Raw genomic sequence first — 56,211 nt, 5'->3', positions numbered from 1 at the left:
GATCCGCCGCACCATTCAGGTTCTGCAACGCCGTACCAAGAACAACCCGGTGCTGATCGGTGAGCCTGGCGTGGGTAAAACCGCGATCGCCGAGGGGCTGGCGCAGCGCATCATCAACGGCGAAGTGCCGGACGGCCTTAAAGGCAAGCGCCTGCTGTCGCTGGACATGGGTGCGTTGATTGCCGGCGCCAAGTATCGCGGCGAGTTCGAAGAGCGCCTGAAATCGTTGCTCAACGAACTGTCGAAGCAGGAAGGGCAGATCATTCTGTTCATCGACGAACTGCACACCATGGTCGGCGCCGGTAAAGGCGAAGGCTCGATGGACGCTGGCAACATGCTCAAGCCTGCGCTGGCTCGCGGCGAGCTGCACTGCGTCGGCGCGACCACGCTCAATGAGTACCGCCAATATATAGAGAAGGACGCGGCGCTCGAGCGGCGTTTCCAGAAAGTTCTGGTGGACGAGCCGAGCGAAGAAGACACCATCGCGATTCTGCGTGGCCTCAAGGAGCGTTACGAGGTCCACCACAAAGTGGCGATCACCGATGGCGCGATCATCGCTGCGGCCAAGCTTAGCCATCGCTACATCACGGATCGACAGCTGCCGGACAAGGCCATCGACCTGATCGACGAGGCGGCCAGCCGTATCCGCATGGAGATCGACTCCAAACCGGAAGTACTCGATCGTCTGGAGCGGCGCCTGATTCAGCTGAAGGTGGAATCCCAGGCGCTGAAGAAAGAAAGCGACGACGCGGCGAAGAAACGCCTGGAAAAACTCCAGGAAGAAATCGAGCGTCACGAACGTGAGTATTCCGATCTGGAGGAAATCTGGAACTCGGAGAAAGCCGAGGTGCAGGGTTCTGCGCAGATTCAGCAGAAGATCGAACAGTCGCGCCAGGAACTGGAAGCCGCACGCCGCAAAGGCGACCTGAACCGCATGGCCGAGTTGCAGTACGGGGTGATCCCCGACCTGGAGCGCAGCCTGCAAATGGTCGACCAGCACGGCAAGAGCGAAAACCAGTTGCTGCGCAGCAAGGTGACTGAAGAAGAGATTGCCGAAGTCGTGTCGAAGTGGACCGGCATCCCGGTGTCGAAAATGCTCGAAGGCGAGCGCGACAAGCTGATGAAGATGGAGAGCCTGTTGCACAAACGGGTCATCGGTCAGGAAGAAGCGGTCGTGGCTGTGGCCAACGCCGTACGGCGTTCCCGCGCCGGGCTGTCCGACCCGAATCGGCCGAGCGGCTCGTTCATGTTCCTCGGCCCGACCGGTGTCGGTAAAACCGAGCTGTGCAAGGCTTTGGCCGAGTTCCTCTTCGATACTGAAGAGGCGATGGTGCGGATCGACATGTCCGAGTTCATGGAGAAACACTCCGTGGCTCGTCTGATTGGTGCGCCACCGGGCTACGTCGGCTATGAAGAGGGCGGTTACCTCACCGAAGCGGTGCGTCGCAAGCCGTACTCGGTGATCCTCATGGACGAAGTCGAGAAGGCGCACCCGGATGTGTTCAACATCCTCCTGCAAGTGCTTGAGGATGGCCGGCTGACCGACAGTCACGGGCGTACGGTGGACTTCCGCAACACGGTGATCGTGATGACCTCCAACCTCGGGTCGATGCAGATCCAGGAGCTGGTCGGTGATCGTGAGGCGCAGCGTGCTGCTGTGATGGACGCGCTGACGTCGCACTTCCGTCCGGAGTTCATCAACCGGGTCGACGAGGTGGTGATCTTCGAGCCGCTGGCGCGGGATCAGATCGCCGGGATTACCGAGATCCAGTTGGGTCGCCTGCGCAGCCGTCTGGCCGAGCGCGAGCTGAAGCTGGAGCTGAGCCCGGAAGCGATGGACAAGCTGATCGCCGTCGGTTACGACCCGGTGTATGGCGCACGTCCTTTGAAACGGGCGATCCAGCGCTGGATCGAAAACCCGCTGGCGCAGTTGATCCTGTCGGGTCATTTCATGCCGGGCGACACCGCCACCGGCAAGGTCGAGAACGACGAAATCGTTTTCGGCTAAGCCTCAGCGGCAATGAAACCGGGAAGGCCTCGCATTGCGAGGCCTTTTTTTCGCCAGGCTGTTGAACTCAAAGGAAAAGGCTTGTAAAGTGCGCCCCGCAGTCAGTCACCGGCAGCGTTTCAACCCACCGGGTTGGAATCTGAAATAAGTTGCAAATCATTAACTTGAAAGCAATTTAGGGGGTTGACAGAGGTGTTCTAGGTTGTAGAATAGCGCGCCTCAGACACACGAACGCAGCGATGCGAACGGGTGGCGAGATGCAACAAAGCTTCACCGTTGTAAATTGAAATATGTAGTTCCGTGATAGCTCAGTCGGTAGAGCAAATGACTGTTAATCATTGGGTCCCAGGTTCGAGTCCTGGTCACGGAGCCAATTTCAAACCGGGGTATAGCGCAGTCCGGTAGCGCGCCTGCTTTGGGAGCAGGATGTCAGGAGTTCGAATCCCCTTACCCCGACCATATTTGGGTCGTTAGCTCAGTTGGTAGAGCAGTTGGCTTTTAACCAATTGGTCGTAGGTTCGAATCCCACACGACCCACCATTTTTGAAACCAGTTTGCGCTGGGATCGAATCTTAAGATCAGAGGCCAAAAGCGCTGATCGAAGAAGGCGATCTTTGAAAGGTCGCCTTTTTTTTACCGGGGTATAGCGCAGTCCGGTAGCGCGCCTGCTTTGGGAGCAGGATGTCAGGAGTTCGAATCCCCTTACCCCGACCATATTGAAAATCCTCGTATCGAAAGATACGGGGATTTTTTTTGCCTGCTGAAAGGCGAATCCCTTCAAGTCGTCATACAACCTGCCGATAGCCCGCTAACACGAGGGGACTGCCAACGCTTCGCCCCTTGATCTGGCCATTACAAGAATAAGGGCGTTCCTCATGTTGCTTCGTCAGTTGAATATTGCTCCCCGGGCTGCCCTGGGATTTGCCCTGATCGCGGTGTTGGTGGCCTTGCTCGGCGTGTTTGCGCTGGGGCAGATGTCGAGCATTCGCGACAGTGAGGTGGCGGTGGAGAACCGCTGGTTGCCGAGCATCCGTGGCGGCGACGAGATCCGCGAACTGATGCTGCGCATCCGCACCATCTCCCTGCGCATGGCGCTCGATCAGGATCCGGCCAATATCGCCACCTATCGCGGCCAGATGGACACCCGCGACAAGGAACTGAGCGAGAAGATCGCCGCCTACGACAAACTGGTCGACACTGCCGAAGGCCAGCAGCTGTATGACCAGTTCAAGAAAACCTTCGCCGCCTATCGCACCGGCATTGCCCAGTCGTTCACCCTCGCTGAGCAAGGCAAGCGTGACGAGCTGACCAAATTGTTGCTGGTTGACATGAAGACCGTGGTCGACGGCTCCGGCAAGCAACTCAACGATCTCGCCGATCTGTTCGCCCGCCAGGTCGCTGCCGAAAGCGAGAAGTCCGCCGCGCATTATGAAACCTCGCGCACCATCGTAACTCTGTTCATTGCCTTGGCAGCACTGGCCACGGTGGCGCTGGCGATGTTGCTCACACGCAGTATCGTGCGTCCCCTGAGCAGCGCTGTGGATGCCGCTGAAAGTGTCGCCAAGGGCGATCTCACCCGACCGATCGAAACCCATGGCAACGACGAAGTCAGCCGCTTGCTCAAGGCCTTGGCGACGATGCAACAGAACCTGCGCGAAACCCTGCAAGGTATCAGCGGCTCAGCTACGCAACTGGCCACCGCCGCGGATGAACTGAGCGCCGTCACCGTCGACAGCACTCAGGGCCTGCAAGAGCAGAACAACGAAATCGAACAGGCCGCCACTGCGGTTAACGAGATGACCGCTGCGGTGGAGGAGGTCGCGCGCAACGCGGTGTCGACGTCCGATGCCACGCGCCAGTCCAGTCAGTCAGCGCAATTGGGCCAGGAGCGCGTCAGCGAAACTGCCAGTGCGATCAACGCCCTGGCCAGTGATGTACAGAACACCGGCGAACTGGTGCAGTCGCTGGCCAATCAATCGCAAGACATCGGCAAGGTTCTGGACGTGATTCGCGCCATCGCCGAGCAGACCAATCTGCTGGCGCTCAACGCTGCCATCGAGGCAGCACGTGCGGGCGAAAGCGGTCGCGGCTTTGCGGTGGTAGCCGATGAGGTGCGCGCGCTGGCGTATCGCACCCAGCAATCGACGCAGGAAATCGAACAGATGGTGCAAGGCATGCGCAGCGGGTCGAGCCAGGCGCTGGAGTCAATGCAGGCCAGCGCGTCTCGTGCGGCGAGTACGCTGGTTCTCGCAGAGCGGGCAGGTGAGGCGCTGGTGACGATCACGGCGTCGGTGCACGAGATTCACGAGCGCAACCTGGTGATCGCCAGCGCCGCCGAGGAGCAGGCGCAAGTGGCGCGGGAAGTGGATCGCAATCTGGTGAACATTCGCGACCTGTCGGTGCGTTCGGCTGCGGGGGCTGATCAGACCAGCGCATCGAGCCATGAGCTGTCGCAACTGGCCAATGCGCTACAGGGCATGGTGCGACGCTTCCAGCTCTGATGAACAGCGATTCATTACAGGCCGTCCTACTGATTTGAGAACAGCACGAAACAATGTGGGAGCGAGCCTGCTCGCGAAGGGGCCGGATCATTCAACGACAGTGTTGACTGACCCACCGCTTTCGCGAGCAGGCTCGCTCCCACAGATGTTGGCCTTAGTGCAGTTTCAGACGCGGCTCGGTGCCACGACCAATCTTGCTCCCCAGCATCAACATCGCCGTGCGGAACGGACCGTACAGCGCCATCTGGTGCATGCGGTACAGCGACACATAGAACATCCGCGCCAGCCAGCCTTCGAGCATGACGCTGCCGGTCAGGTTACCCATCAAGTTACCCACAGCAGAAAAACGCGACAGCGAAATCAGCGAGCCGTAGTCGGTGTACTTGTACTCCGGCAGGGTCTTGCCTTCGATGCGCAGTTTCAGCGACTTGGCCAGCAACGAGGCTTGTTGATGCGCCGCTTGTGCACGCGGCGGCACGTTGCGATCAGTGCCCGGTTGCGGGCACGCCGCGCAGTCACCGAAGGCAAAGATGTTTTCGTCGCGAGTGGTTTGCAGAGTCGGCAGCACTTGCAGCTGATTGATGCGGTTGGTCTCCAGACCGTCGATGTCCTTGAGGAAACCCGGTGCGCGGATGCCGGCAGCCCAGACCTTCAGGCTGGCCTTGATCTCGTTGCCATCGGCGGTGATCAGGCTGTCGGCAGTCACTTCACTGACTGCTGCGTTGGTCATCACATTGACCCCGAGCTTCTCCAGGGTGTTGTGCACCGGCCCGCTGATGCGCTCCGGCAGGGCGGGCAGCACCCGTGGGCCGGCTTCGATCAAAGTGATGTGCATGTTTTCCGGTTTGATCCGGTCCAGACCATAAGCGGCCAATTCATGGGCGGCGTTGTGCAGTTCTGCCGCCAACTCAACGCCTGTAGCGCCAGCGCCGACGATCGCTACGCTGATCTGCTCGACCACGTCGGTCTGACCGGCGTGGGCGCGCAGATAATGGTTGAGCAATTGCTGATGGAAGCGCTCGGCCTGTTTGCGCGTATCAAGAAATAGGCAATGCTGAGCCGCGCCCTGGGTGCCGAAATCGTTGGTGGTGCTACCGACGCTGATCACCAGCGAGTCATAAGCCACTTCACGCGCCGGCACCAGCTCGACGCCGTTTTCGTCATAGGTCGCGGCCAGCTGGATTTTCTTCTGCGCGCGATCAAGCCCGCTCATGCGCCCGAGCTGGAACTCGAAGTGGTTCCATTTTGCCTGGGCGACATAATTGAGTTCGTCTTCGGAGGAGTTCAGGGAACCGGCGGCCACTTCGTGCAGCAGCGGTTTCCAGATGTGGGTCAGGTTCGCGTCGACCAGCATCACGCTGGCCGTGCCGCGCTTGCCCAGAGTCTTACCCAGACGGGTAGCCAACTCCAGACCGCCGGCGCCGCCGCCGACAATGACAATACGATGGGACATAGGGATAACTCGCAAGGTTTTTAAAGGAAATCGGTGCGGTTACCCGAGGGAGCGCAAGGCAGCTCATAACGTCAGGTAACTGATAAATCGGCTCAACAGGCCCAGACCAATGGTCACTGCCAGCACCAGCACCAGGAGCATCCAAGGCCGGAAAGGCCGGCGCTCGACACGGTGTTGGGACAGTTGCAGGTACTCTTCGACATGCTTTTGGTCTTCGGGGTTCAGGCGGCTGGTCATATTTGCCTCGTCAGGTAGACGTTACTGAATGAGCACAGGCTACAGCGGTTTTCAGCCCGGATTGAATGCAGCGTAGCCGCTGTCCGGAACCGGTTCGACGCACACGCTATCGTCGAGGCGAATGATGCCGCTTTGTAACACCCGGGCAGTGATCCCGCCATGCCCGCGCACGGCTTGAAACGTGCCCGGGCCGAGGTTGTTCTGCAAGCGTGCGCAGGGCTGACACCAGCCAGTGGTTTCGAGTATCGCCTGCCCGATGCGAAAGCGCCGCCCCTTCAGGCTAAACAAATTGATTCCGCTTATAACGAGATTGCGCCGCAGATCCTCAGGCCGGACTGGCTGGTCAGCGGGACGGCCCATCAATGCGTTGATTACCGCCAGATGCTCCCACTGGATCAGCGTCACCTGTCGCGCATTGCGAACGCCCGGGCGGGCGTGGTCGCCGGTGAGCCCGGCTTCCAGCCGCGCCTCGACCGCGTCCAGCTCAAGCATCGGCCCACGGGATTCTGGACGCACACCGATCCAGCGCACACGACCGGTTTGCGGAACCTCGGCGATCAACTGCTGCAGCGGCGTCACAGGCTTATGCCCACGTCGAACACAATGCTGCGGCCGAGGTTGCTGCGCAGAAAGTCCGGTGCGTCGGGGTGGGCGAACAGCACACGGGCGAATGTCGGGCCGACCAGCGACAGCGAGCGCCAGCCCTGACGCAGATATTCGGTCGGTGGCGGGAAATGACTGTTGAGGTCGAGCACTTCGCGCTTGAGGCTGGCGAAGGCGATGATGTCCAGTTCACCCAGATCCATGCCGCGTTCCTTGTAGTTGTGCGCCTTCTTGCGCAGGGTTGGCGCCAGACGCAGGAGAAATTCATTGGCCGGGATGCGTTTGGGCTTGGCTTCGCGGCGCACCAGTTGGCTCAGGGAAAACGCGCTGCGCCGACGCTGCAATTCGTCGCGCCATTCATCATTGAGACGGCGGCCTTCATCGAGGACGAAAAAAACTTCGAAATTGGCATCGCGGAACAACACGTCCGGCGGCTCACCGGCCGGGGCGAATTCGTCGGCGCGGTAGGGGATGTTCAGACCTTGCAGCAGGCGCTGGCAGACCCAACGCTCACGCTCCCATTTGCGGGCATTGGACAGGAACGCATTGGCCTGCTCGGCCGCGATGGTCAGCAGGCGTAAATAATCTGAATCATCCATAAGCCCAAGCTTAGCGTCCAAATGCGACAAGCAGATAGCTTTGCATCGGCTGGTGCACATACATCGGCGGTGTAGACTGCGACAAAGCGGTAAGCCCATGGAGAAGGTGAGGGAATCATGATCGGTGCCGAACTGCTGTCCTCGGCAAGCCTGACGCTCGGCTGGCTGATTTATCTGTCGGTGCTACTCTGGGCGATCATGCGTGCGCCATGGGTCGAGCTGTTCAGCGACAGTCGCCGGCAGCACTTGCTGTTCGGCACGGTGTTCGCGCTGTTTCTGCTGTGGCTGGTGCGCAGGGATTTCGACACTGGCGTGTCTTATCACTTCATCGGCATGACGGCCGTGACGCTGCTGCTCGATTGGCCGCTGGCGATCGTCGGCGGGCTGGTTGCGCAGATTGGCCTGGTGCTTTTGGGCCGTCAGGACCTGGCTGCGGTCGGCGTCAATGGCGCGTTGCTGATTCTGCTGCCAGTGCTGATCACCGAATGCGTGGCAATCCTCGTGGAGCGTGCGCAGCCACGAAATCCATTCGTTTACATCTTCTGTTCCGGTTTCTTCGCCGCTGCGTTGTCCGGCCTGTTGTGCCTGATCCTCAGCCTGACGCTGCTGTGGTACGACGGCCTCTTCGCCATGCCGGAATGGCTGGAAGATTTCGTCGGCTACCTGTGGTTGCTGCTGTTTCCCGAGGCCTTTATCAACGGCATGGTCGTCAGTGCATTGGTGGTGTTCTGCCCGGAATGGCTGGAGACCTTCAACCGCACCCGTTACCTTTCGGCGCCGTGGAAGGACGACGATCCGAAGTCTTGATCCACATCAAACCGGCCAGGCCGCAGAGATTTCATGCTCGCGCAAATTCCTTCAGGAGCAGTGGCATGGGCGTTTACGAATGGGCGCGGCAGGAAATCCGGCAGAGTCTGGAGCTGGCGCAGGAAGTGGGCTTTGATCCGGGCCTGAGTTTGCGCGCCCTGCTCAGCGCCGTGGTGCAGCAGAGCAAGGCAGTGCGCAATGCCGAAGACCTGGCCGACGAGTTGCGCTTTCTTGCGGAGAACCTCGACGACAGTCAGGACTACGGCTTTATGCGGCCCTGATCAGCGATCAGTGACGCGGATCGAAATCGCCGGAAAACAGCTCGTCCTCGGCATCCGGGGCGACCGGAATCTTGTGTTCTTCCGAGGCCCAGGCGCCGAGGTCGATCAGTTTGCAGCGATCGGAGCAAAACGGACGGAATTTGTTCGCCGGGGTGAATTCGACGGGGGCGCCGCAGGTCGGGCATTCAACGGTTGGAATCTGGCTCATGCTTGGCCTCCGGATAAAGTCAGATAAAAGTGATGCAGACGCTCGACCTCGCTGTGCAGCCAGGCGAGGTCGCGGTCGTTGACGATCACGTCGTCGGCACGGCTCACGCGGTCTTCACGGCTCGATTGCGCCTTGAGGATCGCCTGCACCTGCGCTTCGCTGGTCTGGTCACGCTGCAAGGTGCGTTCGATCTGCAGTTGTTGCGGCGCATCGATGACCAGAATGCGCTGAGTCATCGCGTATTGCCCGGACTCGATCAGCAACGGTGACACCAGAATCGCGTAAGGCGATTTTGCCTGCGCCAGATGATGAGCGATTTCTTCGCCGATCAACGGATGCAGCAGCGCTTCGAGCCAACGTCGCTGTTCGGGGTCTTCAAAAATCAGTTTGCGCAGGGCGGCACGGTCCAGTGTGCCGTCGGCCTGCAACACGCCGGAACCGAAATGCTCGGCGATTTTCGCCAGCGCTGGACGCCCCGGCTCGACTACCCAGCGCGCCGCATGATCAGCGTCCACCACGTGCACGCCGAGGTCGATGAAGTGCTGCGCCGCCGCACTTTTGCCGCTGCCGATGCCGCCGGTCAGGCCGAGAATCCAGGGTTTTTCCACAGGGGTATTCATTTCAAACCGACAGACTGCCAATAGAAGTCGGTTATTTGACCACCCCAGAGCAAGGCAATCCAGCCGGCAATTGCCAGAAAGGGTCCGAAGGGGATCGGCGTCGAGGTTTCCTGGGCGCGCAGACGCAGCATGACAACGCCCAATATCGCCCCCACCAGGGAAGATAGAAGAATCGTCAGCGGCAGAATCTGCCAGCCACCCCATGCGCCGAGCAAGGCCAACAGCTTGAAATCGCCATGGCCGATACCGTCCTTGCCGGTGAGCAGTTTGAACAGCCAGAACACCGACCACAGCGCCAGATAACCCGCGACCGCGCCCCACAACGCATCGGGCAACGCCACGAACACGCCGAAGCTGTTGACGATCAGCCCCAGCCACAGCAGCGGCAGCACCAGCACATCGGGCAGCAGTTGATGTTCGCAGTCGATCAGACTCATCGCCAGCAAGCCCCATGTCAGCAAGATCAGCAGACCTGCCGGCCAACCGAAGCCGAAATGCCAGGCAATGAATGCCGAGAGGACGCCGCAGGCCAGTTCGGTCAGCGGGTAACGTTTGCTGATCGGCGCCGAGCAGCCTGAGCAGCGCCCGCGCAGCAGCAGATAACTGAGCAGCGGAATGTTTTCCCAAGGGCGGATCCGGTGTCCGCAATGCGGGCACGCGGAGTGCGGCAGCATCAGGTTGTAGGTCGGCACAGGCGTTTCAGTGGGCAGGCCGAGCACATCATGGGCTTGCTGGCGCCAGTCACGCTCAAGCATTTTCGGCAAGCGCCAGACCACAACATTGAGGAAGCTGCCGACCACCAGCCCGAGCAGCAGCGCGCTGACCACAAAGGCCAGCGGATACACGGCAAACAGTTCGTCGATAGGCATGTCAGATCGCTGAGCCGAGTTGGAAGATCGGCAGGTACATGGCCACCACCAGTCCACCGACGATGACCCCCAGCACCACCATGATGAACGGCTCCATCAGGCTGGTGAGGTTGTCGACCATGTTATCGACTTCCGCTTCATAAAAACCGGCGACCTTGTCGAGCATGTCATCCAGCGCGCCCGATTCCTCGCCGATGGCGGTCATCTGCACCGCCATATTGGGAAACACACCGGTGCTGCGCATCGAAAAATTCAGCTGCATGCCGGTCGAGACGTCCTGCCGCACGCGCAGCACCGCGCGCTTGAACACCACATTGCCGGTGGCACCGGCGACCGAGTCCAGTGCTTCGACCAGCGGCACACCGGCGGCGAAAGTGGTCGACAGGGTGCGGGCAAAACGTGCGACGGCGGACTTGTACATCAAAGTGCCCACCAGCGGCAGCTTCAGCAGCCAGGCATCGCGACGGTCGCGCAGGGCCTGGGATGTCTTCAACGCGTGGCGAGTGCCGAAAAACGCTGCCACCAGCGCAAAAAGAATCGCCCACCACCACTGCTGCATGAACTCCGACAGGCTGATGATCATCAGGGTGAAGCCCGGCAGTTCGGCGCCGAACCCGGAGAATACCGACTGGAACTGCGGCACCACTTTGACCAGCAGAATGCCGGTCACCACCGCCGCCACCAGCACCACCGCAGTAGGGTAAGTCATGGCCTTCTTGATCTTGGCCTTGAGCGCTTCGCTTTTTTCCTTATAGGTCGCGACCCGTTCGAGCAAAGTGTCGAGGGCACCGGACTGTTCGCCGGCGTCGACCAGGTTGCAGTACAACTCGTCGAAGTATTGCGGTTTCTTGCGCAGGGCCGTGGCGAAGCTGTTACCGGCGGCAACTTCCTGTTTGACCTCGTCGACCAGTTTGCGCATGGCCGGGTTTTCGAAGCCTTCGCCGATGATGTCGAAGGACTGCAACAGCGGCACACCGGCCTTCATCATCGTTGCCATCTGCCGGGTGAACAGGGCGATGTCCTGCGGTTTGATGCGTTTGCCCAAGGTCAGCAGGGACGCGGATTTCTTGCGCACCTTGCCCGGGTTGATCCCCTGTTTGCGCAGCTGCGCCTTGATCAGTGCGGGGTTCTGCCCGCTCAACTCGCCCGTGACCTTGCTGCCTTTGCGGTCGGTGCCTTCCCAGGCGTAAACGCTGACTTTCGCTGCCTTGACCGCCATGTTCAATCCTTGGTGACCCGGTTGATTTCCTCAAGGCTGGTGATGCCTTGCATGGCCTTGTGCAGCCCGGAGGTGCGCAGATCGGCGAAACCGTCGCGGCGCATCTGAATATCGATTTCCAGCGAATTGCCCTCGGCCATGATCAACCGTTGCAGGTCCGGTGTGTTCTTTACCACTTCATAAATCCCCACGCGTCCTTTGTAACCGCCGTTGCAGTGATCGCAACCGACCGGCTCGTAGATCGTGAAATGGCCGATGCGTTCCTCGGGGAAGCCTTCCTTGAGCAAGGTCTCGTGCGGGATGTCCAGCGGCCGCTTGCAGTGCGCGCACAATTTGCGCGCCAGCCGCTGGGCGATGATCAGGCTGACCGAGGTGGCGATGTTGAAACCGGGAATGCCCATGTTGTGCAGGCGCGTGAGGGTTTCCGCCGCGCTGTTGGTGTGCAGGGTAGATAGCACCAGGTGGCCGGTCTGCGCAGCCTTGATCGCGATCTCGGCGGTTTCCAGGTCGCGGATCTCGCCGACCATGATCACGTCCGGGTCCTGACGCAGAAACGAGCGCAGCGCCTGGGCAAAGTCCAGCCCTTGCCGAGGATTGACGTTGACCTGATTGATGCCTTCCATGTTGATTTCCACCGGGTCTTCGGCGGTGGAAATGTTGATGTCGACGGTGTTGAGGATGTTCAGCCCGGTGTACAGCGACACGGTTTTACCGGAACCGGTGGGGCCGGTGACCAGAATCATCCCTTGCGGCTGTTTCAGCGCGGCCAGGTACAAGGCCTTTTGTTCGGCCTCGTAACCCAATGCGTCGATGCCCATTTGCGCACTGGACGGGTCGAGAATCCGGATCACCACTTTTTCGCCCCACAGGGTCGGCAGGGTGTTGACGCGAAAATCGATGGATTTGCTTTTCGACAGGCGCATCTTGATCCGCCCGTCCTGGGGCTTGCGTCGTTCCGAAATGTCCAGACTGGCCATCACCTTCAAACGTGCGGCAATGCGCCCGGCCAACTGGATCGGCGGCTTGGCCACCTCGCGCAGCATGCCGTCGGTGCGCATGCGCACCCGATAGTTTTTTTCGTAGGGTTCGAAATGCAGGTCGGAAGAGCCGCTCTTGATGGCATCGAGCAGCATTTTGTGCACGAAGCGCACGACCGGGGCGTCGTCGGCATCGAGGCCGCCGATCACGTCCTGTTTGTTGTCATCGATGGACTCGACGTCGAGGCCGTCGAGATCGACATCGGCCATTTCTTCCAGACCCGAGGCGTGGCTGTCGAAGAACTTGTCGATGGCGTCGCTGAGTTTGTCGTCCTCGACCAGAATCGCTTCGGTGCTCAGGCCGGTGCTGAACTGGATGTCGCTGATCGCCTGCTGATTGCTCGGGTCGGAAAGGCCCACGAACAGTTTGTTGCCGCGCCGCCACAAGGGCAGGGCGCAATGCTGACGAACCAGTTTTTCACTGACCAGGCCCTTGGGCTGAGTCTCTTTGTCGAGGCAATGCAAATCGATCAGGGCCATGCCGAAATGTTCCGAGGCGATCTCGGCAATTTGCCGGCTGTTGACCAGTTTGTTGTGCACCAGGTAATTGACCAGCGACACGCGATTGCGCTGGGCCTGCGCCCAGGATTGCCGGGCGCTTGTTTCCGTGAGCAGTTCGGCCTGGACCAATTGCTTGGCCAGACCGCTCAGAGCGATGTCATTCATGGGGATTCCGCACGCTTGCCGTTCATGACTTATAGCCTAGTCAAGTGACAGCGCCAAACACGGCCGGTGCAGGTGACAAAAAGTGTCAGATAGTGCGGTTGCGGGTTGTAGGAAACGGCGCAGGAAATTGCGCGCGCCCAGCAGGCGGGGCCTGAAAGGCGTTGGCATGGGCTGTGCTGAGCCTTGTTCAGATCATGAGATTTCGACTCATGCATGGAGCGTGTCTATGAAAAAACAACAAGGTTTTACATTGATCGAGCTGCTGATCGTCGTGGCGATCATTGGCATTCTGGCGACTATCGCCCTGCCTCAGTATTCGAAGTATCAGGCGCGGTCGAAGGTGACCGCTGGGATTGCGGAAGCATCAGCTCTTAAGGTCAATTTTGAAGACGTGATCAATGCCGGATCGACTGACCCGAGCATTACCAACGTGAACGGCGGCACAGCGGCCACGCAGAATTGCACGTTGGCGGCCTCCGGAAAAGTCGCCGATGGGACGGGTACTATTACTTGTACGCTGCTCAACGCTCCAGCGCCTGTTCTCGGCCAGACCGTAACGCTGACACGCAGTCCTACCACTGGCTGGACCTGTAAGTTCTCCGGCTCGAAAGAATATACAACTACGAGCTGCCCGGGCGTTTGACACGCACCTGCAACTTAAAAAGCTCCGCAATTGCGGAGCTTTTTATTATGCAACGGTTTTTAAAAGCTCCAATAATTTCAGCAGCTTATGAACTTTCCAAAAAACCGCAACTTGCATGTGATTTTCACGCACGTCATGCATTTTGCATGAAAATGGAAATCAGAGTTTTTCATAACTGTTTGTTTTTAAACGATTTTATGCGGTCGAAAAAGTTGGCACAGCGTTCGCAATATCTCCGGTAACCCTGCTGACAAGCGTTACAGCAGACTTCCAGTAAAAACAGGAGTTACTCGTATGAAGAAGTTCGCTATCACTGCCGCTGCTACCGCTCTGACCCTGACCATGGCTGGTGGCGCTTTCGCCCAGTCCGCTCAGGCTACCCAGTCGCCAATGGTTCTGGCTGCCGGTGAAGTTACCGAGGCTAAAGAAGCTACTTCCGACACTTGGATCACCACCAAGGTCAAAGCTGACCTGGTTACCGAAAAAGGCATTCCAGGCACCGACATCAAAGTCGAAACCAACAAGGGTGTAGTTTCCCTGTCGTCGACCACTGCGGTAACCGAGTCGCAGAAAGAAGTCGCCGTAGGCATTGCCAAGAAAATCAAAGGCGTTAAAGCGGTCTCCGCTGACGGCCTGAAAGCCGAGTAAGGCAAGACTTCTCGCCTGAACCGGGAGAAGACGCGACAGACGGGCCGAGCAATACGTCTGCCGCAACTTTAGAGTTCATGCGAACGGTCACACGGATGTGACCATTACAGGCCCCGGCACTTGTGTCGGGGCCTGTTCTATTTTGGGCAATACCAATGTGGGAGCGAGCCTGCTCGCGAATGCGTAGTGTCAGCCGACAAGTTCGTCAGTAGACAGACCGTATTCGCGAGCAGGCTCGCTCCCACAGGGTTAATTTCGTTCGGCTTAATTGCCGCGTTTGCTGTTGATCTGCCGCAGGCGATTGCCTTCGAAGCGCAGGTATTGATACATGCCGTTGTTCGGCCCGTAGGTCCATTCCTCGACCTGGAACTCTTCGCGGCGATTGGCACTGCGCTTGTAGCCGAGCGCATCGCGACTGACCGGCTCGCCACATTTTTGCAGCACTTCGCTGGCGCGGTCGCCGAGGCTGATCAACTGGCTGCCGCAGCGCAATGTATCCGAAGCCGACGCGTGGCCGGCGGCGCACGTCAGAGCGAGCACAGCCAGCCAGTTACGCAGGGTCATTCGGCATCCAGGTGCATTTGCGTGACCACGCGGCCGTCGCTTTCGGCCTCGCCGAGGTTGGCGTCGATGAAGTACACGCGGTCATCTTCGAGCTTGCCCTTGTCGACCAGGTAATCCTTGATGGTGCTGGCGCGATCCTGGCCCAACTGTCGCAACAGCACCTCGCTGCCACTCCAGAACGCGATCACGCCCTGGCGCATTTTCGCCGTGCGCTCTTCCTTGCCCAGGTCTTTCCATTCTGCCGGTGGCTGGGTTTTCAGGCGGGTGCGGTAGATGCCTTCGAGCAACGCGCCTTTCTCGCTTTCGGGCACTTGCAGCAGCGAGGCCTGGGCCGGAACTTTGTCGCCACGGCGCTGGAGCATCTTGTAGTAGTTGTATTGGTATTCGCGTTCCAGACGTTGCTCGGCGAGCAGTGGCCCATCGCTGCTCTTCGCGGCAGTGCCTTCGATTTCCAGGCGCAGCGCCGGACGTTCCTTGAGCGCTTGCGACAGTTTCACCAGCGCCGCTTCGGCGTCCTTGCTCAGATCGCTGGAGCCCGGCGCGAAGGACACCGTGCCGAGGTCTTCGGAGCCGCCGCCACTGACCAGCCCGCCGATCATCTTGAACGGCGCGGCGGCGGCTTTGACGATCAGATTGCGCAGGGTCTGCCAGACGATCGGCATCACGCTGAACTGCGGATTGTTCAGATCGCCGGTCACTGGCAATTCGATGGAGATCTTGCCGTCGACGTCCTTGAGCAGAGCAATCGCCAGCTTCAGCGGCAGACTCACCGCATCAGGGCTGTCGACTTTCTCGCCCAGTTGCAATTGCTCGACGACGACTTTGTTGTCGGCTTTCAATTGGCCCTTGGTAATCAGGTAGTGCAGATCTAGGTTGAGCCGGCCTTTGCGGATGCGGTATCCGGCGAACTTGCCGGAGTAGGGCGTCAGGGTCGTCAGTTCGACGCGCTTGAAACTGGTGGCGATGTCGAGACTGGCCATCGGGTCGAACGGATTGACCGCACCCTTGATGGTCACCGGCGCATAACGGTCGACCTTGCCTTTGATATCGACGCTGGCCGGTTTTGCCTGACGGCTGTCGATGGTGCCGATCTGACCGTTGAGCTGCTGCACGGCGGTGGCGAAATTCGGCGTCAGGCTGAAGTCGGCGAAGTTGGCCGAGCCGTCGTTGATCGCAATCGCACCGATGTGAATGCCCAACGGTTTGTCCTTGCCAGCCGGTTTGGCTGCGGTGCCTTTTGCACCGCTGTCGGCCGGTTGCGGGATCAGCAGGTCGTCGACGTTGGTGCTGCGGTCGTCGTTGATCATGAAACGCACATACGGCTGCAACAGGTTGACCTTGTCGATCGACAGGCTGTCGCCGTGCTGATAGTTGATGCCGTCGACCACGACTTGCTGCCATTTGAGGAAGTCGCGGGTCTTCAGCGTATCGAGGGTGTGCAGTTGATCAATCTGCGCGCGGCCGGTGACGCTGAGGGCCAGTGGCTCGGTGCTCTTCAGGTTGACCTTGAGGTCACTGCCGAGCATGCCGCTGCGCAGTTCCAGACGAATGAACGGGTTGATATAGGACTGCGCGACACGCAAGTCGACGTCTTGGGTTTTCACGTTGAGCTGTGCGTTGACCGGGGCCAGATTGACCGTGCCGTCGGCGCTGATCTTGCCTTGCTTGCCCAGACCGCTGTCGAGCTTGAGCTTGAAAGGCGAGCCGTTGAGGCTGTCGAAATCCTGCAGGTCGACGTTCAGCGGGGTGATGTCCAGCGCCACCGCCGGTTGCGCCGAGCGGTCGGCGAGATGAACCGTGTAGTTGCGCAGTTGCACATCTTTGACCAGCACCTGCCATGGCTTGCTCGGTGCGCTTGGCTCAGGTTTCGGCGAGTCGGCGGCGGCAGGTGTTTCCGCCGGTTCGGCAGCGGCTTTGGCAGCCGGTTTCGACGGTTGGCTGGCGAACAGCTTCTGCCAGTCCAGTTGGCCGTCGGCTTCCAGCGCCGCCCAGGTTTCCAGTTTGTTGCTGCGGATCTTGCCGACCACCACTTGCTGCTTGGCCAGGTCCAGCGAGGTTTCGCTGACGTCGAGGCGTTCGAGCCTGGCCAGCGGACGTCCGTCCGGGGCCTTGATGGCGAACGGCGCAATGCTCACCGCGACGTTGCTCAGCAGCAGTTCGGTCTGTTTCGACAGGTTGAGTTTGTACTCGGTGCTGAGGCTGACCACGCCGTTTTCCAGCACCAGCGGCACGGCGTCACGCACGTATGGCCAGAAGGATTTCATCTGGCCATCGGTGACTTTCAGGATGCCTTCGGAGGTGAACGGGATCAGGCTGAAATTGCCGGTCCAGTCGATCCGCCCGCCAGCGGGGCCGATGGCGACGAGGGTCATGTCGGCGCTGTCCTCGGGCAGGGTGCTGAGGTTTTTCAGCTCGAAACTGAGGTCGTCGTAAAGAAATTCGATCGGCTCGCTGGGCCGCATATCCTCGAAATGCACCACGCCGCCGGCCAGTTTGATGTTGTCGATACGCAGCGGGAATGGCTTGGCGTCGGGATCGGCGGGTGTCGGCTCGCTCGGCGGCACGTTGAACAGGCCCAGCAGGTTGAGCTTGCCGTCCTTGGCGAAGAGGATTTCGCTTTTGGGTTTGTCCAGTTCGATGTCGGACAGGTGCAGCGCTTTGGTCCACAGGCTGTCGATTTGCAGGTTGGCATAGAGGCGGTCGAAGCCGACCTGCTCCTTGCCCGGCTCGCCGATCACCAGGCCCCACAGGGTGACCTCAAGGCTGAAGGGGTTGAGTTCGATGCGCTGCAGATGCGCCGGCACCGTCGCGTAATTGGCCAGTTGCTGGTTGGCCACGCGCAAGGCAATGCCCGGCAGGATCAGAAACCCCAGCAGGCTGTAGAGGGCCAGGGCTGTCAGCAGTGCGCCAATCGCGCGAATCAATCCTTTGGGCATGTGCGGCTTCATCTGTCTGAATCGGAGTGCCTTGGAGTATGGCACGCGATTCTGGTTCCGAAGTGCTTGATGTGGGACAGGATTGTTCAGAAATTTCTGTAGGAATAGATCTCCCCGGTGGGAGCGAGCCTGCTCGCGAATGCGCTGGTTCAGTGAAAAACAAGTCGACTGACACTGCGCTTTCGCGAGCAGGCTCGCTCCCACAGGGGAATGTAATCGCTCATGCTTGAGGGATTAGAGCTGCAAAATCAGTGTCTTCAACGGTGGCTGCTGGTCCCGCGAGGGGAAGTCGGCACCCGGGGTCATCACGCTCCATTCGCGCACCGGGCGGCCGGCCTTTTCGGCGCAGCGCAGCACTTGTTCGCGCCAGTCGTCCATGCTGACTTTCGCCAGGTTGTTGCAGCAGATCAGTACGCCATTGTCGGCGGTGGTCAGCAGGGCCGGTTTGAGCAGGCTTTGATAATCGCGTAGCAGGTCGACCGTGCCAAATGCGCTTTTGGCCCACGCCGGCGGATCGAGCAGGACCAGATCGTATTGGCGCTGTTCGAGGCGCTGATAGCTCGGCAGCTTCTGCCCGCGCCGCACGCTGATCGGCAGGCCGGCGAGTTGGCGGATTGCCGGGAAGTAATCGGACTGAATGAATTGCATCTCCGGCAGTTGCGGGTTGAGCAATCCATTCTCGCGACCGACCGCCAGATTGCCCTCGGCAAAGTCCAGGTTGCACACCTCGCGCGCACCGCCGGCCGCCGCACTGAGGCCAACACCACAGGTGTAGGCGAACAGGTTGAGCACGCTTTTGCCTTGCGCGTGATCCTTGACCCAGCCACGGGTGTTGCGCAGGTCGAGGAACAGCAGCGGATCCTGCCCGGCATGACGCCCGCGCACGCGGTAGTTCAGGCGCCATTCATGCCCGACCAGATCCGCCAGTGCGGCGTCATCGGCTTTATAGATGCTGTCCTCGCGATCGATCCGCGAGTTGCCACGGGAGCGGTCGTTGTAGACCAGCAGGCTGTCGAAGCCCAGGGTCTGGTTGACCATGGCGTGCAGTTGCAGCAGGTCGTCACGTTCGAGCGTCTGGTGAAAACTCTGCACCAGCAGTTGCGGGCCGTAGCGGTCGATGGTCAGCCCGCCGGCACCTTCCTGGCTGCCGTGGAACAGCCGATAGCAATCGGTGCCCTGGCTGTGCAGCGCAGCGAGCAGGTCCTGGCGTTGATCGAGGGCGGCGCGCAGCGCCTGATTCAAGGAAGACATGCGGGCGCCTTGCTGAAAAAACGCGAAGCTTAGCAGTCGGGGAGCTACAAGCGGCAAGTTTCTAGCTGCAAGCTAAAAGCGAAAAGCTGCGCGGACCGCTTTAGCTTGCAGCTTGTAGCTAGAAACTTGCAGCTCTCAAGTATTGAGCCGCTTGTCGACGAGGTCCTGCACCACACTCGGATCAGCCAGCGTCGAAGTATCGCCAAGGCTGTCGAGCTCATTGCAGGCAATCTTGCGCAGAATCCGCCGCATGATTTTGCCCGAACGGGTCTTCGGCAATGCCGGCGCCCACTGGATCAGGTCCGGTTTGGCGAAGCTGCCGATCTCCTTGCTGACATGCGCCAGCAGGTCTTTCTTCAGCTCTTTGTTGGCCTCGGTGCCGTTCATTGGCGTGACGAACGCGTAGATGCCCTGGCCTTTGACGTCGTGGGGATAACCGACCACGGCGGCCTCGGCGATGCTGTCGTGCAGCACCAGGGCGCTTTCCACTTCGGCGGTGCCGATGCGGTGCCCGGAGACGTTGATCACATCGTCGATGCGTCCGGTGATCCAGTAATCGCCGTCCTCGTCACGGCGGGCGCCGTCGCCGGTGAAGTAATAGCCGGGGTAGGGTTTGAAGTAAGTGTCGATCATCCGCTGCGGATCGCCGTAGACGCTGCGAATCTGCGCCGGCCAGCTGGATTTGATCGCCAGCACGCCGCTGCCGGCGCCTTTGATTTCCTTGCCGGCTTCGTCGAGCAATACCGGTTGCACGCCGAACATCGGTTGCGTCGCGCAGCCCGGTTTGATCCGTTGCGCGCTGACCAGCGGGCTGAGCATGATGCCGCCGGTTTCGGTCTGCCACCAGGTGTCGACGATCGGGCAGCGCTGTTCACCGACGGCATTGAAATACCATTCCCACGCTTCCGGGTTGATCGGCTCACCGACGCTGCCGAGCAATCTGAGGCTGGCGCGCGACGTTTCCTTCAACGGTCCGGCGCCTTCGCGCATCAGCGCGCGCAGGGCGGTGGGTGCGGTGTAGAAAATGTTCACCTTGTGCTTGTCGATCACCTGCCAGAAGCGCGAACTGCTCGGGTAGCTCGGCACGCCTTCGAACATCAGTGTGGTCGCACCGTTGGCCAGCGGCCCGTAGACGATGTAACTGTGGCCGGTGACCCAGCCGACGTCGGCGGTGCACCAGAACACTTCGCCGTCGCGGTAGTCGAGCACATATTTGAAGGTCATCGCCGCTTGCAGCAGATAGCCGCCGGTGGTGTGCAGCACGCCTTTGGGTTTGCCAGTGCTGCCGGAGGTGTAGAGGATGAACAGCGGATCTTCGGCGTCCATCGGTTCCGGCGGGCAGTCGTCGCTGACCTCGCGCACGGCCTGGTGGTACCAGAGGTCACGGCCTTCGACCCAATCGACCTGGCCCTGAGTGCGCTCGACCACCACGACGGTGCTGACGTTCGGGCAACTTTGCAGGGCTTTGTCGACGTTGTTTTTCAGCGGCACGAAGCGGCCGCCACGCACGCCTTCATCGGCCGTGATCACGGTACGGCAGTCGGCGTCGAGGATTCGATCACGCAAGGAGTCCGGAGAAAATCCGCCGAACACCACCGAATGAATCGCACCGATTCGCGCGCAGGCGAGCATGGCGTAGGCGGCTTCTGGGATCATCGGCATGTAGATGCACACCCGGTCGCCTTTCTTCACGCCACGGCTTTTCAGCACGTTGGCCAGACGGCAGACGTGGTGATGGAGTTTGTTGTAAGTGATCTGCGCCGATTCGGCGGGATCGTCGCCTTCCCAGAGCAGGGCGGTCTGCTCACCGCGTTGCTTGAGGTGACGGTCGATGCAGTTGTAGCTGACGTTGAGCTTGCCGCCGGCAAACCAGGCGGCTTCTCCGGTTTTCAGGTCATAGCGCTGAACGGTCTGCCACGGCGTGCTCCAATCGAGGAAACGCGTGGCCTGCTCGGCCCAGAAGGCGCTGGGGTGTTCAATCGATTCGCGGTACAGGCGCCGATACTCGTCCTGGCTCAACTGAGCGGCCTGGCGCACGGCATCGGCTTTGGGGAACGTGCTGATATCGAACATGACGGTTCCTTATTCTTGTGGTGCGACACGAATAAAGATGCGCCGAGCGCTGCACAGGTTCAAGTCATGCGCCAAAACAACTGTGGGAGCGAGCCTGTTTGCGAAGGCGGAGTGTCAGTCAACGAAGGTGTTGAATGACGAACCGCTTTCGCGAGCAGGCTCGCTCCCACAGGGGAACAGCGTTGTGCCGGAAGGCTTTTATCAGCCGCGATGGCGCCCGCGGAAGTAGTTGATCAAGCCTTGAGTCGAGGCATCGTCAGCCACGGTCTCGTCGCTACCGACCAGACGGTTGTAGACGCCTTTGCCCAATTCCTTGCCCAGTTCCACACCCCACTGGTCGAAGGCGTTGATGCCCCAGACCACGCTTTGCACGAATACTTTGTGCTCATACATCGCAACCAGCGCGCCGAGGCGACGCGGGCTGATGCGTTCGACCACCAGGGTATTGCTCGGACGATTGCCCGGGATCACCTTGTGCGGCGCGAGTTTGCGCACGTCGTCTTCGTCCATGCCTTTGTCGCGCAGTTCGGCTTCGGCTTCCGGCAGGGTCTTGCCGAGCATCAGCGCCTGGCTCTGCGACAGGCAGTTGGCGTACAGCCACTGGTGGTGGTCGGAAACCGGGTTGAAGCTGACGATCGGCACGATGAAGTCGGCCGGGATCAGTTGGGTGCCCTGGTGCAGCAACTGGTGGTAAGCGTGCTGACCGTTGCAGCCGACGCCGCCCCAGATCACCGGGCCGGTATCGGTCGACACCGAGGTGCCGTCCTGACGCACGCTCTTGCCGTTGGACTCCATGTCCAGCTGTTGCAAGTGCTTGGTGATGTTGCGCAGGTAGTGGTCGTACGGCAGGATCGCGTGGCTCTGCGCACCCCAGAAGTTGCCATACCAGACGCCCAGCAGGGCCAGCAGCACTGGCATGTTCTGTTCGAACGGCGCGGTCTGGAAATGCTGGTCCATGGTGTAGGCACCGGACAGCAGTTCCTTGAAGTTGGACATGCCGATCGCCAGCGCAATCGGCAAACCGATGGCCGACCACAGCGAGTAACGCCCGCCAACCCAGTCCCACATCGGGAAGATGTTTTCTTCGCGGATCCCGAAGGCCACTGCTGCGGCGTTGTTGCTCGACACAGCGATGAAGTGGCGATACAGCTCGGCTTCCGAGCCGCCCTGTGCCAGGTACCAGGCGCGTGCGGCCTGCGCGTTCTTCAGGGTTTCGAGGGTGTTGAACGACTTCGACGAAACGATGAACAGCGTGGTCTCGGCGCGCAGTTTCTGCGTCAGCTCGTGGAATTCGCTGCCGTCGATGTTTGCCAGATAGTGGCAACGTACGCCTTTCTGCGCGTAGGACAGCAGAGCTTCGGAGACCAGCTCAGGACCGAGGAACGAGCCACCGATACCGATATTGACCACGTCAGTGATCGGCTTCTCGGTGTAGCCACGCCACAAGCCATCGTGAATGCGGCCGACCAGATCGGTGATCTGGTTCAGCACCTTGTGCACTTCCGGCATCACGTTGACGCCGTTGACCGACAATTTGTCGCCGACCGGGCGGCGCAGGGCGGTGTGCAGTGCCGGGCGGCCTTCGGAGGCGTTGACAATTTCGCCGTCGAACAACGCTTTGATCGCGCCCTTCAGATCGACTTCATTGGCCAGGCCCACGAGCAGATTGCGGGTCTCGGCGTTGATCAAATTCTTCGAATAATCGAGAAACAGACCGCAGCTGCTGAGGGTGAACTGATTGAAACGCTGCGGATCGGCGTTGAAGGCTTCGCGCATGCTGAAATCCTGCATGGCTTGGCGGTGATCTTTCAACGCTTGCCAGGCGGGCAGAGCGGTAACGTCGTGAGGAGTGCGGTAGTACGCCATCGCTGCGGTTTTCCTTTTTACTTGAACGGCCTTTTGAACACGGTACAGATCAACCACGGGTTTTTAGCGCATGGGATCAACTGCGTCGAAACGAGATCTGGACACAGGGCGAATACAGTAAACCTCGCGCTGCGTTCTGTCTTGACTTTGTCTGACCAGATCCCTGTACTTTTTTAACATCCGCAGAGGAATCTGGCCGACAAACGGAGGTGCCCGGAAGACTTTCGCCCACCGGCATGCACCGGAAATACATGTGGGAGCGAGCCTGCTCGCGAAGGCGGCGTGTCAGGCAACTTATAAGTCGCTGATACAACGCTTTCGCGAGCAGGCTCGCTCCCACAGGAAGTTTTGTTACTGCTTAAATCGGGCTATCGAGATTCAGGTGCAGGTTGTCGATCAGCCGCGTAGTGCCGAGGAACGCCGCTACCAGAATCACCAGATCGCGATCTTCCGCCGTCGCCGGACGCAAGGTCAGGCCATGACGGATTTCCAGATAATCCGGACGCAGACCCGCCGCTTCCAGTACCTGCAACTGTGCAGCGATCAGCGCCGGGTAATCACGCTCACCTTGCTTGATCGATTCGGCAATGCTGCTCAGCACGCGGTAGACCACCGGCGCCACGGCACGCTGAGCTTCATTGAGGAAGCCGTTGCGCGACGACAGCGCCAGGCCGTCCGCCGCTCGTACGGTCGGCTCGCCGATGATCTGGATCGGCATGTTCAGGTCATGCACCAGTGCGCGGATCACCGCCAGTTGCTGGTAATCCTTCTGGCCGAAGATCGCCAGATCCGGTTGGACCATGTTGAACAGCTTGCTCACTACGGTCGCCACACCTTCGAAGTGCCCCGGACGGCTGGCGCCACACAGGCCTTCGGACAATTGCGGCACGCTGACCCGGGTTTGCCCGGCCATGCCGTCCGGGTACATCTCTTCAACCGTCGGCGCGAACAGCAGGTCACAACCGGCTTCGAGGAGTTTTTCCTGATCGGCGGCGAGGGTGCGCGGGTATTTGTCGAGGTCTTCGCCGGCGCCGAATTGCAGCGGGTTGACGAAAATACTCGCGACCACGAAATCCACTCGCTGCGTAGCCTTGGTGATCAATGCGACGTGGCCGCTGTGCAGGTTGCCCATGGTCGGCACGAAGCCGATGCGCTTGCCTTCACTGCGCGCGCGGGCGACGGCGGCGCGCAGTTCGCGTACGGTTTTGACGGTGTTCATGCAGAGAATCCGTGTTCGATGCCAGGGAACGTGGTGGCTTTGACTTCGCTGACGTAAGCCTTCAGCGCGGCCTGGATGCTGTCCTGACCTTGCATGAAATTCTTGACGAATTTGGGTACGCGGCCGGTGATCGACAGGCCGAGCATGTCGTGCAATACCAGTACCTGGCCGTCGGTGGCGTTGCCGGCACCGATACCGATCACCGGAATGCCCACGGCCTGGCTGATTTCTGCCGCCAGTTCGCTCGGCACGCACTCAAGCAACAGCATGGCCGCACCGGCCTGCTCCAGCGCGATCGCATCGGCACGCATCTGCCGCGCCTGGTTCTCATTGCGGCCCTGCACTTTATAGCCACCGAGAATGTTCACTGCTTGCGGGGTCAGGCCCATGTGCGCACACACCGGCACACCGCGCTCGGCGAGCAGGCGGATCGACTCCGCCAGCCACAGCTGACCTTCAACCTTGACCATGTGCGCGCCGGCCTGCATCAGCATGGCGCTGTTGTTCATGGTCTGTTCGAGGGTGGCGTTGGCCATGAACGGCAGGTCGGCGAGGATCAGGGCATCGCCATTGCCACGCTTGACGCTGGCGACGTGATAGGCCATTTCCGCCGTGGTCACTGGCAGGGTGCTGTCGTGCCCCTGCAGGACCATGCCCAGGGAGTCGCCGACCAGCAGCACTTCGACACCGGCCTCATTGCAGGCATGGGCGAAGGTCGCGTCATAGCAGGTCAGCATGGTGATTTTTTCACCTTTCTGCTTGAGGCTCTGGAGCGTGGTCAGGGTGATGGCTGGCATGTAAAAAATCCTCGTTCAGGCGCTCTGGAAACTGCTGCGAGTCACGCGCGTGATTCTTCATCTACTCAGGCGCACGGTCTTGTGTCGTGCTTTGAAAGGCCTGGATTGCGCCCGTTCATGCCGGGTTGGCGGCAGCGGGACGCCTATAGTCGTGATGAGCCAACAGGAAGTCAATTGCGTGTGTTACCGCCTTGTTACGCGGGCGGTGTTACCGGCGTTACTGATGCGATTCAGCGGCGCGGCGGGCCTGATTCGGGGGATTTTTGTCTGACAAAAACTGGAGATTGGCAGGTGACCTGTGGCGAGGGGATTTATCCCCGTTGGACTGCGGAGCAGGCCCAAATCTGACCAAGCTGTACACAACATGGGGCCGCTCCGCGACCCAACGGGGATAAATCCCCTCGCCACATAACCACATTTCACAGAAGGTTTTTGTCAGGGCTGGGAGAGGCGTTCAAGGCCGACAAACGGGCAGGCGGCCAGCAGGTCGGGAAGGGCGCGGCCATCGGCGAGACGCAGATCCTGCGGCGCCAGCTCAGCCAAGGGATAGAGAACGAACGCCCGCTCCTGAATCTGGTAATGCGGGACTTTCAGCCGTGGCTCGTCGATCAGTCGATCGCCGAACAGCAGAATATCCAGATCCAGGGTGCGTGGCCCCCAGCGCTCAAGACGCTCGCGGCCCTGAGCGTTTTCGATCGCTTGCAAGGCGTCGAGCAGCTCGATCGGTGCGAGCGAACTGTCGAGGGCGGCGACAGCGTTGGTGTAGCGCGGCTGGCCCGGCAACAGTGAATCGCTTTGATAAAAGGCTGAAACGCCGGCAAGACTTGTCTGCGGCAATTGCCCCAGTGCCGCGATGGCGCTGCGCAACTGGTCGGCCGGGTCAGCGAGGTTGCTGCCCAGGCCGATGTAGATGCGTTCCATCGCTTACTCGCCCGTCGCGCTCGAAGCACCGGCGCGCTTGCGCTTGGAACCGCCGCTGCGGCGACGTTTGCGTGGTGCGCCGCTGGCATCGTCGCCCTTGCCGCTGAGGTCGCGGATCATGTCGCGACGCTCGCTGTCGTTAGCGTCCTGATAATCGGTCCACCATTCGCCGAGGCCATCGGTCTCCTCACCTGCGCTTTCGCGCAGCAGGAGGAAATCGTAACCAGCACGGAAGCGCGGGTTGTCCAGCAACAGATCGGCGCGTTTGCCGCTGCGGCGTGGCAGGCGTTCCTGCATGTCCCAGATTTCGCGGATCGGCATGGTGAAGCGCTTCGGAATCGCGATGCGCTGGCACTGCTCGGCAATCAGCTCGTGAGCGGCTTCCTGCATCGCCGGAATCGGCGGCATGCCACGTTCCTGCAGACGCAACACGCGGGCCGGCAGCGCCGGCCAGAGCAGGGCGGCAAAGAGGAACGCCGGGGTTACCGGTTTGTTCTGCTTGATGCGCAGATCGGTGTTGGTCAGTGCTTCGCTGATCAGCGTATGGGTGTATTCCGGATTGTATTCCAGCGCCTCGGCACTGGCCGGGAACAGCGGTGCGAACAGTTGCAGGTCGACCAGCATTTCAAAGGTGATCGCGCCGTGGCCGGAGAGGAATAGCTTGAGCACTTCTTCAAACAGCCGCGCCGACGGAATCTCGCGCAGCATCGGCGCCAGCTCACGGATCGGCTGCACGGTGTGCTTTTCGATACCGAAGTTGAGCTTGGCGGCGAAACGCACGGCCCGCAGCATGCGCACCGGGTCTTCCTGGTAACGCTGCTTCGGGTCGCCGATCAGACGGATCAGGTGATTGCGAATGTCGTGCACGCCATTGGCGTAATCGAGAATGCGCTCACTGACCGGATCGTAATACAGGGCGTTGATCGTGAAGTCGCGGCGTTGCGCGTCTTCTTCCAGGGTACCGTAGACGTTGTCGCGCAGAATCCGTCCGCTCTCGTTGCGCGAGGACTGGTTGCTGTCTTCCTCGTCTTCGTTGACCGGGTGATTGGCGCGGAAGGTCGCGACTTCAATGATTTCGCGACCGAAATGGATGTGCACCAGCTTGAACCGGCGGCCGATGATCCGCGCATTGCGGAATTCGGCACGGACCTGCTCGGGTGTGGCGCTGGTGGCGACGTCGAAATCCTTGGGCGTGATGCCCAACAGCATGTCACGCACGCAACCACCGACCAGATAAGCCTGGTAACCGGCACCTTGCAGGCGTTCGACGATATTCACCGCATAGCGGCTGAACTGCGTTTTCTGCAGCGAATGTTGGCCGCTGTTGAGCACTTCAGGGGTGCTGCGGATGTGTTGCGTACGACGCACGGGAGTTCGGAATGACTGGAACAGCTTCTTCAGCATGGGATGCACTGTTTGAAGGAATGTTCGGCCATACCAAAAGAATGACCGCATGATGGGCGCAGATTCTAGCATTTAGTCGGGGGATGGTGTAGGACGCGGCAGATATGAGCTGCAAGCCCCAAGCTACAAGGGTCGCGCGAGGAAAACGGGGGGATTTCACGGAAGTGAGAAACTACAAGGGGAGCCGAAGCTCCCCAAGAAGTAGTTGCGTGCTCTTTTTATTATTGATTCGGGCTTCTTGTTTTTGTTGAGTGCCCTCGCCACGAAGTGTTTCCTTCGTGACCCTCCCAATCGGGAGCCAAGAGCAAACGGATTGCTTTGGTCGCTGAATTGCAGTGATCTGTCGATCCAACCAGTACAGGCTCTGTCTTAGGACAGTTTTTGTTGTTCTCGGCCTGGTCGTGGGGCAAGCCCCAAATACAACGCCTCTCCAAAAGAATCAGTTAGCTGCGCCTCTCGCCGTCTTGTTTTTATTGTGCGTGAGTCGATTCGTCTTATTTTTATTGTCTTGTGCATTGCTTGTTATTGTTCTTGTACCAAAGATATAGCAGGGTGCGTGCCAACTTTTGTCTCGCCCAGTAAAACAAGGGGTTAGGTCGATATAACCGTTTTGCAGGGGCGAAAAAAAGGTTCTTCACGGAATTCCGGGAAACACAGAAACAAGAACGCCGATTTGGTTGATGATGTTCGTGCGAGCAAACACATCTAACAAACCGGCGTTCTTATGCGTGATATTAATACTTTCCTTCCTTTTTGGGAGGGCTTTTCTGTCGTCACGATCAAGCCTGATGGCGACGCACTACAGATCGATCTGATCCCCCATGCCACCCGATTTCCTTCCTGTGGCGGCTGCCTAAGGCCCTGTTCAACTACGCATGAGTATTGCGAGCGCGTCGTTCGTGATTTGCCCATCCTTGGCCGCGCTGTACGTCTCAACGTTTTGCTCAGGCGGGTTGGCTGTCGTGACTGTGGCAAACGCATGGAGGCTGTCAGTTGGCTAGACCGCTACGCTCGCATGACGCGCCGCTTGGCCGAGGCGGTCATTCAGGCCTGCGAACGCCTTCCAACCCTGCACGTGGCTCAGATGTTCGGCCTACATTGGGATACTGTTAGGTTGCTGGAGCGTCGAGCCTTGCAAGCGACGTTGAGCGCGCTGCCAAAGGCGCAACCGCGACGTTTGGTGATGGATGAGTTTGCGTTGTTCAAAGGGCATCGTTATGCCAGCGTGGTGCTGGATGCCGATACCCGGCGCGTGCTGTGGATTGGTGAAGGCCGCAGCCGTGCGGCGGTCAGGCCATTCTTCGAAGAGCTGGGGGCAGAGGGTTGCGCCCGAATCGAAGCGGTCGCGATGGACATGAATACTGCTTTTGACCTGGAGGTTCGCCAGCACTGCCCAAAAGCTCGAGTGGTCTATGACCTCTTCCATGTCGTGGCCAAATATGGCCGAGAAGTGATCGATCGGGTTCGCGTTGACGAAGCCAATCGGCTACGTCATGACAGGCCGGCTCGCAAGGTTATCAAGCAAGCGCGATGGCTGTTACTGCGCAATCCGCAGAACCTGAAAACGCCGGAGCAACAGCTCCATTTACAAGACCTGTTGGCGGCCAACCAATCGCTGATGACGGTCTATTTGATGAAGGCTGAACTCAAAACGCTCTGGACGCCGAGCACCGCTTGGGACTGGAGATCAGCCTGGAAACAATGGCTGCGCCACGCACATGAAAGCGAAATACCTGCTCTGATCCAGTTCGCCAAACGGCTAAAGCTTTACTGGCGGGGCATTGTGAGCCGAGTTCGCTGGCCGATGCATACCGGCCAACTGGAAGGAATAAACAATCGAATAAAGGTGATCAAGCGGATGGCGTACGGTTACCGGGATAGCGAGTTCTTTTTCATGAAAATCAAGAGCGTCTTTCCCGGTAATCCGTGAAGAACCGAAAAAAAGCCGGGGTTTCGTTACCGATAACCCCGGCTTCTGTTACGTGAATCGACTGCGGTAACAGTTTTTTCACATTGTCATGCGTTACCCGCGCACGCGGTGGGTAACGCTCAGCTCTCGCTGGCAACCCCGGTCTTGCGCCGTGGAATGCCCAGACGCTGGCGGCGTTCCCACAGGCATTTGCGGCTGACGCCGAGTTTGCGTGCCAGTTCGGTCTCGGTCATGTGGTCCTGATGCTCGAGGACGAAGTGCTGGAAGTAATCCTCCAGCGACAGATCCTCGGTCGGCTCATGGCTGCTGTTGCTGGCGTTACCGCCGGTTTGCGGCGGCAGACCGATGAACTCGTCGTCTTCCAGATCGCTCAGCTCGATGTCGATGCCCAGCAGGTCGGCGGAAATCTCCGGGCTTTCGCTGAGAATCACCGCGCGCTCAACTGCGTTTTCCAGCTCACGCACGTTACCCGGCCAGGAATAGTGCCGGATCGCCTGTTCAGCGTCGGCAGCGAATTTCAGGTCGGTGCGGTTGATCCGCGCGCTCTGGCGAGCGAGGAAGGCATTGGCGATTTCGTTGACGTCGGCGCCACGCTCGCGCAGCGGCGGCAGCTTCAGGGCAATCACGTGCAGACGGTAATAAAGGTCTTCACGGAACTGGCCGATTTTCGCCAGGCTCTTCAGATCGCGGTGAGTTGCAGCGATCAGGCGCACATCGACTTTCTGCGACTGCACCGAACCTACGCGGCGAATTTCGCCCTCCTGTAGAACCCGCAGCAAGCGAGCCTGGGCTTCGAGGGGCAGTTCGCCGATCTCATCGAGAAACAGGGTGCCGCCGTCCGCCGCTTCGACCAGACCGGCGCGACCGGCGCTGGCCCCGGTGAACGCGCCTTTCTCGTGGCCGAACAGTTCGGATTCGATGAGGCTTTCCGGAATCGCCGCGCAGTTCACCGAAATCATCGGCGCCTTGGCGCGTTTCGACAGATTGTGCAGGGCGCGGGCCACCAGCTCTTTACCGGTGCCGGACTCACCCTGAATCAACACGTTGGAGTCGGTTGGCGCGACTTTGCGGATTTTGCTGTACAGGTCCTGCATCGGTGGGCAGGAGCCGATGATGCCAATTTCACCATTGCTGTTATCCACAGAGGCTTTGCCATTGCCGGCGGCAGGCTTGCTCGCCGTGGCTTCGCCGGCAGCTGGCGCCGACTGGCGATCACGCAGGATCCGCGCAACCGCCTGGAGCATTTCATCGTGGTCGAACGGCTTGGCGATGTAATCGACCGCGCCCATTTTCATCGAGTCGACCGCCGAGCGCAGGCTGGCGTAACTGGTCATGATCAGCACCGGGGTGCCCTGGCCGAGCTTGATCAGCTCGGTGCCCGGAGCGCCCGGCAGGCGCAGGTCGCTGACGATCAGATCGAACGTAGGAATGGTGAAGCGTTCTTGTGCTTCCTGCACTGATCCGGCTTCGCTGACCTGGTACTGGTTGCGTTCCAGCAGGCGGCGCAAGGCGGAGCGGATAATGGTTTCGTCTTCGACGATCAAAATGTGCGGCATTGATTCGATACTCTCGACGGTCTCAGTTCACAGCGGACGTCGCTTCGACATGACGCGGTAAGGTCACCCGGATACGGGTGCCGCGTTGGCTTTGTACATCAGCCGGGCTGTCGATGGTGATTTGTCCATAATGCTCTTCAACGATGGAATAGACCAGTGCAAGGCCCAGACCGGTGCCTTCACCCGGATCCTTGGTGGTGAAGAAAGGTTCGAACAATCGGTCCATGATGCTCGACGGAATGCCGCTGCCTTCGTCTTCGACGATCAGATCGACCGTGTGTTCGCCGGCTTCGCTCTTGACCCGCACCGCACTGTGCGGCGGCGAGGCGTCGCGGGCGTTGGAGAGCAGATTGATCAGCACCTGGGCAAGCCGTTGCGGGTCGCCTTCGACCCAATGATCGGGATCGCACAGGTTGTAGAACTGCACTTCGAAATTGCGCCGGTTCAGCGCCAGCAGGCCAATGGCGTCCTGCGCGACTTCGGCCAGACACACTGGTTCGTCGTTGTGCTGATGGCTGCCGGCATGGGCGAAGCTCATCAGCGACTGGACGATGCGCGAGACGCGTTTGGTCTGCTCGAGAATCTGCCCGCTGATTTCCGTCAGCTCGCCGTCGTCTTCACGCTCTTCGCGCAGGTTCTGCGCGAGGCAGGCGATGCCGGTGATCGGATTGCCGATTTCATGGGCTACGCCGGCGGCGAGACGACCGATGCTGGCCAGACGCTCGGAGTGCACCAGTTTATCTTCGAGCATCTGCGTTTCGGTCAAATCCTCGACCAGTAACACCAGGCCACTGTTACCCGGGGCCAACGGCTCGTCGATTGCCGCTTTGTGCAGATTCAGCCAGCGGGTCTGACCATCGAGGGCCAGATGCTGTTTGTGCAAATGCTCGTCGGGCAAGTTGATGAAGCCTTGCAGCAGTTCTTTCCACGGGTTGGCGATGGTACTCAGACGCGAACCGACCACTCGCTGCGCGGCGATGCCGGTCAGCTCTTCCATGGCCTTGTTCCACATCAGGATCTCCTGATCCTTGGCCAGCGAGCAGACGCCCATCGGCAGTTCCTGCAAGGTCTGGCGGTGGTAGCGGCGCAGGGCGTCAAGCTCGGCGGCCAGGCCGGTGAGGCGCGAGTGGTAATCCTCGAGACGGCTTTCAATGAAGTGAATGTCTTCGGTGACGTAGTTTTCGCCGCCAGCCTTATAGGGCAGGAAGGTTTCCACCATATCCTGCGCAACGCTCGGGCCCATCAGGCCGGACAGGTTGGCCTCGATGCGGTCGCGCAAACGGCGCAAGGCGTAAGGCCGGCGTTCGTCGAAGGGCAGATACAAGTCGCGCAGCGCTTGCTCGACCTCCTTCTGCGCAGCCTTGGCACCCAGCGGCTTGGCCAACTGCGTGGCGAATTCCTGCGGCGAGGCGGCGTGCAGTTCGCGGCGCTGCGGGCGGCGCACGTTATCCACCGCACAGGCTTCGGCGGCGCTGGCTTCTTCCGGGCTGGCGTTGGTGAACAGTGAGATCAGGGTGAACATCAGCACGTTGGCCGCCAGCGAGGCGATGGCCGCCATGTGCCAACTGGTGTCGTCGAGCACGTAGATCATGTTCAGCAGCGGGATATAGAAACCCTGCAGATTGCCGACCAGCGGCAGCAGCATGGTCACCACCCAGACCGTGATCCCCGCCAGAAGACCGGCAATAAAGCCGCGGCGGTTGGCGGTCGGCCAGTACAGCACCGAGAGCACCCCGGGCAGAAATTGCAGGGTCGCAACAAAAGCGACGATGCCGAGGTTGGCCAGATCCTGTTCGACGCCGAGCATCAGGTAGAAACCGAAACCGGCCATGATGATCGCCACGATCAGGGCTCGACGGGTCCATTTCAGCCAGCGGTAGATGTTGCCTTCGGCCGGCGGTTGATAAAGCGGCAGCACCAGATGGTTCAACGCCATGCCCGACAAGGCCAGGGTGGTGACGATGATCAGGCCACTGGCGGCGGACAGGCCACCGACGTAGGCGAGCAAGGCCAGCGGTTTGCTGTTGGCGGCAATGCCGATGCCTAGGGTGAAATATTCCGGGTCGGTGGTGGCGCCGAGTTTCAGCCCGGCCCAGAGAATCAGCGGTACGGCAAGACTCATCAACAGCAGAAACAGCGGCAGGCCCCAACTGGCGCTGACCAGCGAGCGCGGGTTGAGGTTTTCCGTAAAGGTCATGTGATACATGTGCGGCATCACGATCGCCGAGGCGAAGAACACCAGCAACAGTGTGCGCCACGGGCCTTCCTGCAACGGCGTGTGCAGGGCGGCGAGGGCGGTCTGGTTTTGCAGCAGCCACAGTTCGAGCTGTTGCGGGCCGTCGAATACGCCATACAGCGCATACAGGCCAACGCCGCCGAGGGCGATCAGTTTGATGATCGACTCAAAGGCAATCGCGAACACCAGCCCTTCGTGTTTCTCGCGTGTGGCGATATGCCGGGAACCGAAGAAAATCGTGAACAGAATGATCAGCGCACAGAACGCCAGCGCCACGCGGCTCTGCACGCGTTCGCCGGTGAGGATGCCGATCGAGTCGGCCACTGCCTGAATCTGCAGGGCAAGCAGTGGCAAGACGCCAATCAGCATGAAAATCGTGGTCAGCGCTCCGGCCCAGGTGCTGCGAAAGCGGAAGGCAAACAGGTCGGCCAGCGACGACAGTTGATAGGTGCGGGTGATCTTCAGGATCGGATAGAGCAGCACCGGCGCCAGCAGAAATGCACCGGATACGCCGAGATAGCTGGACAGAAAGCCGTAACCGTACTGATAGGCCAGGCCCACCGTGCCGTAGAACGCCCAGGCACTGGCATAAACCCCCAGCGACAGGGTGTAGGTCAACGGGTGGCGAATGATCGCGCGCGGGATCATGCCCCGTTCGCTGACCCAGGCAACGCCGAACAGCGCCGCCAGGTACGCGGCGCTGATCAGGATCATCTGGGTCAGGCTAAAGCTCATCGGCATCTTTTTGGCTCTGCAGGATGAAGGTCACGACAATCAGGATCAGCCAGAGCAGATAAGGGCGATACCAGGCGCCCGTCGCGTCGATCCACCAGTCCATGATGGCGGGGGAGAACAGGTAGATCCCGACGACCAAAAGCAGGACCAAGCGATAGATGTACATCCCGGCCTCTCTTTTTTATGCGCGTGCCCGAAAACGTGCGGCGATGGTAACGGATGGGCGCGCGACTGCAAGTGTCGTCATTGCAGTTGCGCTTCGGGCAAGGTCAGTGTGCGCGGGATCTTGGCAGCATCCCAATGTGCGCTGCCCCAGGCCAGCAGTTCGCGCGGCGAAGCGTGTGCCAGTTCGGTGCCGGGATTTTGCCCCAGCGCGCGCAAGGCCCGCAGCAGCAACGGCGTGGCCTGATCAGCCTCAAGCGGCGGCGAACGGTAGGACTTGCCGAGTTTGTTGCCGTCCGGCTGGGTGATCAGCGGCAGGTGCAGATAACGCGGCTGTTTCAGACCGAGCAGTTCTTGCAGGTACAGCTGACGCGGCGTCGAATCGAGCAGGTCGGCGCCGCGCACGATGTCGGTAATGCCTTGCCAGGCGTCGTCGAGCACCACCGCCAATTGATAAGCGTAGAGACCATCGCGCCGACGAATGACGAAGTCGCCGACGTCGCGGCCCAGGTGCTGACGGTATTCGCCCTGCACGCGATCGATGAAGTGGTATTCCAGCTCAGGCACGCGCAGGCGGATCGCGGCGTCGTGCTGATCATGCCCGGCATTGCGGCAAAACCCCGGATAAATCCCGTGATAGGGCTCCAGTTGTTTGCGCGAGCAGGTGCAGGCGTAGGCCAGGCCATGATTGAACAGGCTATCGAGCACTTCGGCATAAGCCGCGTGTCGATCGCTTTGGCGGACCATTTCGCCGTCCCATTCGAAGCCGTAGCTTTCCAGCGCTTTGAGAATCGCCGCTTGCGCACCGGGCTCTTCGCGCGGCGGATCGAGATCTTCCATGCGCACCAGCCAGCGCCCACCGACGGAGCGGGCGTCGAGGTAAGACGCCAACGCAGCGACCAGCGAACCGAAGTGCAGGTGGCCACTGGGGGTAGGGGCGAAGCGGCCGATGTAGGCGGGGGATGTTTTGGCGGTCATGGAAGCGAAACTACTTTTCAGGCTATACGCAGGTCAACCTGTAGGAGTGAGCCTGCTCGCGATAGCGGTGTGACATTCAACCAAGATATTGACTGACCCACCGCTATCGCGAGCAGGCTCACTCCTACAAAAAGCAACGGCAGAAGCAAAAGGCAGAAACAAAAACGGAGCGTTCACACGCTCCGTTTTTCGTTCTGGTCGAGATTACTTGCCGACCTGCTTTTCCTTGATTTCCGCCAGGGTCTTGCAGTCGATGCACAGATCCGCGGTAGGACGGGCTTCGAGGCGCTTGACGCCGATCTCGATGCCGCAGGACTCGCACCAGCCGTATTCTTCGTCCTGAATCAGCTCCAGCGTCTTGTCGATCTTCTTGATCAACTTGCGCTCGCGGTCGCGGGCGCGCAGCTCGAGGGCGAATTCTTCTTCCTGGCTGGTACGGTCGGCCGGGTCAGGGAAGTTGGCCGCTTCGTCTTTCATGTGGTCAACCGTGCGGTCGACTTCCTGCATCAAGTCCAGTTTCCACTTGTTCAGGATCTTGGTGAAGTGCGCGCGCATTGGAGCGCCCATGTACTCTTCACCCGCCTTCTGAACGTAAGGTTCGAAGCCGCTGATCGACGTTTGCTGCTGTTGCTTTGCTTGGGTGGACATGAAATAGACCGCCTCTACTCTTGTAATCCATTGCGCAGGATTGCTCCATCACCGACACCTGCCGGCCCTGCGGCTGCAAGCGGGCGAACTTACCAGATCAATTCGGCCTGCGCTACTCCCGGATGTCGAGCCCCCGGCGGGTGGCGCTTGCAGATGTCTGACAAGCCGTGTCTGTGGGAAGGGAGACCTGTTCAATCACTGATTTTAGTCAATCCTGGAGCGTACGTTCAGATCGTTACAGTCCAGCGTTCTTGAGGCTGTGACCTTCACGGGTTCTCGCTCGTTCCGGCAGACAGGTAGAATCGTCTCTTTTTTCCGTCGAAGGCATTCCAATGGCCCCCTACAGTGCGCGCAGTCGTGCGATCGAACCGTTCCATGTGATGGCGCTGCTGGCGCGGGCCAATGAATTGCAGGCCGAAGGCCACGACGTGATCCATCTGGAAATCGGCGAGCCGGACTTCACCACCGCCGAGCCGATCATCCGCGCTGGACAAGCTGCGTTGAGCGCCGGCAAGACCCGCTACACCGCCGCCCGTGGCATTCCCGAGCTGCGCGAGGCGATCGCCGGTTTCTACCAATCGCGTTACGGCCTGAATATCGACCCACGGCGGATTCTGATCACGCCGGGCGGCTCCGGCGCGTTGTTGCTGGCCAGTGCCCTGTTGGTCGATCCGGGTAAACACTGGCTGCTCGCCGACCCCGGCTACCCGTGCAACCGGCATTTCTTGCGGCTGGTCGAAGGCGCGGCGCAACTGGTGCCGGTCGGGCCGGAGGTGCGTTATCAACTGACCCCGGATCTGGTGGCGCGGCATTGGGACCATGACAGTGTCGGCGCCCTCGTCGCTTCGCCGGCCAACCCGACCGGAACCCTGCTGACCCGCGATGAACTGGGCGGATTATCCACAGCCATCAAGGCCCGGCACGGGCACTTGGTGGTGGATGAGATCTACCACGGCCTGACCTACGGCATTGATGCTGCCAGTGTGCTGGAAGTCGATGACGGCGCTTTTGTCCTCAACAGTTTCTCCAAGTATTTCGGTATGACCGGTTGGCGCCTGGGCTGGCTCGTGGCGCCAGACGCGGCGGTCAGCGAATTGGAAAAGCTTGCGCAGAACCTCTACATCAGCGCGCCAAGCATGGCGCAATACGCTGCGCTGGCCTGTTTCGAGCCCGCCACCCTTGCGATTCTCGAAGAGCGCCGCGCCGAGTTTGCGCGCCGTCGCGACTTCCTCCTGCCGGCGCTGCGTGAACTCGGTTTCAACATCGCCGTTGAGCCGGAAGGCGCGTTTTATCTTTACGCCGATATCAGCCGTTTCGGCGGTGATGCCTTCGCATTCTGCCGACATTTCCTCGAAACCGAGCACGTTGCCTTCACGCCGGGACTGGATTTCGGTCGTTATCAGGCCGGCCATCACGTGCGTTTCGCTTACACACAGAACCTCGCACGTTTGCAGGAAGCCGTGGAACGCATCTCGCGCGGCTTGAAGAGCTGGCAAGGCTGATGCGCTTTTATCCTGCTCTGGAAGAAGCGCGGCTGATTCGTCGTTACAAGCGTTTTCTCGCCGATATCGAGACCGTTAGCGGCGAATTGCTGACCATACACTGCCCTAACACTGGTTCGATGCTCAATTGCCAGGTCGAGGGCGGGCAGGTCTGGTTCAGTCGCTCCAACGACCCTAAACGCAAGTTGCCCGGCACTTGGGAAATTGGCGAAACCCCGCAGGGCCGGCTGTTTTGCGTCAACACCGCACGCGCCAACGGATTGGTCGAAGAAGCCTTGCAGGCGGGCGTGATCACCGAGTTGAACGGTTTTACCGCGTTGAAGCGTGAGGTTGCCTACGGGCAGGAAAAAAGCCGCATCGACTTTCGCCTCGAATACCCCAGCGGCCCGGCGTATGTCGAAGTGAAAAGCGTCACGTTGGGCTTTGACGGTACGGCGGTGGCGGCGTTTCCCGATGCGGTGACCCAGCGCGGCGCCAAACATCTGCGCGAGCTGGCGCATCTGGCGCGCGACGGCATTCGGGCGGTGCAGTTGTACTGCGTGAACCTCACCGGCATCGATGCCGTGCGCCCGGCCGTGGAGATTGATTGGGCTTACGCCGAGGCGCTGCGTGAAGCGGTTGCCTGCGGTGTCGAGGTGTTGGCGTACGGCGTGCGCCTGGACCATGAAGAGATGGTTATCGACCGCCGACTCGATGTGCGGCTAAACGGTTAAACGTCGATCCACACGCCTTGTGTATCCTCCCGGCATTCAATTGCCGTGAGCGACTGCCCGGCGCAGGGGCCAGCGACGCATTCGCCGTCCTCGATCAGAAACAGTGCGCCGTGGGTGGCGCACTGGATCAGGCTGTTGCTCGGGTCGAGAAACTGGTCGGGCTGCCATTCCAGGCCGACGCCCCGGTGCGGGCAGCGATTGAAGTAGACATAGACCTGCCCGCCACGACGCACGGCGAAAAGCTTTTTGCCTTCGATAACGAAACCGCGACTGCCACCTTCGGCCAGATCACTGCCGGCGCAGAGAAACTTCATGGCTATCCTCTAGTGTCCGCTCGTGTCTGGATATGTCCGAGCTTGACGTTCAAATGCAAACAATTATCAAATGGCGACCTCCTCCCGCAGGGAGTCTGGCCGTTGCCGAGGATACTTGGCTCGCCGCGCCGATGCCCGGGAAACCTTGTTCAAGGAAGCTGTGTATGCGCCTGAAAACCCGCGTTGCCGTACTGTGCGTCGGCCTTTTTCTCAGTCATCAGGCGGCTGCGGCGGATTCACCGCAACGCTGGGTCAGCGCCGGTGGCGCGCTGTCGGAATGGGTCAGCGCGTTGGGGGGCGAGTCGAAGCTGGTGGGGGTCGACACCACCAGCCAGCATCCCGAAGCGTTGCAGGCGCTGCCGAGTATTGGTTATCAGCGCAGCCTGTCGGCGGAAGGCATCTTGAGCCTGCGCCCGGACATTCTGGTCGGTACCGAAGAAATGGGGCCGCCGCCGGTTCTGGCGCAAGTCAAAGCCGCCAAGGTGAAAGTCGAGTTGTTCTCGGCACAGCCTGATCTGCCGACACTGGAAAAGAATGTCACTCGTTTGGGCCAGTTGCTCGGCGCACAAAGCCTGGCAGCGCAGCTGCTGCAGAGTTATCAACAGCAGCTCCAGGCGCAGAAAGCGCGCGTTGCCCAAGTGCAAACCACACAGAAAGCCCCCGGTGTGTTGCTGCTGCTCGGGCACGCTGGCGGCAAGCCGTTGATCGCCGGCAAGGACACTGCCGCCGATTGGCTGCTGCAACAGGCCGGCGGGCACAATCTCGCGACGCATACCGGCTACAAACCGTTTTCTGTCGAATCCCTCGCCAGCCTTGATCCCGAAGTGCTGGTGTTCGCTGACCGAGCGTTGACCGGCGAGGCGGCAAAAGCCGCGTTGTTCAAGGAAAACCCCATCCTCAATTCCAGCCGCGCGGGCAAGAGCGGGCGGGTGATGGAGCTGGACCCGACGCTGCTGGTTGGCGGCCTCGGGCCACGGTTGCCGGCTGCTTTGCAAACCCTGACGGACGGTTTCTACCCGGCCAAGGGCGGCCAATGACCACACTGGTCAAACCCCGCGGCTTGTTTATCGGCCTGACCTTGCTGTGTCTGCTGGCAATCTGGCTGTCGCTGGCGCTGGGGCCGGTGAGCCTGCCGCTGTTCGATACCTTGCGCGCGGCGCTGCGTCTGGTTGGCGTGCCGCTGGCGCCGGAAGGGCTGGAGCAGGCCGAGCTGATTCTTGGCCAGATTCGCCTGCCGCGAACCTTGCTCGGCTTGGCGGTCGGCGGCGTGCTGGCGCTGTCCGGCGTGGCGATGCAGGGTCTGTTTCGTAATCCGCTGGCCGATCCGGGGCTGGTCGGGGTGTCCAGTGGCGCGGCACTTGGCGCAGCGATTGCGATTGTCGGCGGCTCGTTCTTTGGCGGCCTGCCGGAGTGGTTCGGGCCGTATCTGTTGTCCGTGTGCGCGTTTCTCGGCGGGCTCGGGGTGACGGCGCTGGTCTATCGGCTGGGCCGGCGCAACGGTCAGACCCATGTGGCGACCATGTTGCTGGCCGGTATCGCGCTGACGGCGTTGGCCAGTTCGGCGGTCGGTCTGTTCACTTATCTGGCTGATGACGCGACGCTGCGCACCCTGACCTTCTGGAACCTGGGCAGCCTCAACGGCGCCAGTTACGCGCGGTTGTGGCCCTTGCTGATCATCACCATCGGCGTGGCGCTGTGGCTGCCGCGTCGGGCCAAGGCATTGAATGCCTTGTTGCTCGGTGAATCCGAGGCCGGTCATCTGGGCATCGATGTCGAACGGCTCAAGCGCGAACTGGTGTTCTGCACCGCGCTGGGTGTTGGCGCGGCGGTGGCGGCGGCGGGCATGATCGGTTTTGTCGGGCTGGTGGTGCCGCATCTGGTGCGCCTGCTGGCCGGCCCCGATCACAAAGTGCTATTGCCAGCCTCGGTGCTGGCGGGTGCAAGCCTGTTATTGCTCGCCGATCTGGTGGCGCGCCTGGCGCTGGCGCCGGCGGAGTTGCCGATCGGCATTGTCACCGCGTTTATCGGCGCGCCGTTCTTCCTTTATCTGCTGCTGCGAGGGCGTGCCTGATGTTGTCTGCGCACAATCTGCATGTCCGCCGTGGCCGCAAGGCTGTGCTCAGTGGGGTTACGCTCAGGCTCGAACCCGGTGAAGTGCTTGGCGTGCTGGGACCGAACGGCGCCGGCAAAAGCACCTTGCTCGGCGCCTTGTGTGGAGAGTTGAGCGCCAGTGAAGGCAGCGTCTCTCTCGACGGTCAGGCATTGAGCCACTGGAGCGGAACGCAGCGCGCACAACGACTGGCGGTATTGCCGCAGGTGTCGACGCTGGATTTTGCCTTCGCCGTCCAAGAGGTCGTCGGCATGGGCCGTTTGCCGTACCAGACCGGGCGCGTACGTGATGACGAGATTGTCGCGGCAGCGCTGGCCGCCGCCGATGCCGGGCACCTGAGTGGGCGCAGCTATCTGGCATTGTCCGGTGGCGAGCGTCAGCGCGTGCATCTGGCGAGGGTGCTGGCGCAACTCTGGCCGGGTCAGGCCGGGCAAACCCTGTTGCTCGACGAACCGACATCCATGCTCGATCCGCTGCATCAGCACACCACCTTGCAGGCGGTGCGCGAGTTCGCCGATCGCGGCGCGGCGGTGCTGGTGATCTTGCATGATCTGAATCTGGCGGCACGCTATTGTGATCGTGTGCTGTTGCTGGAGGAGGGGCGCCCGGTTGCGCTGGATACTCCGCAGCAGGTGCTCCGCCCGGATACGCTAAAAGCGGTGTTCGGCCTGGAGGTTTTGGTGCAACCGCACCCGGAGCGTGGGCATCCGCTGATCATCGCCCGCTGAATCATCATCGAGGTGTCGCATGCGTGGATTGTGTTTGCTGGCGCTGGTGTTGCTCGCGGGGTGTCAGCATGTGGCGGCTCCACCGGTGGGCGGCGATATCCGCGATCTGCGCAGCGGCGAGATGCTCACCGCGCAGCAACTGCTGGTGCGTCTCGCTGAACCTGAGCGTTTGATCATCGGTGAGCAGCACGACAATGCCGATCATCATGCCGCACAGTTGTGGCTGTTGCAGTCGCTCGGCGAGCACCGAGCGCAAGGCAGTCTGCTGCTGGAAATGCTTACACCGAATCAACAAGCGAAAGTCGATGCGCTGCGCCAGTCGAATTCCGTTGCGGCTGATTTGCCTGCGGCATTGGCCTGGCAAGAGGGCTGGGACTGGAACCTTTACGGGCCGATCGTGCGCTTTGCCCTGTCGCAGCCGTATCCGCTGCTGGCGGCCAATCTCGATGACAGCGAAATCCGCGCGTTCTACCGCAATCCACCTGCTCTGAACGGTCCGCGCAGCAATTCGCTGTTGGTTAAAAAAACTTTGCTTGGGCAAATCAGTGAATCCCACTGCGGCTTGCTGCCCGAATCACAGATACCAGCAATGCTGGCGATTCAGCAACAGCGTGATCGACGCATGGCCGAACGCATGCTGGCGGCGCCGATGCCTTCGATTCTGCTGGCCGGTGCCTGGCATGCGCGCAAGGATGTCGGCGTGCCGCTGCATCTGTCGGATCTCGGCGCTGGCAAGGCGCCGACCGTATTGATGCTGGCCGAGCAGGGCGCTGCGGTATCGGCGGCGATGGCTGATTACGTCTGGTACACGCCGGCCACGCCGAAGCCGGACTACTGCGAGCAGATGCGCCAGCAATTCGCCAAATGACTTTTCCACAGGCAAAAAAAAGACCCGGTAAAAACCGGGTCAAATAACCGTGATTAGCCTGATGAGGAGATAATCTGAGAGTCCGAACCAAGGGCTTTTCAGAATATCGACTGATCTCGCGACCAGTTGTGATAATCATAGCGATTCTCATTACCGCGTCAACCGCTGATTTTGCAAATCTGTAATTTAGTTTTGCGAGCGGTGGTGAGGCCCTGTGAATAAAGGGCTTTGCGCTAGGTGCGCTGTGTCGTCAACTGCGTGATCTGGCGATTCAACTGGCCGATGCGTCGAGCCATACCCTCAATCAGGCTATGGGCGATCTTCGGATTGCTGCGGGTCATGCTCAAAAATTGATCACCGGGAATCAACATCACCGTGCTCGGCTCGGACGTCACCACCGAAGCGTTGCGCGGCTCGCCGGTAAACAACGCCATGGCGCCGAAAATCTCGTCCTTGGCCACGTCGCCTACCTTGTGCCCGTCGAGGAACGCCTCGGCATGCCCGTCAATAATCACAAAGACATGATCCGCTGCATCGCCCTGTTGAATCAGCACGGCGCCCGCCTCAACGCGTTTGAAGCCGTTGGTGCTACGAAACTCCCGGGGTTTCAACTCGGCCACGGCGTGGGCGAGCAGCGCCATGTGTCCGAGCAAGTAGCTTAGCAACTGCTCCGCTCGATCAGGTTCGGCATACAAATGCTGCAAAACCTCAGCGCGTCCATAGGGCACCAGGCGCACAGCGCTGTCGCTGCAAATGCGACAGTCGCTCCATTGCTCGCCACGTTGCAGGCCGAGTAGATCACCTTCCTGCCAGTAGAACAGCGCACGGCCCGCGATGCAGCCATGCACAACGCCCTCGCTCAGCAGAAACAACTGATCGCTCGGCACCTGTGCAAACAGATCTTCCGTTGCCTCCAGCTCGATGACCGGCGCGCACGGCGACAAATCCTGCAGCCACTGCCCGGGAAGATTCTGCAAGCGATTGATCAATGCGTCGGCGTGGGCCGATTGTTCCCCCAGTAAATACATGGCGTCAGCGCCTGTTCAGTTCTTGTGGCGCGCGGAAATGGCTTCGAGCTGTTTGTTCAAGGCGTCCTTGCGCTCGGCGGGGATATCGTTCCAGTGCACGTCCATCAACGCGCCCTCGATCGCATACAACAACACCTTCGATGCGCGAAACCCCCGAGTACGCACGGCCCGGTAGGCATCCACTGCACCGAGGCGACGCAAGTCCGAGGCGCTGTGGATGCCCACGGCATGCAGCCATTGCGCCGATGTCTTGCCAAGATTTTTCAGGTGTTGCAGTTCATCATTCATCAAGCCTCCTTGCGACGGCCGAATGGTGCGTGGGCGAGCTTCTCAGCAGTGTAGCCATCAGTAGGAAAAGCGTGGTTGTTTGGTCGGATTCGACGCAAAAGCTTCTAAGAAAGGGGGGTAAAGGACCTGCGAACGCAGAGGGGAGGGAGGTAGGCGGTTAACAATGTGGGAGCGAGCCTGCTCGCGAAGAGGGCGTATCAGACACAATCGATATCAACTGACACTACGCCTTCGCGAGCAGGCTCGCTCCCACAGGGGCAAGGCGAGGTGTCAGGAAGATTTCCAGATTTCAGCGGGTGCGATAGCGCAACCGTGTGCCGAAATTCATCGACATCAGGATCTCGTCGGCACTCAGCTCCGGCGGAAAGTACGCCCCGGAAATCTGCGCATGGGCCAGGCTGGCGCCTTCGAGCGAAGCCTTGCGGAAGTCGATGCCGCGCAGATCGGCGGAGCGGAAGTACGCATCGCGGAAATCCACGCCGTCGGCGTTCAGCTCGCGCAGGTCGAGACCACGGAAATCGCCGCCGACCATGTCGATCGGGCCATCTTGTGGGCGTTCCTTGTTGAAGCCTGCGACGTCATCTTTGTGCAGCAGGGCGTAAAGCGGAGTGTCGAGCAGTTTTGGCTGGCTCATGTCAGATCACCTGTTGGTTTTATGACGCCAGTATAGTGCCACTATTTGCCGGCCGTGAAGCGAGCGAGGGCTTCACGGCCGAAATAGTTTTTTACAGGCCAGGCAGGCGCTGACGGATCTGCGCGACCACGGTGTCCAGCGTGCCGGATTCATTGGTCTGTACGCGTTTGCTGCGCAGGATCTCTTCCGGCGTCAGCGCTTCGCGATTGGCCTGCTGCGCTTCGATCACGGCGAGGGTGGCATCGGACGGATCCTTCTGATCGGCCTGGCGCATCGCCAGCCAGCTCTCGATCACGGCTTGCGGGGCGTTGCAGTCGAGGATCAGGAACGGCGTGCCGGTGGCTTCGGCAATCTTCGCCGCGTTGTCGCGCTGTTCACGCTTGAGGTAAGTCGCGTCGATCACCACCGGGAAGCCGGCGTGCAGGATCACCTCGGCGATTTCATGCAGGCGCGCGTAGGTCGCGGTGCTGGCGTCGGCACTGTAAATGCCGGCCTGCACGTCATTGGCAACAGTCTGCTCGCCGAACAGGCGCTTGCGCTCGACATCGGAACGCAGGCGAATTGCGCCCAGCGCTTCGACCAGGCGCATGGCCACATGGCTCTTGCCGACTGCGGAAACACCGTGGGTAATGGCCATGAAGCGCGAAGGAATGGTGCTGTAGCTTTCCGCCAGGTTGGCGTAGTTGCGGTACTGGCGCAGGGTGGTGGCGCGCTGCACCGCAGTCGCGTCCGCCGGCATGCTGAACAATGCCACCTTGGCCCGCACCAGCGCGCGGTAGGCTTTATAGAAGTTCAGCACTTCCAGGCCCTCATAGTCGCCGGTCAGTTCCAGGTACTGGCTGATGAGGCGACGCGCCAACGATTTCAGGCCACGGTCTTCCAGGTCCATGGCGAGGAAACCGGTGTCGGCCCAGACATCAGTGAAACGGAATGGCTCGTTGAACTCGATGCAGTCGAAGATCACCACATTGCCGTCGATGACCGTGGCGTTGCCCAGGTGAATGTCGCCGTGGCATTCACGGGTGAAACCTTGTGACTTGCGCTGGGCGAACAGGGGCTTGAGGCGCTCGAAGCTGCTTTCGGCCCAAGCTTTCAATGCCTCAAGTTGCAGCAGGTCGTTTTTGTCGCTGAGGAACGGCAGGATCTGCTCGAAGTTTTGCGCGACCGGCGCCATCACGCTGTCCGGTGTACCAGCATCGTGTTCAGCCGGGACTTTCGGGGCGTTGAGATGGAAATGGGCGATCTGCTCGGCCAACGCGTCGATGTGCTGAGTGGTCAGTTCGCCATTGGCTTGCAGGGTGCTGAGCAAGCCGCTCTGGGGGAACTGGCGCATTTTCAGCACGTATTCGATAGCCGGGCCGTCGCCGCCCAATTGCGGTGCCTCGACGCTGCCGGTGACCGGCAACACGTCCAGATACAAATCATCGGTCAGACGCTGGTTGAGGCGCAGCTCTTCGGCGCAGAAATGCGCGCGTGCGTCGAGGCTGGTGAAATCGAGGAAGCCGAAATTCACTGGTTTCTTCACTTTATAGGCAAAGGGACCGGTGAGAATCACCCACGAAATGTGGGTTTCGATGACCTGAAACCCTTCGACGGGATGCGGGTAGAGGGCCGGGTTTTGCAGGGCAGCGATCAGGGACTGGCTCACGGGCGATCCTTCAGAGGCGGGGGAATTCGAGGCGGCCATTATGGCTGCTTGCCCGCCTGACGCAAACCTCTGCGCGTGCCTGTTGAGGATCGATAAAGTGCGTATAATCCGCCGCCATGACTCGATCCCGATCCCCCCGTACCAAGAAAAAACCACCAGCCAAGGGCCTCAGCCCATGGTTGAGCTGGGCCATTAAACTCAGCCTGGTCGGCCTTGTAGTGCTGGCCGGCTTTGCCGTTTACCTCGATGCCGTGGTGCAGGAGAAGTTCTCCGGCAAGCGCTGGACCATCCCGGCCAAGGTGTACGCGCGCCCGCTCGAGCTGTTCGTCGGACAGAAGCTCAGCAAGGACGATTTCCTCACCGAACTCGATGCCCTCGGCTATCGCCGCGAAGCCGTGAGCAATGGCCCCGGCGCCGCCGCCGTCAGCGGCAATACGGTTGACCTGAACACCCGTGGCTTCCAGTTCTATGAAGGCCTTGAGAAACCGCAACCGGTTCGCGTGCGCTTCTCCGGCGATTACGTTGCTGAGCTGTCCGCGACCAACGGTTCGAAGCTGTCGGTGGTGCGCCTCGAGCCGCTGATGATCGGCGGCATTTACCCGAAAAATCTCGAAGACCGCATCCTGATCAAACTTGATCAGGTGCCGCCGTATCTGCTCGAAACCCTGATCGCCGTGGAAGACCGCGACTTCTACAGCCACTGGGGCGTGTCGCCGAAATCGATCGCCCGCGCCGTGTGGATCAACACCTCCGGCGGCAAGATGACCCAGGGCGGCAGTACGCTGACCCAGCAGTTGGTGAAGAACTTCTACCTGACCAGCGAACGCAGCCTGACCCGCAAGCTCACCGAAGCGATGATGGCGTTGCTGCTCGAACTGCATTACGACAAGAAGGAAATCCTTGAGGCCTACCTCAACGAAGTCTTCGTCGGTCAGGACGGCCAGCGTGCGGTGCACGGTTTTGGTCTGGCCAGTCAGTTCTTCTTCGGCCAGCCATTGTCCGAACTGAAACTGCATCAGGTAGCGTTGCTGGTCGGCATGGTCAAGGGGCCGTCCTACTACAACCCGCGTCGTAACCCGGAACGCGCGCTGGAGCGGCGTAATCTGGTCCTCGACGTGCTGGCGCAGCAAGGCGTGGCAACCCCCGAACAGGTCGAGGCGGCGAAGAAAATGCCGCTCGGTGTGACGACTCGCGGCAAGCTCGCCGACAGCTCGTTCCCGGGCTTTATCGACTTGGTCAAACGTCAGTTGCGCGAAGACTACCGCGACGAAGACTTGACCGAAGAAGGCCTACGCATCTTCACCAGTTTCGACCCGATTCTGCAGATGAAAGCCGAAGCCTCGGTCAACGACACGTTCAAGCGGCTGGCCGGGCGCAAGGGCTCCGATGACGTCGAAGCGGCGATGGTCGTGACCAACCCGGAAACCGGTGAAGTCCAGGCGATGATCGGCAGCCGTCAGGCCAGCTACGCCGGGTTCAACCGCGCACTGGATGCGGTGCGCCCGATTGGTTCTTTGATCAAACCGGCGGTGTACCTGACTGCGCTTGAGAAGCCGAGCCAGTACACGCTGACCAGTTGGCTGTCGGACGATCCACTGTCGGTCAAGGGCGCCAACGGCCAGGTGTGGAAACCGCAGAACTACGATCGCCGCTCCCACGGTACGGTGTTCCTCTATCAGGGCCTGGCGCATTCCTACAACCTGTCGACCTCGCGTCTGGGCCTGGAAGTCGGTGTGCCGAATGTGCTCAAGACCGTGGGTCGCCTCGGCGTTACTCGTGAATTCCCGGCGTTCCCGTCGATGTTGCTGGGCGCTGGCGGCATGACGCCGATCGAAGTGGCGACCATGTATCAGACGCTGGCCAACGGTGGTTTCAATACGCCGATGCGCGGCATTCGCAGCGTGTTGACCGCCGAGGGCGAGCCGCTCAAGCGTTATCCGTTCCAGATCGAGCAGCGTTTCGACCCGGCCTCGATTTACCTGATCCAGAACGCCATGCAGCGGGTGATGCGTGAAGGTACCGGCAGTTCGGTTTATAACGTGCTGCCCAAGACCCTGACCCTTGCGGGCAAGACCGGTACCAGTAACGATTCACGCGACAGCTGGTTTGCCGGTTTCAGTCAGGATCTGCTGGCAGTGGTCTGGCTGGGCCGCGACGACAACGGCAAGACGCCGTTCACCGGGGCCACCGGTGCGCTGCAGGTCTGGACCAGTTTCATGCGCAAGGCCGATCCGCTGCCGCTGGACATGCCGCAGCCGGACAACGTCGTGCAGGCCTGGGTCGATTCGCGCACCGGCCAGGGTTCGGATGCCAACTGCCCCGGCGCGGTACAGATGCCGTATATTCGCGGCAGCGAGCCGCCACCCGGCGCCGCGTGTGCAAGCGAAACACCTGCCTCGCCGGAATCGGTGATGGACTGGGTCAAGGGCTGGATGAATTAAGCAAAGAGGGTTTCAAGTGAACAAGTGGTTGATTCCAGCGGTGACCGCCGTGGCTTTGCTCAGCGGCTGCTCCACCGTACAGCGTGGTTCGATTCCGGTAGTGGATTCGGGTACGGCCGTGTCCAACAGCGAACGCATCGGCGCCAATGGCGGTTTCCGCCAGACCACCGTCAAGCGCCCGGTGCAGGGCCAGACTCAGGCGATTCCGCAAGGCGATACCGGCGTAGTGGTGATGGTGCCGGGCGGCGGTGCGGCGGTGTCGACACCGATCAGCTCTTCGCCGATCGTCCCGGGGCCTGCATCCGGCGGTATCACGTCGGGGCCGTATAACCCATCGGCGGTTGAGTCGGCGCCGATCAACTCCGGCAGCTACAGCATGCCTTCCACGCCGAGTGGCATTCCTTCGGCCAGCAGTGGCGGCGGTCTGTCGGCGGATGAGCAACTGGACGGTCCGGTACTCGCCTTGCTGACCACCGCGCAACAGCAGCAGGCCGGCGGCGACCTCAACGGTGCCTCTTCCAGCCTGGAGCGGGCGCAACGTGTCGCCCCCCGTGAGCCACAAGTGCTTTACCGTCTGGCGCAGGTGCGCATGGCCCAGGGCGATGCGCCGCAAGCCGAGCAGTTTGCCCGTCGTGCGCTGACCATGGCCAACGGTCGTCCGGATCTGCAAGCCAGCCTGTGGGAAATCATCGCTCAGTCTCGTGAGAAACAAGGCGATTCCGCCGGCGCCGCGCTGGCCCGTCAGAAGGCCAAGGTTTCCCTGTGATGGACGTGCGTTTCCCGAAAATCGCCGATCAGCTGTTGCTGATCGAACGCGAGCTGCGCACTCAGGGCTGGTGGGATAAGGTTCAGCCGTCGGTCGAAGCCCTGAGCAGTGTCGAGCCGTTCTCGGTCGACACGCTGGACTTCGAACAATGGCTGCAATGGATCTTCCTGCCGCGCATGAAAATGATCCTCGAACAGGATCTGCCCTTGCCAAACGCCTCGGGCATTCAGGAAATGGCGGAAATGGTCTTTGCCCAGCGCAACCTCGGTGGCAAGGATCGGCAGTTGCAGGTGCTGCTCAAAGAGTTTGACCTGCTGATCACTGCATCTCGCTGAACTAAACTGAGAACTGCCAGGCCTACTGGCAGTTCTCGGCAATCTGCTTCTTCGCTTCGACGATGCGTTCCTGACGCTGTGTATCGTCGAGCCTGCGCACATCCCCCTCGACCTCCTCACGCAAACGCGGATTGTTCTGCAGTTGCGCCAGGTTTGTGCGCGCCTGTTCGCAAAACGCCTTGAGCTGCGCCTGCTGCTCGGCGACCTGTTTCTTCACCTTGGCATCAATGGCTTTCTGATCGCCGAGTACGCCGCCGCCCGGCATCGGCGCCGCTTTCGGCGCGGGTGAGGAGGGCGTCTGTACGGTCGTCGACGGTTGGCCCTGCGGAGGCTGCGCATCGAAATGCGTGACGCCTTGGGCATCGACCCATTTGTAGATTTGAGCGGCCGAGCACCATGGGCTGAGACCGATCAGCAGAGTGAGGAGGAGCGTTCGCATGCTGATTCCTTGGCAAAAATGCGCAATTGACGCTAACAGAGTAGCGCTTTTCAGGTTTTTTCTTGCGTTCTCATGTGCTTACCCACAATTAACCACACAGACGACTTGACTTGCAGAGGGCGAAACAGAAGAATCCAAAGTCCGCTGTAGAGGGACTGCCAGAAGCAGACCCACTCGGTAGATCATGAGGCGCACATCCGCGCCGACCTGTTACACCCGCAACGCGTTACCTCGCGCTGGGTGGGAAAGGCCCGCAACACTTGGGACGATCCCAATACTTGCTCAGTCAGTGCTGACGTAGTCGGCGACCACCGTCGCTCATGCTCTGCCGAGAAGTAAACCTATTAAGACCCGCCCCTTTTTTGTGGACGGTATTCTGGCGTTTTAGAGGTGAACAACGTGGAGCTTTTATCTGGCGGTGAGATGCTCGTCCGCTTTTTGCGTGACGAAGGCGTCAAATATATCTACGGGTACCCGGGTGGTGCTCTCCTGCATGTTTACGATGCCCTGTTCAAAGAACCGGAAGTGACCCACATCCTGGTTCGTCATGAACAAGCGGCTACCCATATGGCTGACGGCTACGCCCGTGCCACCGGTAAAGCCGGCGTGGTATTGGTGACATCCGGTCCAGGCGCCACAAACGCCATCACCGGTATCGCCACCGCCTATATGGACTCGATTCCGATGGTGATCATTTCCGGTCAGGTGCCAAGCACCATGGTCGGCACCGACGCGTTCCAGGAAACCGACATGATCGGTATCTCCCGGCCGATCGTGAAGCACAGCTTCATGATCAAGCACGCTTCGGAAATCCCGGAAGTCATGAAGAAGGCCTTCTACCTGGCGCAATCCGGTCGTCCGGGCCCGGTCGTTGTCGACATCCCGAAAGACATGACCAATCCGGCCGAGAAATTCGAATATGTCTTCCCGAAGAAAGCCAAGCTGCGTTCCTACAGCCCGGCCGTTCGCGGTCACTCCGGGCAGATCCGTAAAGCAGCAGAAATGTTGTTGGCAGCCAAGCGCCCGGTGCTGTACTCCGGCGGCGGCGTAATCCTCGGCAATGGCTCAGCGCAACTGACCGAGCTGGCGAAAATGCTCAACCTGCCGGTGACCAACACCTTGATGGGTCTGGGCGCTTTCCCAGGCACTGACCGTCAGTTCATCGGCATGCTGGGTATGCACGGCAGTTACACCGCGAACCTGGCGATGCACCATGCCGATGTGATCCTCGCCGTCGGCGCACGCTTCGACGATCGGGTGATCAACGGTCCAGCGAAATTCTGCCCGAACGCCAAGATCATCCACATCGACATCGACCCGGCGTCGATCTCCAAGACCATCAAGGCTGACGTGCCAATCGTTGGTCCGGTCGAGAGCGTCCTGACCGAAATGGTCGCGATCCTCAAGGAAATCGGCGAGACCCCGAACAAGGAGTCCGTGGCCAGTTGGTGGAAGCAGGTCGATGAATGGCGTGGCGATCGCGGCCTGTTCCCTTATGAAAAGGGCGACGGCAGCAAGATCAAACCGCAGACCGTGATCGAAACCCTCTGCGAAGTGACCAAGGGCGACGCCTTTGTGACCTCCGACGTTGGTCAGCACCAGATGTTCGCTGCGCAGTACTACACGTTCAATAAGCCTAACCGCTGGATCAACTCCGGTGGCCTGGGCACGATGGGCTTCGGTCTGCCAGCCGCGATGGGCATCAAACTGAGCTTCCCGGACGACGACGTTGCCTGCGTCACCGGCGAAGGCAGTATCCAGATGAACATCCAGGAGCTGTCGACCTGCCTGCAATACGGCTTGCCGGTGAAGATCGTCATCCTCAACAACGGTGTGCTGGGCATGGTTCGCCAGTGGCAGGACATGAGCTACGGCAGCCGTCACTCGCACTCCTACATGGAATCGCTGCCCGACTTCATCAAGCTGGCTGAAGCCTACGGCCACGTTGGCGTACGCATCACCGAATCGAAAGATTTGAAGTCGAAGATGGCCGAAGCCTTCGCCATGAAGGATCGCCTGGTGATCATCGATGTTGCGGTCGACACCAGCGAGCACGTCTACCCGATGCAGATCAAAGACGGCTCCATGCGCGATATGTGGCTGAGCAAGACGGAGCGTACTTAATCATGCGGCACATTATTTCCCTGCTTCTGGAAAACGAACCCGGCGCTCTGTCTCGCGTAGTTGGCCTGTTCTCGCAGCGCAACTACAACATCGAAAGCCTGACCGTGGCCCCGACCGAAGACCCGACCCTGTCGCGTCTGACGCTGACCACCGTGGGCCACGATGAAGTGATCGAGCAGATCACCAAAAACCTGAACAAGCTGATCGAAGTGGTCAAGCTGGTGGACCTGTCGGAAAGCGCTCACATCGAGCGTGAACTGATGCTGGTCAAGGTCAAGGCCACTGGCGCCCAGCGCGCCGAGATCAAACGCACCACCGATATCTACCGTGGACAGATCGTTGATGTCAGCGCCAGCGTGTATACCGTTCAGTTGACCGGTACCAGCGACAAGCTCGACAGCTTCATTCAGTCCATCGGCACCGCATCGATTCTGGAAACCGTCCGTAGCGGCGTGACCGGCATTGCTCGCGGCGACAAAGTTCTCAGCATCTAAACCAAATTAGCGCATGGCCTGAACGGCCGGATATAAGGGGAAATTCATGAAAGTTTTCTACGATAAAGACTGCGACCTGTCGATCATCCAGGGCAAGAAAGTTGCCATCATCGGTTACGGCTCCCAGGGCCACGCTCAGGCGTGCAACCTGAAAGACTCCGGTGTCGACGTTACCGTCGGTCTGCGTAAAGGTTCGGCCACCGTTGCCAAAGCCGAAGCTCACGGCCTGAAAGTGACCGACGTTGCTTCCGCTGTTGCCGCTGCCGACCTGGTCATGATCCTGACCCCGGACGAGTTCCAGTCCTCGCTGTACAAGAACGAAATCGAGCCGAACATCAAGAAAGGCGCCACTCTGGCCTTCTCCCACGGCTTCGCGATTCACTACAACCAGGTTGTTCCGCGTGCCGACCTCGACGTGATCATGATCGCGCCGAAAGCCCCGGGCCACACCGTGCGTTCCGAGTTCGTCAAAGGCGGCGGTATCCCTGACCTGATCGCGATCTACCAGGACGCCTCGGGCAACGCCAAAAACGTTGCACTGTCCTACGCCGCTGGCGTCGGTGGCGGTCGTACCGGCATCATCGAAACCACCTTCAAGGACGAGACCGAAACCGACCTGTTCGGCGAACAAGCCGTTCTGTGCGGCGGTACCGTTGAACTGGTAAAAGCCGGTTTCGAAACTCTGGTTGAAGCTGGCTACGCGCCGGAAATGGCCTACTTCGAGTGCTTGCACGAACTGAAGCTGATCGTTGACCTCATGTACGAAGGCGGTATCGCCAACATGAACTACTCGATCTCCAACAACGCCGAGTACGGCGAGTACGTGACTGGCCCGGAAGTGATCAACGCCGAATCCCGTCAGGCCATGCGCAACGCCCTGAAACGTATTCAGGACGGCGAATACGCCAAAATGTTCATCAGCGAAGGCGCAACCGGCTACCCTTCGATGACCGCCAAGCGTCGTAACAACGCCGCTCACGGTATCGAAGTCATCGGCGAGCAACTGCGCTCCATGATGCCGTGGATCGGTGCCAACAAGATCGTCGACAAAGCCAAGAACTGAGTCGTCGTTGCTTGTACGAAAAACGCGGCCTCGGCCGCGTTTTTTCGTTTGGGCCGGTGCTTCTGGTATAAAGCTGCATCGTTTGTGGCCGAACTGTCGTCCTCAAGCCTCTGTCGAATTTTTTCCAAACCGTTGCAAGGTAATGTCCATGAGCGAACGTCCCGAAGAGCCGAACAAGGCTTCCGACGCCGAAAGCCTGCTGCCCATCGATGAACACATCGAAGAAGGGCACGACGCCGAAGGTCGTAAAGTCCGGCATCGTGGTATCTATCTGCTGCCGAACCTGTTCACCACTGCCAACCTGTTCGCAGGCTTCTATTCCATCATCAACTCCATGAGCGCTCAGGCCGCGTTGAGCGCCGGCGACTCGGTGAATGCGAGCAAGTACTTCGCCTTCGCTGCGATCGCGATTTTCGTGGCGATGGTGCTCGACGGTCTCGATGGTCGCGTAGCGCGCATGACCAATACGCAAAGTGCTTTCGGCGCCGAGTACGACTCGCTGTCGGACATGGTCGCCTTCGGTGTCGCGCCGGCATTGCTGGCCTTCGGCTGGGCGCTGGGCGATATGGGTAAGGTCGGCTGGATGGTCGCCTTCATTTATGTAGCGGGTGCGGCGTTGCGTCTGGCGCGGTTCAACACCCAGGTCGGCACGGCGGACAAACGCTACTTCATCGGTCTGGCCAGCCCGGCGGCGGCAGGTGTGGTGGCCGGTATTGTCTGGGCGTTCAGCGATTACGGCATCCAGGGTTCGAAGATGTCGTTCCTGGTGGCCTTGATGGTGGCGGCGGCCGGCATGCTGATGGTCAGCAACATCAAGTACAACAGCTTCAAGGAGCTGGATCTCAAAGGTCGCGTGCCGTTCGTGGCGATCCTGGCGGTGGTGCTGGTATTCGCTGTCGTGTTCAGTGATCCGCCGCGCATTCTGCTACTGGTGTTCCTCGCCTATGCGGCGTCCGGTCCGGTGCAGTATCTGTTGCGTCTTCGTCGTCACAAAAACGCCGAGTGATGTAATTTCCCGCATACTCCGCAGTCTATGGGTGCACCTGTCCTCCAATGCTGCGGAGTTGTCATGTTGATCAAAATCCCCAAAGCATCCGACTGCCATGAGTCGGATGTCACGCCTGAAGCCATTTATCTCTCCCGCCGCCAATTGCTCGGCGCCACTGCTGCCGGTATTGCCGTGAGCAGCCTGCCACGCTGGGCCATTGCCGCTGATGCCCCTCGCTACTCTGATGTCGAATCCGGCAAGGCTCCGGCCTGGTTTGCCGAAAAGCTTCCTTCTACTCAATGGGGGGCGGTCAACGTCAAGGACGAGGCGATCACGCCTTATAAAGACGCCACGCACTACAACAACTTCTATGAGTTCGGTACCGGCAAGGGCGATCCGGCTTCGAATGCTGGCGACCTGAAAACCGAACCCTGGAGCGTGGTGATTGACGGGGAGGTGGGTAAGCCGGGGCGTTATGCGCTGGAAGACTTCATGAAACCGTATCAACTGGAGGAACGTATCTATCGTCTGCGCTGCGTCGAGGCCTGGTCGATGGTCATTCCCTGGATCGGCTTTCCCATCTCGGCCTTGCTCAAGCAGGTCGAGCCGACTTCCAAGGCCAAGTACATCCGCTTCGAAACCCTGCAGGATCCCAAGAGCATGCCCGGCCAGCGTTCCGGTTTTGCGTTGATCGACTGGCCGTATGTCGAAGGCTTGCGTCTCGATGAGGCGATGAATCCTTTGGCGATCCTCGCGGTGGGCATGTATGGCCGCGAACTGCCGAACCAGAACGGCGCGCCTTTGCGTCTGGTGGTGCCCTGGAAGTACGGCTTTAAAAGTGTGAAGTCCATTGTGCGCATCAGTCTGGTCAGCGAGCAGCCGAAGACCACCTGGCAAAGCATTGCTGCCGATGAGTATGGCTTCTATGCGAACGTGAACCCTACGGTCGACCATCCACGCTGGACTCAAGCTCGAGAGCGGCGCTTGCCGAACAGTCTGTTCAAACCGAACGTGCGCGATACGCAGATGTTCAACGGCTACTCGGATGAAGTCGCTTCTTTATATACAGGGCTCGATCTGCGGAAGAACTACTGATGCGTTATCCGTTCTGGCGAGTGGGCGTTTTCATTGCTGCGGCGGTCTGGCCATTGCTGTGGTTCTATCAGGCGTTCGCCGATCTGCTCGGGCCTGATCCGGGCAAGGTGCTGGTTGATCGTCTCGGGCTTGGCACGCTGGTGTTGCTGTTGATTACGCTGAGCATGACGCCGTTGCAAAAGCTGAGCGGCTGGGCGGGGTGGATTGCAGTGCGCCGGCAGTTAGGGCTTTGGTGTTTTGCTTATGTGACGCTGCATCTGTTCAGCTATATGGCGTTTATCCTCGGATTCGACTGGTCGCAGTTGGGCGTTGAGCTACGCAAGCGGCCTTACATTATTGTCGGTGCGCTGGGCTTTCTCGGATTGTTGATATTGGCGGTGACGTCCAATCGTTATAGTCAGCGTCGTTTGGGAGCTCGCTGGAAGAAGCTGCATCGTTTGGTTTATCTGATTCTTGGGCTGGGTTTGCTGCATATGCTGTGGATCGTGCGGGCCGATCTGGAGGAGTGGGCGATTTATGCCTTTATAGGCGCTGTGCTCTTGGTGCTTCGTGTGCCGCCGGTGATGAGGCGAATCCCGCGTTTAATGGCTAAAAAGCAGAATCTGCAAGAAAAGCGAAATTAACGGTTGACGGCAGATTCCAGAGGTCTATAATTCGCCCCACTTCCGGCGCAGTCGAAACGGAAAACTCCTTGAGATTCAAAGAGTTACGCAGTTTTCGACAGCGGCTTGCTTCAGGTCATCGAAGCCTGGAAGGAGTTTAAAGGGCAGTGATGTGTAGCTCTTTTAACGGTTCGATCTTCTCGGTCGAAAGCGGAGAAAAAGAGGTGTTGACAGCAGCGATTAACGCTGTAGAATTCGCCTCCCGCTAACGAGAGATCGGAAGCGCAAGTGGTTGAAGTTGTTGAAGAATTCTTCGAAAGCTTCTGAAAATAATCACTTGACAGCAAATGAGGCTG

Annotated in this window: 51 protein-coding genes and 4 tRNA genes (1 of these 55 cut by a window edge); 26 read left to right on the top strand and 29 right to left on the bottom strand. The window is 60.0% G+C overall.

Annotated features, from left to right (window positions below):
- The 6 genes from clpB to BXA01_RS11435 all read left to right on the top strand — a co-directional run.
- A protein-coding gene (clpB, locus tag BXA01_RS11460) for an ATP-dependent chaperone ClpB (protein ID WP_056790458.1) crosses the window boundary here: on the top strand, positions 1-2,008 show its 3' portion. Its footprint begins 557 nt before the window's first position; only the last 2,008 of its 2,565 coding nucleotides appear in the window; its start codon lies beyond the left edge, outside the window; the stop codon is at positions 2,006-2,008.
- Positions 2,009-2,305: 297 nt separating this feature from the next.
- Positions 2,306-2,381: transfer RNA gene (locus BXA01_RS11455), tRNA-Asn, on the top strand.
- Between the two features lie 9 nt (positions 2,382-2,390).
- Positions 2,391-2,467: transfer RNA gene (locus tag BXA01_RS11450), tRNA-Pro, on the top strand.
- A gap of 5 nt (positions 2,468-2,472) precedes the next feature.
- Positions 2,473-2,548, top strand: a tRNA-Lys gene (locus BXA01_RS11445).
- Between the two features lie 97 nt (positions 2,549-2,645).
- Positions 2,646-2,722: transfer RNA gene (locus tag BXA01_RS11440), tRNA-Pro, on the top strand.
- Between the two features lie 161 nt (positions 2,723-2,883).
- Positions 2,884-4,509 (top strand): methyl-accepting chemotaxis protein, encoded by a 1,626-nt coding sequence (locus BXA01_RS11435; protein ID WP_071173634.1) that lies wholly within the window; start codon positions 2,884-2,886, stop codon positions 4,507-4,509.
- Positions 4,510-4,663: 154 nt separating this feature from the next.
- On the opposite strand, the gene BXA01_RS11430 is transcribed toward BXA01_RS11435, so the two are convergent.
- From BXA01_RS11430 to BXA01_RS11415, 4 genes are all read right to left on the bottom strand, one after another.
- Positions 4,664-5,962: an NAD(P)/FAD-dependent oxidoreductase gene (locus BXA01_RS11430; RefSeq protein ID WP_076564151.1), complete on the bottom strand. Its 1,299-nt coding sequence runs from the start codon at positions 5,960-5,962 to the stop codon at positions 4,664-4,666.
- A gap of 63 nt (positions 5,963-6,025) precedes the next feature.
- A complete protein-coding gene (locus BXA01_RS11425) occupies positions 6,026-6,199 on the bottom strand; it encodes a DUF3094 domain-containing protein (RefSeq protein ID WP_007909875.1) in 174 nt (57 codons plus the stop codon).
- Positions 6,200-6,250: 51 nt separating this feature from the next.
- Positions 6,251-6,778 carry an MOSC domain-containing protein gene (locus BXA01_RS11420; RefSeq protein WP_016773146.1) on the bottom strand — a complete coding sequence of 176 codons (528 nt, stop codon included), beginning with the start codon at positions 6,776-6,778 and terminating at the stop codon, positions 6,251-6,253.
- Positions 6,775-7,401: a DUF1780 domain-containing protein gene (locus BXA01_RS11415; RefSeq protein ID WP_007909887.1), complete on the bottom strand. Its 627-nt coding sequence runs from the start codon at positions 7,399-7,401 to the stop codon at positions 6,775-6,777. Before BXA01_RS11415 ends, BXA01_RS11420 begins: the two co-directional genes overlap by 4 nt.
- A 117-nt stretch (positions 7,402-7,518) precedes the next feature.
- Here BXA01_RS11415 and BXA01_RS11410 point away from each other — a divergent pair, with 117 nt between their 5' ends.
- Both BXA01_RS11410 and BXA01_RS11405 read left to right on the top strand, forming a co-directional pair.
- Positions 7,519-8,208, top strand: a complete 690-nt coding sequence (locus BXA01_RS11410) for an energy-coupling factor ABC transporter permease (protein ID WP_076564150.1) — start codon at positions 7,519-7,521, stop codon at positions 8,206-8,208.
- Positions 8,209-8,273: 65 nt separating this feature from the next.
- Positions 8,274-8,489: a hypothetical protein gene (locus BXA01_RS11405; protein ID WP_041477815.1), complete on the top strand. Its 216-nt coding sequence runs from the start codon at positions 8,274-8,276 to the stop codon at positions 8,487-8,489.
- A gap of 7 nt (positions 8,490-8,496) precedes the next feature.
- On the opposite strand, the gene yacG is transcribed toward BXA01_RS11405, so the two are convergent.
- From yacG to pilB, 5 genes are read right to left on the bottom strand one after another with little or no spacing between them, the layout of a single operon-like run.
- Positions 8,497-8,697 (bottom strand): DNA gyrase inhibitor YacG, encoded by a 201-nt coding sequence (gene yacG, locus BXA01_RS11400; RefSeq protein WP_016773149.1) that lies wholly within the window; start codon positions 8,695-8,697, stop codon positions 8,497-8,499.
- Entirely contained in the window at positions 8,694-9,317 is a 624-nt protein-coding gene (gene coaE, locus BXA01_RS11395; RefSeq protein WP_076564149.1) for a dephospho-CoA kinase, read from the bottom strand. Before coaE ends, yacG begins: the two co-directional genes overlap by 4 nt.
- Positions 9,314-10,186 carry a prepilin peptidase gene (locus tag BXA01_RS11390; protein WP_076564148.1) on the bottom strand — a complete coding sequence of 291 codons (873 nt, stop codon included), beginning with the start codon at positions 10,184-10,186 and terminating at the stop codon, positions 9,314-9,316. The genes coaE and BXA01_RS11390 overlap by 4 nt, the downstream gene beginning before the upstream one ends.
- 1 nt (position 10,187) lies before the next feature.
- Positions 10,188-11,405, bottom strand: coding sequence for a type II secretion system F family protein (locus BXA01_RS11385; protein WP_076564147.1), 1,218 nt, complete (start codon positions 11,403-11,405; stop codon positions 10,188-10,190).
- A gap of 2 nt (positions 11,406-11,407) precedes the next feature.
- The gene (gene pilB / locus BXA01_RS11380; RefSeq protein WP_076564146.1) at positions 11,408-13,108 is read right to left on the bottom strand and encodes a type IV-A pilus assembly ATPase PilB; all 1,701 of its coding nucleotides are present in this window, start codon (positions 13,106-13,108) and stop codon (positions 11,408-11,410) included.
- A gap of 226 nt (positions 13,109-13,334) precedes the next feature.
- Between pilB and BXA01_RS11375 the strand changes: the two genes are divergently transcribed.
- Both BXA01_RS11375 and BXA01_RS11370 read left to right on the top strand, forming a co-directional pair.
- Positions 13,335-13,751 carry a pilin gene (locus tag BXA01_RS11375; RefSeq protein WP_056790436.1) on the top strand — a complete coding sequence of 139 codons (417 nt, stop codon included), beginning with the start codon at positions 13,335-13,337 and terminating at the stop codon, positions 13,749-13,751.
- A gap of 294 nt (positions 13,752-14,045) precedes the next feature.
- Positions 14,046-14,399: a BON domain-containing protein gene (locus BXA01_RS11370; protein WP_076564145.1), complete on the top strand. Its 354-nt coding sequence runs from the start codon at positions 14,046-14,048 to the stop codon at positions 14,397-14,399.
- A gap of 264 nt (positions 14,400-14,663) precedes the next feature.
- Here BXA01_RS11370 and BXA01_RS11365 read toward each other — a convergent pair whose 3' ends face one another.
- The 9 genes from BXA01_RS11365 to BXA01_RS11325 form a co-directional block, all read right to left on the bottom strand.
- Entirely contained in the window at positions 14,664-14,963 is a 300-nt protein-coding gene (locus BXA01_RS11365) for a DUF2845 domain-containing protein (protein ID WP_076564144.1), read from the bottom strand.
- Positions 14,960-17,911, bottom strand: a complete 2,952-nt coding sequence (locus BXA01_RS11360; protein ID WP_076564143.1) for a DUF748 domain-containing protein — start codon at positions 17,909-17,911, stop codon at positions 14,960-14,962. The genes BXA01_RS11365 and BXA01_RS11360 overlap by 4 nt, the downstream gene beginning before the upstream one ends.
- A gap of 222 nt (positions 17,912-18,133) precedes the next feature.
- Complete coding sequence (locus BXA01_RS11355) at positions 18,134-19,150, bottom strand: class I SAM-dependent rRNA methyltransferase (RefSeq protein WP_076564142.1); 1,017 nt, start codon at positions 19,148-19,150, stop codon at positions 18,134-18,136.
- Between the two features lie 135 nt (positions 19,151-19,285).
- Entirely contained in the window at positions 19,286-21,223 is a 1,938-nt protein-coding gene (gene acs / locus BXA01_RS11350; RefSeq protein WP_076564141.1) for an acetate--CoA ligase, read from the bottom strand.
- A 201-nt stretch (positions 21,224-21,424) separates the two neighbouring features.
- Positions 21,425-23,089 carry a glucose-6-phosphate isomerase gene (gene pgi / locus BXA01_RS11345; RefSeq protein ID WP_076564140.1) on the bottom strand — a complete coding sequence of 555 codons (1,665 nt, stop codon included), beginning with the start codon at positions 23,087-23,089 and terminating at the stop codon, positions 21,425-21,427.
- A 358-nt stretch (positions 23,090-23,447) separates the two neighbouring features.
- Positions 23,448-24,308: a pantoate--beta-alanine ligase gene (panC, locus tag BXA01_RS11340; RefSeq protein ID WP_076564139.1), complete on the bottom strand. Its 861-nt coding sequence runs from the start codon at positions 24,306-24,308 to the stop codon at positions 23,448-23,450.
- On the bottom strand, positions 24,305-25,105 hold the full coding sequence (gene panB / locus BXA01_RS11335; RefSeq protein WP_041477826.1) for a 3-methyl-2-oxobutanoate hydroxymethyltransferase: 801 nt from the start codon (positions 25,103-25,105) through the stop codon (positions 24,305-24,307). The genes panC and panB overlap by 4 nt, the downstream gene beginning before the upstream one ends.
- Before the next feature lie 435 nt (positions 25,106-25,540).
- The gene (gene folK / locus BXA01_RS11330) at positions 25,541-26,026 is read right to left on the bottom strand and encodes a 2-amino-4-hydroxy-6-hydroxymethyldihydropteridine diphosphokinase (RefSeq protein WP_076564138.1); all 486 of its coding nucleotides are present in this window, start codon (positions 26,024-26,026) and stop codon (positions 25,541-25,543) included.
- 3 nt (positions 26,027-26,029) lie between these two features.
- Complete coding sequence (locus BXA01_RS11325; RefSeq protein WP_039761624.1) at positions 26,030-27,430, bottom strand: polynucleotide adenylyltransferase PcnB; 1,401 nt, start codon at positions 27,428-27,430, stop codon at positions 26,030-26,032.
- A 724-nt stretch (positions 27,431-28,154) separates the two neighbouring features.
- On the opposite strand from BXA01_RS11325, the gene BXA01_RS11315 reads away from it, so the two are divergent.
- Positions 28,155-29,360 (top strand): ISL3 family transposase, encoded by a 1,206-nt coding sequence (locus BXA01_RS11315; RefSeq protein WP_083957550.1) that lies wholly within the window; start codon positions 28,155-28,157, stop codon positions 29,358-29,360.
- A 119-nt stretch (positions 29,361-29,479) separates the two neighbouring features.
- Here the strand turns inward: BXA01_RS11315 and BXA01_RS11310 are convergent, their stop codons facing one another.
- The 5 genes from BXA01_RS11310 to dksA all read right to left on the bottom strand — a co-directional run bounded on the left by BXA01_RS11310 (position 29,480) and on the right by dksA (position 35,675).
- Positions 29,480-30,916, bottom strand: a complete 1,437-nt coding sequence (locus tag BXA01_RS11310; protein ID WP_024014333.1) for a sigma-54-dependent transcriptional regulator — start codon at positions 30,914-30,916, stop codon at positions 29,480-29,482.
- A 22-nt stretch (positions 30,917-30,938) separates the two neighbouring features.
- Positions 30,939-33,893 (bottom strand): sensor histidine kinase, encoded by a 2,955-nt coding sequence (locus BXA01_RS11305; protein ID WP_024014332.1) that lies wholly within the window; start codon positions 33,891-33,893, stop codon positions 30,939-30,941.
- Positions 33,877-34,053 carry a hypothetical protein gene (locus BXA01_RS26955; protein WP_003176118.1) on the bottom strand — a complete coding sequence of 59 codons (177 nt, stop codon included), beginning with the start codon at positions 34,051-34,053 and terminating at the stop codon, positions 33,877-33,879. The genes BXA01_RS11305 and BXA01_RS26955 overlap by 17 nt, the downstream gene beginning before the upstream one ends.
- Before the next feature lie 77 nt (positions 34,054-34,130).
- The gene (gene gluQRS / locus BXA01_RS11300) at positions 34,131-35,027 is read right to left on the bottom strand and encodes a tRNA glutamyl-Q(34) synthetase GluQRS (RefSeq protein ID WP_076564137.1); all 897 of its coding nucleotides are present in this window, start codon (positions 35,025-35,027) and stop codon (positions 34,131-34,133) included.
- A gap of 204 nt (positions 35,028-35,231) precedes the next feature.
- Positions 35,232-35,675, bottom strand: a complete 444-nt coding sequence (dksA, locus tag BXA01_RS11295; RefSeq protein WP_076564136.1) for an RNA polymerase-binding protein DksA — start codon at positions 35,673-35,675, stop codon at positions 35,232-35,234.
- A 332-nt stretch (positions 35,676-36,007) separates the two neighbouring features.
- Between dksA and BXA01_RS11290 the strand changes: the two genes are divergently transcribed.
- A complete protein-coding gene (locus tag BXA01_RS11290) occupies positions 36,008-37,177 on the top strand; it encodes a pyridoxal phosphate-dependent aminotransferase (RefSeq protein WP_076564135.1) in 1,170 nt (389 codons plus the stop codon).
- Positions 37,177-37,890 (top strand): DNA/RNA nuclease SfsA, encoded by a 714-nt coding sequence (gene sfsA / locus BXA01_RS11285; RefSeq protein ID WP_076564134.1) that lies wholly within the window; start codon positions 37,177-37,179, stop codon positions 37,888-37,890. Before BXA01_RS11290 ends, sfsA begins: the two co-directional genes overlap by 1 nt.
- Here sfsA and BXA01_RS11280 read toward each other — a convergent pair.
- The gene (locus tag BXA01_RS11280) at positions 37,887-38,204 is read right to left on the bottom strand and encodes a Rieske (2Fe-2S) protein (RefSeq protein WP_076564133.1); all 318 of its coding nucleotides are present in this window, start codon (positions 38,202-38,204) and stop codon (positions 37,887-37,889) included. The genes sfsA and BXA01_RS11280 overlap by 4 nt on opposite strands.
- 164 nt (positions 38,205-38,368) lie before the next feature.
- Between BXA01_RS11280 and BXA01_RS11275 the strand changes: the two genes are divergently transcribed.
- The 4 genes from BXA01_RS11275 to BXA01_RS11260 are packed head-to-tail and all read left to right on the top strand — an operon-like array spanning position 38,369 to position 41,910.
- Complete coding sequence (locus BXA01_RS11275) at positions 38,369-39,241, top strand: heme/hemin ABC transporter substrate-binding protein (RefSeq protein ID WP_076564132.1); 873 nt, start codon at positions 38,369-38,371, stop codon at positions 39,239-39,241.
- 50 nt (positions 39,242-39,291) lie between these two features.
- Positions 39,292-40,275 (top strand): FecCD family ABC transporter permease, encoded by a 984-nt coding sequence (locus BXA01_RS11270; protein ID WP_162999784.1) that lies wholly within the window; start codon positions 39,292-39,294, stop codon positions 40,273-40,275.
- Positions 40,275-41,042 carry a heme ABC transporter ATP-binding protein gene (locus BXA01_RS11265; protein WP_076564131.1) on the top strand — a complete coding sequence of 256 codons (768 nt, stop codon included), beginning with the start codon at positions 40,275-40,277 and terminating at the stop codon, positions 41,040-41,042. Before BXA01_RS11270 ends, BXA01_RS11265 begins: the two co-directional genes overlap by 1 nt.
- A 19-nt stretch (positions 41,043-41,061) precedes the next feature.
- Positions 41,062-41,910 carry a ChaN family lipoprotein gene (locus BXA01_RS11260; RefSeq protein ID WP_076564130.1) on the top strand — a complete coding sequence of 283 codons (849 nt, stop codon included), beginning with the start codon at positions 41,062-41,064 and terminating at the stop codon, positions 41,908-41,910.
- 233 nt (positions 41,911-42,143) lie between these two features.
- On the opposite strand, the gene BXA01_RS11255 is transcribed toward BXA01_RS11260, so the two are convergent.
- The 4 genes from BXA01_RS11255 to BXA01_RS11240 form a co-directional block, all read right to left on the bottom strand.
- Positions 42,144-42,938, bottom strand: a complete 795-nt coding sequence (locus BXA01_RS11255) for a Crp/Fnr family transcriptional regulator (RefSeq protein ID WP_076564129.1) — start codon at positions 42,936-42,938, stop codon at positions 42,144-42,146.
- A gap of 15 nt (positions 42,939-42,953) precedes the next feature.
- Positions 42,954-43,226, bottom strand: coding sequence for a TfoX/Sxy family protein (locus BXA01_RS11250; RefSeq protein WP_016773175.1), 273 nt, complete (start codon positions 43,224-43,226; stop codon positions 42,954-42,956).
- Between the two features lie 289 nt (positions 43,227-43,515).
- Positions 43,516-43,860, bottom strand: a complete 345-nt coding sequence (locus BXA01_RS11245; RefSeq protein WP_039761605.1) for a pentapeptide repeat-containing protein — start codon at positions 43,858-43,860, stop codon at positions 43,516-43,518.
- Between the two features lie 91 nt (positions 43,861-43,951).
- On the bottom strand, positions 43,952-45,508 hold the full coding sequence (locus BXA01_RS11240) for a bifunctional aminoglycoside phosphotransferase/ATP-binding protein (protein WP_076564128.1): 1,557 nt from the start codon (positions 45,506-45,508) through the stop codon (positions 43,952-43,954).
- A 116-nt stretch (positions 45,509-45,624) separates the two neighbouring features.
- On the opposite strand from BXA01_RS11240, the gene mrcB reads away from it, so the two are divergent.
- From mrcB to BXA01_RS11225, 3 genes are read left to right on the top strand one after another with little or no spacing between them, the layout of a single operon-like run.
- Positions 45,625-47,949, top strand: a complete 2,325-nt coding sequence (gene mrcB / locus BXA01_RS11235) for a penicillin-binding protein 1B (protein ID WP_016773178.1) — start codon at positions 45,625-45,627, stop codon at positions 47,947-47,949.
- Between the two features lie 16 nt (positions 47,950-47,965).
- Positions 47,966-48,715 (top strand): tetratricopeptide repeat protein, encoded by a 750-nt coding sequence (locus tag BXA01_RS11230; protein ID WP_016773179.1) that lies wholly within the window; start codon positions 47,966-47,968, stop codon positions 48,713-48,715.
- Positions 48,715-49,050: a YqcC family protein gene (locus BXA01_RS11225; RefSeq protein WP_076564127.1), complete on the top strand. Its 336-nt coding sequence runs from the start codon at positions 48,715-48,717 to the stop codon at positions 49,048-49,050. Before BXA01_RS11230 ends, BXA01_RS11225 begins: the two co-directional genes overlap by 1 nt.
- A gap of 22 nt (positions 49,051-49,072) precedes the next feature.
- On the opposite strand, the gene BXA01_RS11220 is transcribed toward BXA01_RS11225, so the two are convergent.
- Positions 49,073-49,489 carry a DUF4124 domain-containing protein gene (locus tag BXA01_RS11220; RefSeq protein ID WP_024014319.1) on the bottom strand — a complete coding sequence of 139 codons (417 nt, stop codon included), beginning with the start codon at positions 49,487-49,489 and terminating at the stop codon, positions 49,073-49,075.
- A gap of 399 nt (positions 49,490-49,888) precedes the next feature.
- Here BXA01_RS11220 and BXA01_RS11215 point away from each other — a divergent pair, with 399 nt between their 5' ends.
- From BXA01_RS11215 to msrQ, 6 genes are all read left to right on the top strand, one after another.
- Entirely contained in the window at positions 49,889-51,613 is a 1,725-nt protein-coding gene (locus tag BXA01_RS11215; protein ID WP_039761986.1) for an acetolactate synthase 3 large subunit, read from the top strand.
- 2 nt (positions 51,614-51,615) lie between these two features.
- Positions 51,616-52,107 carry an acetolactate synthase small subunit gene (gene ilvN, locus BXA01_RS11210; protein ID WP_003176102.1) on the top strand — a complete coding sequence of 164 codons (492 nt, stop codon included), beginning with the start codon at positions 51,616-51,618 and terminating at the stop codon, positions 52,105-52,107.
- A gap of 46 nt (positions 52,108-52,153) precedes the next feature.
- A complete protein-coding gene (ilvC, locus tag BXA01_RS11205; RefSeq protein WP_007909969.1) occupies positions 52,154-53,170 on the top strand; it encodes a ketol-acid reductoisomerase in 1,017 nt (338 codons plus the stop codon).
- Between the two features lie 148 nt (positions 53,171-53,318).
- Positions 53,319-54,176 (top strand): CDP-diacylglycerol--serine O-phosphatidyltransferase, encoded by an 858-nt coding sequence (pssA, locus tag BXA01_RS11200; RefSeq protein WP_016773182.1) that lies wholly within the window; start codon positions 53,319-53,321, stop codon positions 54,174-54,176.
- 63 nt (positions 54,177-54,239) lie between these two features.
- Entirely contained in the window at positions 54,240-55,253 is a 1,014-nt protein-coding gene (gene msrP / locus BXA01_RS11195) for a protein-methionine-sulfoxide reductase catalytic subunit MsrP (protein WP_076564126.1), read from the top strand.
- Complete coding sequence (msrQ, locus tag BXA01_RS11190) at positions 55,253-55,876, top strand: protein-methionine-sulfoxide reductase heme-binding subunit MsrQ (protein ID WP_076564125.1); 624 nt, start codon at positions 55,253-55,255, stop codon at positions 55,874-55,876. The genes msrP and msrQ overlap by 1 nt, the downstream gene beginning before the upstream one ends.
- Positions 55,877-56,211: the final 335 nt, after the last annotated feature.

The organism is Pseudomonas sp. B10 (genome assembly GCF_900156235.1).
Lineage (GTDB): Bacteria > Pseudomonadota > Gammaproteobacteria > Pseudomonadales > Pseudomonadaceae > Aquipseudomonas > Aquipseudomonas siliginis.
This window is presented reverse-complemented; position numbering and strand designations above follow the sequence as displayed.

Excerpts from the sequence above, each read along its gene's own strand:
- pssA (WP_016773182.1), top strand. The coding sequence starts at position 53,319 with ATGAGCGAACGTCCCGAAGAGCCGAACAAGGCTTCCGACGCCGAAAGC.
- sfsA (WP_076564134.1), top strand. The coding sequence starts at position 37,177 with ATGCGCTTTTATCCTGCTCTGGAAGAAGCGCGGCTGATTCGTCGTTAC.
- folK (WP_076564138.1), bottom strand. The coding sequence starts at position 26,026 with ATGGAACGCATCTACATCGGCCTGGGCAGCAACCTCGCTGACCCGGCC.
- BXA01_RS11435 (WP_071173634.1), top strand. The coding sequence starts at position 2,884 with ATGTTGCTTCGTCAGTTGAATATTGCTCCCCGGGCTGCCCTGGGATTT.
- BXA01_RS11385 (WP_076564147.1), bottom strand. The coding sequence starts at position 11,405 with ATGGCGGTCAAGGCAGCGAAAGTCAGCGTTTACGCCTGGGAAGGCACC.
- BXA01_RS11360 (WP_076564143.1), bottom strand. The coding sequence starts at position 17,911 with ATGAAGCCGCACATGCCCAAAGGATTGATTCGCGCGATTGGCGCACTG.
- BXA01_RS11315 (WP_083957550.1), top strand. The coding sequence starts at position 28,155 with ATGCGTGATATTAATACTTTCCTTCCTTTTTGGGAGGGCTTTTCTGTC.
- BXA01_RS11260 (WP_076564130.1), top strand. The coding sequence starts at position 41,062 with ATGCGTGGATTGTGTTTGCTGGCGCTGGTGTTGCTCGCGGGGTGTCAG.
- BXA01_RS11375 (WP_056790436.1), top strand. The coding sequence starts at position 13,335 with ATGAAAAAACAACAAGGTTTTACATTGATCGAGCTGCTGATCGTCGTG.
- yacG (WP_016773149.1), bottom strand. The coding sequence starts at position 8,697 with ATGAGCCAGATTCCAACCGTTGAATGCCCGACCTGCGGCGCCCCCGTC.
- BXA01_RS11275 (WP_076564132.1), top strand. The coding sequence starts at position 38,369 with ATGCGCCTGAAAACCCGCGTTGCCGTACTGTGCGTCGGCCTTTTTCTC.
- BXA01_RS11290 (WP_076564135.1), top strand. The coding sequence starts at position 36,008 with ATGGCCCCCTACAGTGCGCGCAGTCGTGCGATCGAACCGTTCCATGTG.
- BXA01_RS11325 (WP_039761624.1), bottom strand. The coding sequence starts at position 27,430 with ATGCTGAAGAAGCTGTTCCAGTCATTCCGAACTCCCGTGCGTCGTACG.
- BXA01_RS11225 (WP_076564127.1), top strand. The coding sequence starts at position 48,715 with ATGGACGTGCGTTTCCCGAAAATCGCCGATCAGCTGTTGCTGATCGAA.
- BXA01_RS11430 (WP_076564151.1), bottom strand. The coding sequence starts at position 5,962 with ATGTCCCATCGTATTGTCATTGTCGGCGGCGGCGCCGGCGGTCTGGAG.
- BXA01_RS11390 (WP_076564148.1), bottom strand. The coding sequence starts at position 10,186 with ATGCCTATCGACGAACTGTTTGCCGTGTATCCGCTGGCCTTTGTGGTC.
- ilvN (WP_003176102.1), top strand. The coding sequence starts at position 51,616 with ATGCGGCACATTATTTCCCTGCTTCTGGAAAACGAACCCGGCGCTCTG.
- BXA01_RS11355 (WP_076564142.1), bottom strand. The coding sequence starts at position 19,150 with ATGTCTTCCTTGAATCAGGCGCTGCGCGCCGCCCTCGATCAACGCCAG.
- BXA01_RS26955 (WP_003176118.1), bottom strand. The coding sequence starts at position 34,053 with ATGTACATCTATCGCTTGGTCCTGCTTTTGGTCGTCGGGATCTACCTG.
- ilvC (WP_007909969.1), top strand. The coding sequence starts at position 52,154 with ATGAAAGTTTTCTACGATAAAGACTGCGACCTGTCGATCATCCAGGGC.
- BXA01_RS11365 (WP_076564144.1), bottom strand. The coding sequence starts at position 14,963 with ATGACCCTGCGTAACTGGCTGGCTGTGCTCGCTCTGACGTGCGCCGCC.
- BXA01_RS11265 (WP_076564131.1), top strand. The coding sequence starts at position 40,275 with ATGTTGTCTGCGCACAATCTGCATGTCCGCCGTGGCCGCAAGGCTGTG.
- BXA01_RS11220 (WP_024014319.1), bottom strand. The coding sequence starts at position 49,489 with ATGCGAACGCTCCTCCTCACTCTGCTGATCGGTCTCAGCCCATGGTGC.
- coaE (WP_076564149.1), bottom strand. The coding sequence starts at position 9,317 with ATGAATACCCCTGTGGAAAAACCCTGGATTCTCGGCCTGACCGGCGGC.
- BXA01_RS11280 (WP_076564133.1), bottom strand. The coding sequence starts at position 38,204 with ATGAAGTTTCTCTGCGCCGGCAGTGATCTGGCCGAAGGTGGCAGTCGC.
- panC (WP_076564139.1), bottom strand. The coding sequence starts at position 24,308 with ATGAACACCGTCAAAACCGTACGCGAACTGCGCGCCGCCGTCGCCCGC.
- BXA01_RS11245 (WP_039761605.1), bottom strand. The coding sequence starts at position 43,860 with ATGAGCCAGCCAAAACTGCTCGACACTCCGCTTTACGCCCTGCTGCAC.
- BXA01_RS11250 (WP_016773175.1), bottom strand. The coding sequence starts at position 43,226 with ATGAATGATGAACTGCAACACCTGAAAAATCTTGGCAAGACATCGGCG.
- BXA01_RS11370 (WP_076564145.1), top strand. The coding sequence starts at position 14,046 with ATGAAGAAGTTCGCTATCACTGCCGCTGCTACCGCTCTGACCCTGACC.
- BXA01_RS11425 (WP_007909875.1), bottom strand. The coding sequence starts at position 6,199 with ATGACCAGCCGCCTGAACCCCGAAGACCAAAAGCATGTCGAAGAGTAC.
- msrP (WP_076564126.1), top strand. The coding sequence starts at position 54,240 with ATGTTGATCAAAATCCCCAAAGCATCCGACTGCCATGAGTCGGATGTC.
- acs (WP_076564141.1), bottom strand. The coding sequence starts at position 21,223 with ATGTTCGATATCAGCACGTTCCCCAAAGCCGATGCCGTGCGCCAGGCC.
- BXA01_RS11405 (WP_041477815.1), top strand. The coding sequence starts at position 8,274 with ATGGGCGTTTACGAATGGGCGCGGCAGGAAATCCGGCAGAGTCTGGAG.
- panB (WP_041477826.1), bottom strand. The coding sequence starts at position 25,105 with ATGCCAGCCATCACCCTGACCACGCTCCAGAGCCTCAAGCAGAAAGGT.
- BXA01_RS11255 (WP_076564129.1), bottom strand. The coding sequence starts at position 42,938 with ATGTATTTACTGGGGGAACAATCGGCCCACGCCGACGCATTGATCAAT.
- dksA (WP_076564136.1), bottom strand. The coding sequence starts at position 35,675 with ATGTCCACCCAAGCAAAGCAACAGCAGCAAACGTCGATCAGCGGCTTC.
- pilB (WP_076564146.1), bottom strand. The coding sequence starts at position 13,108 with ATGAATGACATCGCTCTGAGCGGTCTGGCCAAGCAATTGGTCCAGGCC.
- BXA01_RS11410 (WP_076564150.1), top strand. The coding sequence starts at position 7,519 with ATGATCGGTGCCGAACTGCTGTCCTCGGCAAGCCTGACGCTCGGCTGG.
- gluQRS (WP_076564137.1), bottom strand. The coding sequence starts at position 35,027 with ATGACCGCCAAAACATCCCCCGCCTACATCGGCCGCTTCGCCCCTACC.
- pgi (WP_076564140.1), bottom strand. The coding sequence starts at position 23,089 with ATGGCGTACTACCGCACTCCTCACGACGTTACCGCTCTGCCCGCCTGG.
- BXA01_RS11415 (WP_007909887.1), bottom strand. The coding sequence starts at position 7,401 with ATGGATGATTCAGATTATTTACGCCTGCTGACCATCGCGGCCGAGCAG.
- msrQ (WP_076564125.1), top strand. The coding sequence starts at position 55,253 with ATGCGTTATCCGTTCTGGCGAGTGGGCGTTTTCATTGCTGCGGCGGTC.
- BXA01_RS11310 (WP_024014333.1), bottom strand. The coding sequence starts at position 30,916 with ATGCCGCACATTTTGATCGTCGAAGACGAAACCATTATCCGCTCCGCC.
- mrcB (WP_016773178.1), top strand. The coding sequence starts at position 45,625 with ATGACTCGATCCCGATCCCCCCGTACCAAGAAAAAACCACCAGCCAAG.
- BXA01_RS11305 (WP_024014332.1), bottom strand. The coding sequence starts at position 33,893 with ATGCCGATGAGCTTTAGCCTGACCCAGATGATCCTGATCAGCGCCGCG.